The organism is Rhodanobacter soli, assembly GCF_039523495.1.
GTDB classification, from domain to species: domain Bacteria; phylum Pseudomonadota; class Gammaproteobacteria; order Xanthomonadales; family Rhodanobacteraceae; genus Rhodanobacter; species Rhodanobacter soli.
The window spans coordinates 194532-251732 of record NZ_BAAAFK010000001.1; the positions used below are offsets into that span (position 1 = coordinate 194532).

Annotated in this window: 50 protein-coding genes (1 of these 50 cut by a window edge); 31 read left to right on the forward strand and 19 right to left on the reverse strand. The window is 68.0% G+C overall.

Annotated features, from left to right (window positions below; all coding sequences use genetic code 11):
• Nucleotides 1-34: 34 nt before the first annotated feature.
• The 17 genes from ABD024_RS00915 (at nt 35) to ABD024_RS16280 (ending at nt 16766) form a co-directional block, all read left to right on the forward strand.
• A complete protein-coding gene (locus tag ABD024_RS00915; protein ID WP_343854387.1) occupies nt 35-472 on the forward strand; it encodes a sugar 3,4-ketoisomerase in 438 nt (145 codons plus the stop codon).
• Nucleotides 457-1122: an acetyltransferase gene (locus tag ABD024_RS00920; protein ID WP_343848752.1), complete on the forward strand. Its 666-nt coding sequence runs from the start codon at nt 457-459 to the stop codon at nt 1120-1122. Before ABD024_RS00915 ends, ABD024_RS00920 begins: the two co-directional genes overlap by 16 nt.
• Before the next feature lie 7 nt (nt 1123-1129).
• Entirely contained in the window at nt 1130-2077 is a 948-nt protein-coding gene (locus ABD024_RS00925; protein ID WP_343848754.1) for a glycoside hydrolase family protein, read from the forward strand.
• Nucleotides 2064-2996 (forward strand): GNAT family N-acetyltransferase, encoded by a 933-nt coding sequence (locus ABD024_RS00930; protein WP_343848756.1) that lies wholly within the window; start codon nt 2064-2066, stop codon nt 2994-2996. Before ABD024_RS00925 ends, ABD024_RS00930 begins: the two co-directional genes overlap by 14 nt.
• Before the next feature lie 14 nt (nt 2997-3010).
• Entirely contained in the window at nt 3011-4138 is a 1128-nt protein-coding gene (locus ABD024_RS00935) for a DegT/DnrJ/EryC1/StrS family aminotransferase (RefSeq protein WP_343854391.1), read from the forward strand.
• Nucleotides 4135-5385 carry an O-antigen translocase gene (locus ABD024_RS00940; protein ID WP_343848758.1) on the forward strand — a complete coding sequence of 417 codons (1251 nt, stop codon included), beginning with the start codon at nt 4135-4137 and terminating at the stop codon, nt 5383-5385. Before ABD024_RS00935 ends, ABD024_RS00940 begins: the two co-directional genes overlap by 4 nt.
• Before the next feature lie 2 nt (nt 5386-5387).
• Complete coding sequence (locus ABD024_RS00945) at nt 5388-6332, forward strand: glycosyltransferase family 2 protein (protein WP_343848760.1); 945 nt, start codon at nt 5388-5390, stop codon at nt 6330-6332.
• On the forward strand, nt 6329-7507 hold the full coding sequence (locus ABD024_RS00950; RefSeq protein ID WP_343848762.1) for a hypothetical protein: 1179 nt from the start codon (nt 6329-6331) through the stop codon (nt 7505-7507). Before ABD024_RS00945 ends, ABD024_RS00950 begins: the two co-directional genes overlap by 4 nt.
• On the forward strand, nt 7494-8336 hold the full coding sequence (locus ABD024_RS00955; RefSeq protein ID WP_343848764.1) for a Wzz/FepE/Etk N-terminal domain-containing protein: 843 nt from the start codon (nt 7494-7496) through the stop codon (nt 8334-8336). The genes ABD024_RS00950 and ABD024_RS00955 overlap by 14 nt, the downstream gene beginning before the upstream one ends.
• 220 nt (nt 8337-8556) lie before the next feature.
• Nucleotides 8557-9366 carry a class I SAM-dependent methyltransferase gene (locus ABD024_RS00960; RefSeq protein ID WP_343854395.1) on the forward strand — a complete coding sequence of 270 codons (810 nt, stop codon included), beginning with the start codon at nt 8557-8559 and terminating at the stop codon, nt 9364-9366.
• Between the two features lie 3 nt (nt 9367-9369).
• Nucleotides 9370-10602: an amidohydrolase family protein gene (locus ABD024_RS00965; protein WP_343848766.1), complete on the forward strand. Its 1233-nt coding sequence runs from the start codon at nt 9370-9372 to the stop codon at nt 10600-10602.
• Nucleotides 10602-11300, forward strand: coding sequence for a class I SAM-dependent methyltransferase (locus ABD024_RS00970; protein ID WP_343848768.1), 699 nt, complete (start codon nt 10602-10604; stop codon nt 11298-11300). Before ABD024_RS00965 ends, ABD024_RS00970 begins: the two co-directional genes overlap by 1 nt.
• Nucleotides 11301-11324: 24 nt before the next feature.
• Nucleotides 11325-12839: a B12-binding domain-containing radical SAM protein gene (locus ABD024_RS00975; protein WP_343848770.1), complete on the forward strand. Its 1515-nt coding sequence runs from the start codon at nt 11325-11327 to the stop codon at nt 12837-12839.
• A 4-nt stretch (nt 12840-12843) separates the two neighbouring features.
• Nucleotides 12844-13968, forward strand: a complete 1125-nt coding sequence (locus ABD024_RS00980) for a glycosyltransferase family 4 protein (protein ID WP_343848772.1) — start codon at nt 12844-12846, stop codon at nt 13966-13968.
• Nucleotides 13965-15071: a glycosyltransferase family 4 protein gene (locus ABD024_RS00985; RefSeq protein WP_343848774.1), complete on the forward strand. Its 1107-nt coding sequence runs from the start codon at nt 13965-13967 to the stop codon at nt 15069-15071. Before ABD024_RS00980 ends, ABD024_RS00985 begins: the two co-directional genes overlap by 4 nt.
• On the forward strand, nt 15068-16207 hold the full coding sequence (locus ABD024_RS00990) for an acyltransferase family protein (RefSeq protein ID WP_343848776.1): 1140 nt from the start codon (nt 15068-15070) through the stop codon (nt 16205-16207). Before ABD024_RS00985 ends, ABD024_RS00990 begins: the two co-directional genes overlap by 4 nt.
• A gap of 334 nt (nt 16208-16541) precedes the next feature.
• The gene (locus ABD024_RS16280) at nt 16542-16766 is read left to right on the forward strand and encodes a helix-turn-helix transcriptional regulator (protein WP_425543105.1); all 225 of its coding nucleotides are present in this window, start codon (nt 16542-16544) and stop codon (nt 16764-16766) included.
• A gap of 185 nt (nt 16767-16951) precedes the next feature.
• Here the strand turns inward: ABD024_RS16280 and ABD024_RS00995 are convergent, their stop codons facing one another.
• From ABD024_RS00995 to ABD024_RS01015, 5 genes are all read right to left on the reverse strand, one after another.
• The gene (locus ABD024_RS00995; protein ID WP_343848778.1) at nt 16952-18301 is read right to left on the reverse strand and encodes an AAA family ATPase; all 1350 of its coding nucleotides are present in this window, start codon (nt 18299-18301) and stop codon (nt 16952-16954) included.
• Between the two features lie 351 nt (nt 18302-18652).
• Nucleotides 18653-19549: a flavin reductase gene (locus ABD024_RS01000; RefSeq protein ID WP_343848780.1), complete on the reverse strand. Its 897-nt coding sequence runs from the start codon at nt 19547-19549 to the stop codon at nt 18653-18655.
• Nucleotides 19550-19577: 28 nt separating this feature from the next.
• Nucleotides 19578-20207: a class I SAM-dependent methyltransferase gene (locus tag ABD024_RS01005; protein WP_343848782.1), complete on the reverse strand. Its 630-nt coding sequence runs from the start codon at nt 20205-20207 to the stop codon at nt 19578-19580.
• Nucleotides 20208-20299: 92 nt separating this feature from the next.
• Nucleotides 20300-21544 carry a nucleotidyltransferase family protein gene (locus ABD024_RS01010; RefSeq protein ID WP_343848784.1) on the reverse strand — a complete coding sequence of 415 codons (1245 nt, stop codon included), beginning with the start codon at nt 21542-21544 and terminating at the stop codon, nt 20300-20302.
• A gap of 7 nt (nt 21545-21551) precedes the next feature.
• On the reverse strand, nt 21552-23030 hold the full coding sequence (locus ABD024_RS01015; protein ID WP_343848786.1) for a B12-binding domain-containing radical SAM protein: 1479 nt from the start codon (nt 23028-23030) through the stop codon (nt 21552-21554).
• Between the two features lie 240 nt (nt 23031-23270).
• On the opposite strand from ABD024_RS01015, the gene ABD024_RS01020 reads away from it, so the two are divergent.
• From ABD024_RS01020 to ntrC, 4 genes are all read left to right on the forward strand, one after another.
• Entirely contained in the window at nt 23271-24296 is a 1026-nt protein-coding gene (locus ABD024_RS01020) for a serine kinase (protein ID WP_343848788.1), read from the forward strand.
• 63 nt (nt 24297-24359) lie between these two features.
• Complete coding sequence (locus ABD024_RS01025) at nt 24360-26111, forward strand: ATP-binding cassette domain-containing protein (RefSeq protein ID WP_343848790.1); 1752 nt, start codon at nt 24360-24362, stop codon at nt 26109-26111.
• Nucleotides 26112-26181: 70 nt separating this feature from the next.
• Nucleotides 26182-27192: a two-component system sensor histidine kinase NtrB gene (locus ABD024_RS01030; protein WP_343848792.1), complete on the forward strand. Its 1011-nt coding sequence runs from the start codon at nt 26182-26184 to the stop codon at nt 27190-27192.
• Nucleotides 27185-28564 carry a nitrogen regulation protein NR(I) gene (gene ntrC / locus ABD024_RS01035; RefSeq protein WP_343848794.1) on the forward strand — a complete coding sequence of 460 codons (1380 nt, stop codon included), beginning with the start codon at nt 27185-27187 and terminating at the stop codon, nt 28562-28564. Before ABD024_RS01030 ends, ntrC begins: the two co-directional genes overlap by 8 nt.
• Before the next feature lie 208 nt (nt 28565-28772).
• On the opposite strand, the gene ABD024_RS01040 is transcribed toward ntrC, so the two are convergent.
• A complete protein-coding gene (locus ABD024_RS01040) occupies nt 28773-32636 on the reverse strand; it encodes a GH36-type glycosyl hydrolase domain-containing protein (RefSeq protein ID WP_343848796.1) in 3864 nt (1287 codons plus the stop codon).
• Between the two features lie 223 nt (nt 32637-32859).
• On the opposite strand from ABD024_RS01040, the gene ABD024_RS01045 reads away from it, so the two are divergent.
• The 3 genes from ABD024_RS01045 (at nt 32860) to gnd (ending at nt 36700) form a co-directional block, all read left to right on the forward strand.
• Nucleotides 32860-34179, forward strand: coding sequence for a glucoamylase family protein (locus ABD024_RS01045; RefSeq protein ID WP_343848798.1), 1320 nt, complete (start codon nt 32860-32862; stop codon nt 34177-34179).
• Nucleotides 34179-35699 carry a mercuric reductase gene (locus ABD024_RS01050; RefSeq protein WP_343848800.1) on the forward strand — a complete coding sequence of 507 codons (1521 nt, stop codon included), beginning with the start codon at nt 34179-34181 and terminating at the stop codon, nt 35697-35699. The genes ABD024_RS01045 and ABD024_RS01050 overlap by 1 nt, the downstream gene beginning before the upstream one ends.
• Before the next feature lie 95 nt (nt 35700-35794).
• Nucleotides 35795-36700 (forward strand): phosphogluconate dehydrogenase (NAD(+)-dependent, decarboxylating), encoded by a 906-nt coding sequence (gene gnd, locus ABD024_RS01055; RefSeq protein ID WP_343848802.1) that lies wholly within the window; start codon nt 35795-35797, stop codon nt 36698-36700.
• 912 nt (nt 36701-37612) lie between these two features.
• On the opposite strand, the gene ABD024_RS01060 is transcribed toward gnd, so the two are convergent.
• The 8 genes from ABD024_RS01060 to ABD024_RS01095 form a co-directional block, all read right to left on the reverse strand.
• Nucleotides 37613-39856, reverse strand: coding sequence for an ankyrin repeat domain-containing protein (locus ABD024_RS01060; RefSeq protein WP_343848804.1), 2244 nt, complete (start codon nt 39854-39856; stop codon nt 37613-37615).
• A 395-nt stretch (nt 39857-40251) separates the two neighbouring features.
• Nucleotides 40252-40797, reverse strand: a complete 546-nt coding sequence (locus ABD024_RS01065) for a DUF488 domain-containing protein (protein WP_343848806.1) — start codon at nt 40795-40797, stop codon at nt 40252-40254.
• A 3-nt stretch (nt 40798-40800) separates the two neighbouring features.
• Nucleotides 40801-41016: a hypervirulence associated TUDOR domain-containing protein gene (locus ABD024_RS01070; protein WP_343848808.1), complete on the reverse strand. Its 216-nt coding sequence runs from the start codon at nt 41014-41016 to the stop codon at nt 40801-40803.
• Nucleotides 41017-41132: 116 nt separating this feature from the next.
• A complete protein-coding gene (locus ABD024_RS01075) occupies nt 41133-41837 on the reverse strand; it encodes a LytR/AlgR family response regulator transcription factor (RefSeq protein WP_343848810.1) in 705 nt (234 codons plus the stop codon).
• The gene (locus ABD024_RS01080; RefSeq protein ID WP_343848812.1) at nt 41837-42889 is read right to left on the reverse strand and encodes a sensor histidine kinase; all 1053 of its coding nucleotides are present in this window, start codon (nt 42887-42889) and stop codon (nt 41837-41839) included. Before ABD024_RS01080 ends, ABD024_RS01075 begins: the two co-directional genes overlap by 1 nt.
• Before the next feature lie 30 nt (nt 42890-42919).
• Nucleotides 42920-43582, reverse strand: coding sequence for an alpha/beta hydrolase (locus ABD024_RS01085; RefSeq protein ID WP_343848814.1), 663 nt, complete (start codon nt 43580-43582; stop codon nt 42920-42922).
• A gap of 16 nt (nt 43583-43598) precedes the next feature.
• On the reverse strand, nt 43599-44369 hold the full coding sequence (locus ABD024_RS01090; protein WP_343848816.1) for an energy transducer TonB: 771 nt from the start codon (nt 44367-44369) through the stop codon (nt 43599-43601).
• A gap of 98 nt (nt 44370-44467) precedes the next feature.
• The gene (locus tag ABD024_RS01095; RefSeq protein WP_343848818.1) at nt 44468-46630 is read right to left on the reverse strand and encodes a prolyl oligopeptidase family serine peptidase; all 2163 of its coding nucleotides are present in this window, start codon (nt 46628-46630) and stop codon (nt 44468-44470) included.
• A gap of 149 nt (nt 46631-46779) precedes the next feature.
• Here ABD024_RS01095 and ABD024_RS01100 point away from each other — a divergent pair, with 149 nt between their 5' ends.
• From ABD024_RS01100 to ABD024_RS01120, 5 genes are all read left to right on the forward strand, one after another.
• Entirely contained in the window at nt 46780-49239 is a 2460-nt protein-coding gene (locus ABD024_RS01100) for a S9 family peptidase (RefSeq protein WP_343848820.1), read from the forward strand.
• A gap of 142 nt (nt 49240-49381) precedes the next feature.
• On the forward strand, nt 49382-50191 hold the full coding sequence (locus tag ABD024_RS01105) for an SPFH domain-containing protein (RefSeq protein ID WP_343848822.1): 810 nt from the start codon (nt 49382-49384) through the stop codon (nt 50189-50191).
• 164 nt (nt 50192-50355) lie between these two features.
• Complete coding sequence (locus ABD024_RS01110) at nt 50356-50544, forward strand: hypothetical protein (protein ID WP_343848824.1); 189 nt, start codon at nt 50356-50358, stop codon at nt 50542-50544.
• 1 nt (nt 50545) lies between these two features.
• Nucleotides 50546-51109, forward strand: coding sequence for a dihydrofolate reductase family protein (locus ABD024_RS01115; protein ID WP_343848826.1), 564 nt, complete (start codon nt 50546-50548; stop codon nt 51107-51109).
• Nucleotides 51110-51173: 64 nt separating this feature from the next.
• A complete protein-coding gene (locus ABD024_RS01120; RefSeq protein WP_343848828.1) occupies nt 51174-51515 on the forward strand; it encodes a hypothetical protein in 342 nt (113 codons plus the stop codon).
• A gap of 122 nt (nt 51516-51637) precedes the next feature.
• Here the strand turns inward: ABD024_RS01120 and ABD024_RS01125 are convergent, their stop codons facing one another.
• Together ABD024_RS01125 and ABD024_RS01130 are read right to left on the reverse strand one after the other, a co-directional pair.
• The gene (locus tag ABD024_RS01125; RefSeq protein ID WP_343848830.1) at nt 51638-51988 is read right to left on the reverse strand and encodes a cupredoxin domain-containing protein; all 351 of its coding nucleotides are present in this window, start codon (nt 51986-51988) and stop codon (nt 51638-51640) included.
• Nucleotides 51989-51998: 10 nt separating this feature from the next.
• Nucleotides 51999-52529 carry a DUF4142 domain-containing protein gene (locus tag ABD024_RS01130; protein ID WP_343848832.1) on the reverse strand — a complete coding sequence of 177 codons (531 nt, stop codon included), beginning with the start codon at nt 52527-52529 and terminating at the stop codon, nt 51999-52001.
• 161 nt (nt 52530-52690) lie between these two features.
• Between ABD024_RS01130 and folE the strand changes: the two genes are divergently transcribed.
• Nucleotides 52691-53314: a GTP cyclohydrolase I gene (folE, locus tag ABD024_RS01135; protein WP_343848834.1), complete on the forward strand. Its 624-nt coding sequence runs from the start codon at nt 52691-52693 to the stop codon at nt 53312-53314.
• 54 nt (nt 53315-53368) lie between these two features.
• Nucleotides 53369-54073, forward strand: a complete 705-nt coding sequence (locus ABD024_RS01140; RefSeq protein WP_343848836.1) for an RNA polymerase sigma factor — start codon at nt 53369-53371, stop codon at nt 54071-54073.
• Nucleotides 54074-54217: 144 nt separating this feature from the next.
• Here the strand turns inward: ABD024_RS01140 and ABD024_RS01145 are convergent, their stop codons facing one another.
• The 3 genes from ABD024_RS01145 to edd all read right to left on the reverse strand — a co-directional run.
• Entirely contained in the window at nt 54218-55039 is an 822-nt protein-coding gene (locus ABD024_RS01145) for a prolipoprotein diacylglyceryl transferase family protein (protein WP_343848838.1), read from the reverse strand.
• Nucleotides 55040-55140: 101 nt separating this feature from the next.
• Nucleotides 55141-55794 (reverse strand): bifunctional 4-hydroxy-2-oxoglutarate aldolase/2-dehydro-3-deoxy-phosphogluconate aldolase, encoded by a 654-nt coding sequence (eda, locus tag ABD024_RS01150; protein ID WP_343848840.1) that lies wholly within the window; start codon nt 55792-55794, stop codon nt 55141-55143.
• A 32-nt stretch (nt 55795-55826) separates the two neighbouring features.
• Nucleotides 55827-57201, reverse strand: partial view of a phosphogluconate dehydratase gene (gene edd, locus ABD024_RS01155; protein ID WP_343848842.1) — the 3' portion only. Its footprint extends 446 nt past the window's final position; 1375 of the gene's 1821 nt are visible here — the last part of the coding sequence; its start codon lies beyond the right edge, outside the window — the gene reads right to left on this strand; the stop codon is at nt 55827-55829.

Below are 57201 nucleotides of genomic sequence, written 5' to 3' on the forward strand. Positions count from 1 at the left end.
TCGGTCATCCTCGAAATCTCGCCTGGCCCGGAACATGGAAATCGAACGCATCCAGTTGCAGAAGCATGGCGACAGCCGCGGCATGCTGATCGCCTTGGAACAGCATCGGAACGTGCCCTTCGTGATCCGGCGCGTGTATTACCTGTTCGCCACCCACGACGGCGTGCATCGGGGCCGGCACGCGCACCGCCATCTCAACCAGCTGGCGGTGGCGGTACGCGGCTCCGTCACCTTCCTGCTGGACGACGGCAGCGGGCCGGTGGAGGTCGTGCTCGACGACCCCTCGTACGGCCTGCAGCTCGGCAGCATGGTGTGGCGCGAGCTGTATGACTTCAGCGAGGACTGCGTGCTGATGGTGCTGGCCGACCATCTGTACGACCCGGCCGACTACATCACCGACTATGCCGAATTCCTGCGCGAGGTCCGTGGCCCCGTGTACCAGGAGGGCATGGCAGCATGCCAAAGCCTCTAGTCCTCATCGGCGCGGGCGAGTTCGCGCAGATCGCCTGCGAATATTTCGAACACGACAGCGAGCATGACGTAGTGGCTTTCAGCGTCGAACGCGATTATCTCGCGCAACCGCTGCTGGCCGGCCGGCCGGTGGTGGCGTACGAAACGCTGGAGGCGCACTACCCGCCGGCGGACGTCGACGTGTTCGTCGCCGTGCCGGCCAGCCAGCTCAATCGGCTGCGCACGCGCCTGTACCAGGATGCGAAGCGCCGCGGCTACCGCTGCGCCACGTACGTCAGCTCGCGCGCCTTCGTGTGGCGCAATGCCGAGGTGGGCGAGAACAGCTTCATCTTCGAGGGCAACGTCATCCAGCCGTTCGTGCGCATCGGCAACAACTGCATTCTGTGGAGCGGCAATCACGTGGGGCATCGCACGGTCGTGCACGACAACGTGTTCGTCGCCTCGCATGCGGTCATTTCGGGTTACTGCGAGATCGGCGAGAGCAGCTTCGTCGGCGTGAACAGCACCTTCAACGATCACGTGAAAGTCGCCCCCGACAACGTGATCGGCGCCGGTGCGCTGGTCACCCGCGATACCGAGCCGGGTCGGGTCTACGTCGGCTCGCCGGCCCGTGCAGTTGACGGCCGCTCGAGCCTCGACGTGAGGCTTTGAAGAGCGCATGTTCGAATGGACCAAGAAGGGCCTGGTGTTCGAAACCGCGCGGCGGGGCGTGGGCGGCTGGATGCGCCACTCGGCGCTCACGCCGACGCCGTACCGGATCGACGACGAACTCATCCGCGTCTACGCGGGATTCCGCGATGCCGATGGCGTCAGCCGGATCGGCTACGTCGACGTGCGGGCGGACGATCCCGCGACGGTCGTGCGGGTCAGCGCCGAGCCGGTGCTCGACATCGGCCGGCCCGGCTGCTTCGACGACAACGGCATGATCCTGGGCGACCTCGTCGACGCGCCGGGCGGCCTGCACATGTTCTATGTCGGCTTCCAGCGCGTGGCCCGGGCCAAGTTCCTGGCCTTCAGCGGCCTGGCCATTTCCCGCGACGGCGGCAACAGCTTCCGGCGCACGCAGGAAACCCCGATCCTGGATCGCGCGCCCGGCCGCAGCACCATCGGCGCGGTGCATTCGGCCATGTACGAAAACGGCCGCTGGCGCCTGTGGTACGCGGTGGGCGACGACTGGGAAACCATCGGCGGCCAGCCGTTTCCGCGCTACCACATCCGCCATGCGCAGACGCCCGACCTCGCGGCGATGCCGCGCGCGGACCATGTCTGCCTGCGTCCGCAAGGCAGCGAGTACCGCATCGGCCGGCCGCGCGTATACCGCTTCGGCGGCCGCTACGTGATGTACTTCACGCGCGGCAATCGCACCGGCGAATACTTTCCCGGCGTCGCCTTCAGTGACGACGGCATCGCGTGGGAGCGCCACGACGAAACGCTGGGCATCGCGCTGTCGGCCAGCGGCTGGGACTCGCGCACGCTCTGCTATCCCGCGCTGATCCGCCAGCGCGACAAGCTGCTGATGTTCTACAACGGCAACGACATGGGCGTGGACGGCTTCGGCGTGGCCGAAGCCGACTATGGCGACGGTGATGGCGATGTGCAGCGTTAGGCCCTACACCGCCGCCGACGTGAACACCTGGGACGCACTGGTCGCGCGTTCCCGCAACGGCAACCTGCTGCATCGGCGCGGCTACATGGATTACCACGCCGATCGTTTCGTCGACCAGTCGCTGATCGTCGAGCGGCACGGCGAGGCCGTGGCGGTGTTTCCCGCGAACATCCGGGACAACGTGGTGACCAGCCACGGTGGCCTTACCTATGCCGGGCTGATCACCACGCACGCGTTGCGCGCCGAATCGACGCTGGCCGTGTTCGAGCAGATCGCCAACCATTACCGGGCGCTCGGCGTGGAGCGCGTGCTCTACAGGGCGGTGCCGCACATCTTCCATGCTTATCCGGCCGAGGAGGACCTGTATGCCCTGCATCGGCTGGGCGCGCAGCTGCAGCGGCGCGACCTCTCCTCGGCCATCGCGCTGCGCGAGGCGTTCCACTTCACGCAGGGGCGCCAGCGCGCCGTCAACAAAGCCAGGAAGGCCGGCATCGGCCTGCAGACCAACACCGATCCGGCGGACTTCCACGCGCTGCTGGCAGACGTGTTGCGCAAGCACGGTACCGTGCCGACCCACAGCCTGGCGGAGCTGCGCCTGCTGCAGGCGCGCTTCCCGCAGCACATCGTGCTGCACGAGGCGCGCCGCGACGGCGCCTTGCTGGCGGGCGTGCTCGTCTACGATTTCGGCAGGGCCGTGCACACCCAGTACATGGCCGTCTCGGAGGAAGGCCGACGGCTGAGCGCGCTGAGCTTCCTGCTGGCGGAGCTGGTCGGCGGCGTCTACGCGGAGCGGACGTATTTCAGCTTCGGCGTCTCGACCGAACAGGAGGGGCGGGTACTCAACGGCGGCCTGGTCACCCAGAAGGAATACTTCGGCGCCCGTGCCGTGGTGCACGATTTCTACGAGTGGCCGCTGTGATGGCCAGCGCGCCGATGGAAACCGGATTGGCGGACGTCCCGTTCCTCGACGTCCGGGCGATCAACGCGCGCCATGCCGACGAGCTGAAGGCGGCCGCCGCGCGGGTGATCGACTCGGGCTGGTACATCATGGGCGAGGAACTGGCGGCTTTCGAGCGCGAGTTCGCCGCCTATGGCGGCGTGCCCCACGCCGTGGGCGTGGGCAACGGGCTGGACGCGCTGTCGCTGATCCTGCGTGGCTACCGGCAGCTCGGCGCGCTCGACGAGGGCGACGAGGTCATCGTGCCCGGCAATACCTTCATTGCCAGCTTTCTCGCGGTCAGCGAGAACCGGCTGGTGCCGGTGCCGGTGGAGCCCGACCCGCTGAGCTTCAACCTCGACCCGGCCTGCGTGGAGGCGGCGATCGGGCCGCGCACGCGCGCGATCATGGCGGTGCACCTGTACGGCCAGCTGGCCGACATGCCGGCGCTGGCGGCGCTGGCCAGGCGGCACCAGCTGCTGCTGATCGAGGACGCGGCGCAAGCGCATGGCGCGGCGAGCGACGGCCGCAAGGCCGGTGCGTTCGGCGATGCGGCGGCCTTCAGCTTCTTCCCCGCCAAGAACCTGGGTGCGCTGGGCGACGGCGGCGCGGTGGTGACTGGCGACGCGCGGCTGGCGCAGCGCGTCGCGGCGCTGCGCAACTACGGTTCCGAGGTGAAGTACCACCATCTTTTCCAGGGCGTCAATTCGCGGCTCGACGAGCTGCAGGCGGCGCTGCTGCGGGTGAAGCTGCGCCATCTCGACGAGGACGTTGCCTGGCGCCGCCGCGTGGCGCGGCGCTATCGCGACGGCATCCGCCATGCGCAGATCCGGCTGCCGCAGGTGGTGCACGAGGAGCAGCACGCCTGGCATCTGTTCGTGGTGCGCTGTCCCCACCGCGACGCGCTGCAGCGACACCTGCAGGCGCACGGCATCCACAGCCAGGTGCACTACCCGGTGCCGCCGCACCGGCAGCCGGCCTACCCGGCCCTGCACGATGTCCGGCTGCCGCTGACCGAGCGTCTGCACGATGAGGTGCTGAGCCTACCGATGGGACCGACCCTGGGCGAGGACGCGGTAGAGCGCGTGATCGCCGCCTGCAACACGTTTGCGTGTCCGGCATGAACATCGTGCGCGCCGGCTTCTATTCCGCCATCGCCACCGGGGCGCGGCTGCTGGCGGCGCTGGTGGTGATCAAGCTGGTGGCCTGGTTCGCCGGGCCCGAGGGCGTGGGCAAGCTGGGCCAGTTCATGAGCCTGATGTCGTTGCTGGCCGTGCTCGCCGGCGGCGGCATCAGCGCCGGCATCGTGAAGTACGTCGCCGAGTACCGCCACGATCCGCAGCGGCTGGCGCGCCTGCTGGCCGCCGCGCTGTGGTACGCGCTGTGCGCCTCCATCCTGATGGGTTGCCTAGCGCTGCTGTTCAGCCGGCAGCTGGCGCAATGGCTGCTGGACGATCCCCGTTATGCGGGCCTGATCCGCGTGCTGGCGGTGGCCCAGCTCGGCATCGCGCTGGTCAACTACATCCTGGCCGTGATCAACGGCTTCATGGACGTGCGCCGGCTGGCGCTGATCCAGGTGCTCGGCTCGCTGCTCAGCATCGTGATGGTGATCTGGCTGGCGCGCTGGCTGCATCTGTACGGCGCTTTGCTGGCCCTGATCGTGAGCCAGCTGCTGTGGCTCGTCGTCGGCCTACCGGCGTGGTGGCGCAGCCCGTACTTCCAGCGCAGCATGCTGCGGCTGCGTTTCGACCGCGAAATGACCTTGCGGCTGGCGGCCTTTTCGGTGATGACGCTTACCGCTGCCCTGGTGTCGCCGCTGGTGAATATCGCGGTGCGCGATCATCTCGCGCTGCAGCTCGGCTGGCAGCAGGTTGGCTACTGGCAGGCGGTGAGCAAGGTGTCGGATGCCTACCTGCTGTTCCTTACCGCGGCCATCAACATCTATTACCTGCCCAAGCTGGCATCGATCGGGGAACGCGCCTCGCTGGTGGCCGAGCTGCGCAATGCGTACCGCTACATCCTGCCCGTGGTCGTCGTGCTGGCGGCGGCGGTGTATGTGCTGCGGGACTGGGTGACGCGCCTGCTGTTCAGCACGGACTTCGCGCCCGCCAACGCGTTGTACGGACCGCAGCTGGTAGGCGACGTCATCAAGATCGCCTCCTTCATTCTTTCCTACGTGATGCTGGCCAAGGCCATGACGCGGCTGTTCGTGATCTCCGAGTGCGTGTTTGCGGCCAGCTATCTGGCGCTGGTCTACGTGTTCACCGCGCACTTCGGCCTGGTCGGCGCGATGTACGCCTTCGCGGCCAACTACCTCGGCTACCTCGTGTTCAACGTGCTGGTCGTGCGGCATTACCTGGGGGGGCTGTGACGATGGCGTCCGACGCATCGAAAGGCACGGCGCTGCCGCTGGTTTCCGTGCTCATCCCGGCGTACAACCACGAGCGTTTCGTGCGGCGCTGCCTGGACAGCGTGCTGGAAGACCCGTACCCGGCGAAGGAGCTGATCATCATCGATGACGGCTCGACCGACCGCACCGGCACGCGGATCGCCGACTGGGTGGCGACGCATTGCATGGACATTCCGATCGAGTACGTGCAGCGGGAGAACCGCGGCATCGCGGCGACCCTCAACGAACTGGCGGCGCGTGCGAACGGCGAGTTCCTGCGCCCGGGCGCCAGTGACGACTATCTGCTGCCCGGCGGCCTCGACGCCCAGGTCCGCTACCTGCAGGCGCATCCGGGCAAGGGCGCGGTGATCGGCGATTCGATCGTGGTCGACCAGGACGGCAGGAAGCTGCACGACAGCGGCATGTGCGACCTGCATGGCGCCAACAAGAACCTGTACCGCTCCGACGACGGCATCCGTCGCGCCGTGATCCGGCAGTGGGCCATCGGCGGGCCGGTCGCGCTGATCCGCAGCAGCGCACTCGACACCGTCGACCGCTGGAGCGAAGGGCTGCGCATCGAGGACTGGGACCTGTTCCTGCGCCTGGCCGCGCGCGATGCGCTCGGCTTCGTCGACGTCAGCGTCTGCGCCTACCGCATGCACGAGGCGAACCTGAGCCGGACGCGGCACGCCGAAACCCGCGTCAGCAACCTCATCGAGTCGCGGCACATCGCGCTGCGCCGGACCAGCCTGTTCGACGAGCCCTACCGCACCTTGCTGCGGGCGCAGTCGCATTACATCGGCGCCAAGATTTCCTTCCTGGAGCGGAAGCCGGGGCCGCTGCTGCTGCACATGGCGGCTTACCTGTCGCTGGTCGTCGCGGCGAGGGCAAGGCCGCCATCGACGGGCCACGGCGTGGAGGGGACATGAAACGACTGCTGCGCCTTCCTTCCACCTGGCTCGGCCTGCCGATCCTGTTCGCCTGCGCGCTGACCTGGCTCACCTACGATCTTTCCCCCGACTACCTGGAAGGCCTGCTGCTGCTGGTCGTGCTCGCGGCGGCCATCATCCTGTTCGACGTGCAGACGGGCGTGCGGCTGCCGGAATTCGCGCGGTTCCGCGCGCGCGACTACGCCGGCACCCGCGAGGCGTTCCTCGCGCTGGCACTGGCCGGGCTGATCGTGCTGTTCTGCCTGCTCGATCTCACGCTGTTTCCGATCCCGCTGTTCGACAAGCCGTCGGCGTATGCCGTGATGGATGGCGGTCGTGCGCATGTCCGGCACGTTTCGGACATGTGCTGGGTGCTGCCGCCGATCGGACTGCTCTGCGCCAGGAGCCGGCGGTTGCGCATCGCGCTCATCGCGATCGGCTTCGTGTTCCCGGTGCTGGTGATCGATCGCAACCGGCTGTTCGCCACCTTCTTCTCGTTTGCGCTGGTGCTGGTGCTGCGCCGGGACGAGGCCAGGCCGTTGCCGTGGAAGACCCTGCTTGGCCTGGCGCTCGCCGGCAGCAGCATCTTCTCGATCCTCGGCATATTGCGCTCGGGGCCACTGGAGCACATCACGCTGCCGTTCAGCGCGATGTACCACGCCGCGCCGCAGGGCATCAAATGGCTGCTGCTGTACGTCAGCGCGGGGCCCTACAACTTCAGTTCGATCCTGGCCAAGGACTATGCCAACGCCGACTTCCTCATCAACCAGCTGGTGCCGCTGCATGGCTCGGTGGTGACGGCCGGGACGAGCATCCCGCTGGATGCGTCGAACATTAACGTGGGCACCGAGTTCTTTCCCTTCCTGATGGCGTTCGGCCCGTTCGGCGCGGCGCTCGCGGTGTTCGCGCTGTACGCGATGCTGCAGTGGAGCGTGCAGCGTCTGCGCCCGACGGTGCCGCTGTTTTCACTGCTGATGTTCCTGCGCGTCTCCTACGTCTGCGTGATGTCGCCGTTCGCGCCGCAGGCCTTCACCTGGACCAACGCCGGCTTCATCGGCATCTGCCTGTTCCTGCCGGTCATGGCGGCATGGCTGCCGAACCGCAAGGCAGCGGCCGCCGCGCCCACCCCGTCTTCACCCTCTCTCCAGCGAGTACCGAACCATGGAACACGATGAAATCTATCTGATCGACCTGTGGCGGATCTTCACCCGTGAATGGACGTGGTTCGTGCTGGTGCTGGTGTTGACCCTGGTCTGCACCTACGCCTTCGCGCACCTGGTGAAGCGCCAGTGGGAGGCTGCCGCGTGGATCCAGATCGCACAGATCGGGCAGGTGCCGGCGGGCCAGGATCCGAAAGTCGAACCGCTGCAGCGCGTCACCGAGCGGCTGCAACTGGTGCCGTTCAAGAACGAGGTGCTGGCAAGCGCCGGTTATGCGAAGACGTCGGCGGTGGCCCAGCTTTACCGCAACAGCCTGAAACTGGAGCCGATGCTCTACGCGGGTTCGCTGGTCAAGTTGACCGTGCGGGGCTACTCCCGCCAGCAGGCCAGCGAGCTCGCCGCGGCGACGGTCGCCCGGCTGCGCGCGATCCACCGGGGCCTGGAAGAGGCGCCGCTGAAATCGGCGCGCGCGCGCCTCGCCCAGATCGAGTCCGACCTGCAGACCGCGCAGGCCGATCGCGCCCGCTATCAGCAGGCCGCCGCGCCGGGAAACAGGGGCGAGGCGGGCGGCAGGGACGTGGCGAACCCGATGCTGGCCAGCCTGCTGCTGGCCAACAAGAACGAGGAGATCCGCAGCTTGCAGCAGGCGCGGAGCGATCTCGTCGAGCGCCTCGGCCCCACCTATACCTATGAAACATCGCTGATGTGGCCGGTCTACGTCCCCGACAAACAGGCGTTCCCGAACCCCGAGCTGACCTATGGCATCGGCCTGCTGCTGGGGCTTTTCCTGGGCTCGTCCGCGGCCCTGGCGAGAAACGTCGCGCGGCGGTCTGCGCGGGGGTAGCCAGCCTTCGCCAGCCGGGGCATTCAACCAAAGCAGTCCGGAGCGGCACTCACCCGGCAGGCCGTGGAGATGCCGGGACCGGCCGGCAGTGGGTTCCGGGCGTCGTGGCGAATCACGGGCAGCCTTCCGGTGGAGCAGGATCGACATGAACGGGCAGCACACATTTGAGACCGGAAACCTGGCCGCGCCCCCGCCGGACGTTCGCCGGCCGCGCGGTGGCATGTCGCTGGACGAGGCGCAGCTGCTCGACACGCAGCGCGCCTTCGACAGCGTCGCGGCCGACTACGACGGCCCGCGCGGCAACAACGAACTGATCCAGCGCATGCGGCTGGCCCTGTGGGACACCGTGCACGATGAGTTCCCGACCGCCGCGCGCCTGCTCGACCTGGGCTGCGGCACCGGCATCGACGCGCTCGAATTCGCGCGGCGCGGCCACCAGGTCGTCGCCAGCGACTGGTCGCCGCAGATGGTCGAGCGCACGCGGGCACGCGCCGTCGCCGAGGATCTGCAGTCCCATGTCAGCGCCATCCATCTCGGCATCCAGCAGCTCGACCGGCTCGACGACACGTTCGACGGCATCTATTCGAACTTCGGCCCGCTGAACTGCGCGCCGGACCTCGGCGCCGTGGCGGCCGAATGCGCGCGCCTGCTGCGCCCCGGCGGCTGGCTGGTGTTTTCGGTAATGGGCCGGATCTGTCCATGGGAATTGGGGCACTACGCGCTGCGCGGCCGCTTCAGGCGGGCCGGCGTGCGCGCGGCGCGCGGCGCGACCGCGGTGGGCATGAACCACCACACGATCTGGACCAGTTACTACCTGCCGCGCGAGTTCTACCGCGCCTTCGCCGGACACTTTTCGCTGGTCGGCTACCGCGCGCTGAGCCTGTTCATGCCGCCGCCCTATCTGGTGGACTACTACCGCCGCCACCGCCGCTGGTGCGAGCGGCTGGGCTGGCTCGACGACCGCTTCGGCGCGCTGCCGTTGCTGCGCGACATGGGCGATCACTTCCTGATCGTGATGCGGCGGCGCTGAGCCATGGACGTTCTCCAGGCCGCGTTGGATATCAGCCTGTGCCGCGCGATTTCGGTCACGCCTGCTGGCGCTTCGCGTGCACCGCTGCCGATCCGGGGCGGACGGATCGGCTCCTCGCTGGCCGCGCGGGCCTGGCGGATCGACCTGCACGACCATCTGATCTTCCCCGGTCTGATCAACGCGCACGAGCATCTGCACGTCAACGCCGTACCGCCACTGCGCGCCGAGGCGCCGTTTCCCAACAGTTACGCCTGGATCGCGGCGTTCCAGGCGCACTTCAAGGAACCGGCCGTCGTCGCCGCGCTGCAGGTATCGAAGGCACTGCGGCTGCGCCACGGGGCACTGAAGAACCTGCTCGCCGGCACCACCTGCGTGGCGCATCACGACCCCTGGCATGCGGCGCTCGACGCGACGGATTTTCCGGTCGCCCTGCTGCGCGATTACGGCTGGAGCTACGCACTGGGCTGGCCCGGTTACGGGCCGCCGGTGGTGTCGAGCTTTGCCGCCACGCCCGCCGACCATCCCTGGCTGATCCACCTGGCCGAGGGTACCGACGCGACGGCGCAGGCGGAACTCGATCAGCTGGATCGACTCGGCTGCCTGGCGGCGAACAGCGTGTTGGTCCACGGCGTGGGCCTGCGCGAGCGCGACATCGATCGGGTGATCGCCAGCGGCGCGGCGGTGATCTGGTGTCCGACCAGCAACCACACCCTGCTCGGGCGCTCGCTGGATCCGCGGCGGCTGTGCGCGGCCGGGCGCCTCGCGCTGGGCAGCGACTCGCGACTCAGCGGTGCGCGCGACCTGCTCGATGAAATGCGCGGAGCTGCCGTCCGCGGCGAGCTCAGCCCGCGGCAGCTGCTGGGGCTGGCCACCACCGACGCCGCGCGCATCCTGCGTCTGCCCTCGCGCGGCAGCCTCGCGCCGGGCACGCGGGCGGACCTGGTGATCGTCGAGGACCGCGGCGGCACCGCGGAGAGCAGCCTGACGGGTATCCAGCGCAGCGACATCCGCGCCGTGGTGCGCGACGGCGTGCCGCGCATCGCCGATCCCGATTTCGCCGAATGGTTCGCGGCCACCGGCGTGGACGCCGTGCCGGTGACGCTGGACGGCAAGCCGAAGTTGCTGGCCAAGTCGCTGGCCGAGCCCTCGCTGCTCGCGCTCGAGCCCGGGCTCGAACGGGTCGCCGGGCGCAACGAGCGCGCGCGCGACACCACCATCGAAGCCAGGTGCTACTGATGTCCCGCCAGCCGATCCTCGAACCGCGCGAGGCCTACATGCTGTGGGCGACCAGCTATCCGGCGCATGCGCACAATCCGGTGATGCGGGCCGAGGAGCGCGCGATGCTCGGACTGATGCCGGACACGCTGCGTGGGCAGGCCGTGCTCGACGCCGGCTGCGGCAGTGGACGTTACATGCTGCATGCACTGCGTCGCGGCGCAGCGCGCGTGACCGGGGTGGATCTTTCGCCGCAGATGCTGGAACGCGCCAGCGCGGAACTGGGTGCACTGCATGCCGGCGCGACGGTCGCGCTGGTGCAAGGCAGCCTGGCGGCGCTGCCGGTGCCGGATGCGCGGGCGGACCTGACCGTGTGCGGCCTGGTCGTCGGACACCTCGACGACCTTGAGCAGTCGCTGGCCGAGCTGCGCCGGGTGACCCGGCCCGGCGGCACGCTGTTGTGCAGCGACGTGCATCCGATCGGGCATGCGCTCGGCTGGCGGCGCGACTTCAAGTCCGGCGGCCGGCGCTACGCCGTGCGGCATACCCAGCACCTGTACAGCCATTGGCATGCCGCCTGCGCCGGACTCGGGCTGCGCATCGAGCAGGTGCTGGAACCCATGCTCGATCCGGTCGACATTCCCGCCGGCTCGCACTTCGACCGCATGGCACTGGAGGTTCCCGTCGCGCTGGTGTTCCAGCTGCGCCGGGCGCCTTGATTCCACTTGCTCCCAGGCCTCCCCATGACCCATCCACCGCGCACCTTGCTGATCAACCCCACCATCACCTCGCGTACGAGCGCGCGGTTCCCGCTGGCGCTGCTGCACCTGGCGGCGGCGCTGGACCGCAGCGGCAGCAGCCGCATCATCGACGGCAACGTGGACCGCGACTTCGTCAACGACACCTTGCGCGCGCTGGAAGAAGACCGCTTCGACGCGGTCGGCATCGGCGTGATGGGCGGCCCGCAGGTGGCGCCGGCGATCGCCGTGTCGCAGGCGATCCGCGCGCGCATTCCGGCGCTGCCGATCATCTGGGGCGGCTACTTCCCGACCCTGCACACGGACGCGACGCTGGCCGCGCCCTACGTCGACTACGCGGTCCGCGCGCAGGGCGAGGACACCTTGTCGGAGCTGGTCGCCACGCTCAGTGGCCACGCCGGCCCCGCCCTGGAACAGATCGCCGGGCTGTCCTGGAAAAACGCCGGCACGGTGGTGCACAACCCGGCTCGCCGCATCATGCGCAACGACCCCGCGGGGTTGCTGCCCTACGACAAGCTCGGCGATCCGCACCGCTACCTGGCACGCACCTACCTCGGCCAGCGCACCGTCGCGCACCAGGCGGCGATCGGCTGCCGCTATCACTGCACCTTCTGCGGCGTGGCCGCGATGTTCGGCGGCGCGACCTTCCTGCCGGCCGCCGCGCGGCTCGAACGCGAGCTGAGCTATCTCAAGCATGAGCTGGGCGCCGATTCGGTGCAGTACTTCGACCACAACTTCTTCGACCGCGAGGCGGACATGGTGCCGCTGCTCGAAGTCATGGCCCGGTTCGAACTGCCGTGGTGGTGCTTCGCCCGCGCGGACGCGCTGCTGAAGCTGTCGGAGCGTTCGTGGGAGCTGGTGCGCAAGAGCCGGCTGCGCATGGCCTACATCGGCGCGGAATCGCCCAGCGACCAGATGCTGCACGACATCCGCAAGGGCACGCGCCCGGACCAGACCCTGGCGGTGGTCGAACAGTGCCGCCGCTACGGGGTGATCCCCGAGCTGTCGTTCATGGTCGCGCCGCCGGAGAACACCGAGGAAGAGACCGAGCGCACCTTCGAGTTCATCCGCGAGCTGAAGCGGATCAACCCGCAGACGGAGATCGTCATCTACGTCTACACACCGCTGCCGGAGCACAGCCGCCACGAGAAGGACCGCAGCAAGCGGCCGGGCGCGCCGCTGCTCGACCTCGACGGCGAACCGGTGGTGTTCCCCACCACGCCGGACGAGTGGACCCAGCCGCGCTGGGTCAACTACGCCTGCCACGTCGATGCGCCGTGGCTCACCGACAAGCTGCGCCATCGCATCAACGACTTCGTCACCGTGCTGCGCTGCCGCTACCCCACGGTGCAGGACCTGCGTGCGCCGCCGTGGGCCAAGCGCAACCTGAGCGCGATGGCCGGGTGGCGCTACCGCTTCCGCAAGTACGACCGGCCGTGGGAATTGAACCTGGCAAACCGGCTGGTGCGCCTGCGCATGCCGCAGGTATCGGGCCTCTAGGCCGATGCCGGCCGTGCACGTGGCGCAGATCAATTTCCTGCCGGTGCCGGCGGGCCTCGCCTCGGCCGACGTCTTCGAGCAGTGGCCCACGCTGGCCAATGTGGCCGAAGCGGTGGCCAGCGCCGGCATCCGCGTGTCGGTGGTCCAGCTGGCGACGCGCCCGGAGCGCGTGCTGCGCAACGGCATCGACTACCGCTTCGTCGCGGTGCCCGGCGCGGAGCGGACGCGTCGCCTCGCCGAGGTGCTGGGCGAGATCCGGCCCGATGTGCTGCACCTGCATAGCCTGGGCTTCGCCGCGGACGCGTTCGCCCTGGCGCGACAGCTGCCGCAGCTGCCGATCGTGATCCAGGACCACGCCGACCGGCCGCCGCGCCGGTGGCGGCGGCCGTGGTGGCGGCGCTGGTACGGAGCGGCCGCGGGCATCGCCTTCACCGCCGCCGAACTGGCGCAGCCGTTCACGCGCGCCGGCCTGTTCGCGCCGCGCACGCGGCTGTTCGCGATACCCGAATCCAGCAGTCGCTTCACGCCGGGCGACCGTGCCCGCGCGCGCGCCGAGACCGGCCTGCACGGCGACCCCTGCGTGCTGTGGGTCGGCCATCTGAACGCCGGCAAGGACCCGCTGGCGGTGCTCGACGGCGTGGCCCGCGCCGTGCAGCGGTTGCCCGGCCTGCAGCTGTGGTGCGTGTTCGCCAACGCGCCGCTGCTCGACGTGGTGCAGCAGCGCATCGAGCACGATCCGCGGCTGGTCGGGCGCGTGCACCTGCTCGGCAAGGTGCCGCACGCGCGGATCGAGACGCTGATGCGGGCCGCGGACCTGTTCGTCGCCGGCAGCCATGCCGAGGGTTGTGGCTACTCGCTGCTGGAGGCGCTGGCCTGCGGCGTGGCGCCGGTGGTCACCGACATCCCCGCATTCCGCGCGCTGACCGGCGACGGTCGCGTCGGCCGCCTGTGGCCCTGCGGCGACGCTGCGCAGCTGGCCGAGGCGCTGGTCGATGTCGCGGCGAACCGGCCATCGCCGGCGCAGGTGCGCGCCCACTTCGACGCCACGCTGTCGTTCGCCGCGCTGGGCCGTCGCTGGGCCGAGGCCTATGCGCAGCTGCTCGACGACCGGCAGTGGAGGGCAGGATGAAACTCGCGCTGGTGGTGCCGGGCGGGGTGGATCGCAGCGGCGAGTTCCGCGTGATCCCGGTCCTGCTGGCGCTGATCGGGCGGCTGGCGCGCGCGCACGAAGTGCATGTCTTCGCGCTGCACCAGGAAGCGGTGGCCGGTCGCTGGGAACTCGCCGGCGCCACCGTGCACAACATCGGCGACGGCTGGACGCGGCTGCGCGCGATCGCGGCGATCCGCGCCGAGCATCGCCGCGCGCCGTTCGACCTGGTCCAGGCGATTTTCTCCGGTTCCTGCAGCCTGGTCGCCGTCGCCGCGGCGAAGCTGTTGCGGCGACCGAGCCTGGTGCATGTCGCCGGCGGCGAGCTGGTCGCGCTGCATGCGATCGGCTACGGCGGCCGGCGCAAATGGAAAGGGCGGCTGCGCGAAGCGGTGGTGCTGCGCGGCGCCGATGCGATCACCGCGGCCAGCACGCCGATCATCGATGCGCTGGCCGCGCTCGGCCTGAAAGCCCGGCGCGTACCGCTCGGCGTCGACCTGCGCGGGTGGTCGCCGCTGGCTCCGCACGGGCGCGGCGCGGGGCCGGCGCGGCTGATCCACGTCGCCAGCCTCAACCGGGTGAAGGACCAGCCGACCCTGCTGCGCGCGCTGGCGGCGCTGGCCAAGGCGGGGCTGGATTTCCGGATGGACATCGTCGGCGTGGACACCCTGCACGGCGAGATGGAGCAGCTGGCCTGCCAGCTGGGGCTGGAGGATCACGTCCGCTTCCATGGCTTCAAGACGCAGCGCGAGCTGCGCCCGATGATGGAGTCGGCCGACCTGCTGGTGCTGTCCTCGCTGCACGAGGCCGGCCCGCTGGTGCTGCTGGAAGCGGCGGTGGCCGGCGTGCCGACGGTCGGCACCGCGGTCGGCCACTTGGCGGAGTGGACGCCGGCGGCCGCGCTGGCCGTGCCGGTCGGCGACTGGGCCGCCCTGGCGGGCGCGATCAGCCGCGTGCTGGCGGACGAGGCGCTGCGACTGCGATTGGCCGCCGCCGCACAGTGTCGGGCGATCCGCGAAGACGCGGACCACACTGCGCGCGCGTTCGAGGCGCTGTATCTGCGGTTGCTCGCTGCGCGCGCATGAACGGCGCCACGAGCTCAACCGGTACCCGCATTCCGTCACTGGATGGCATCCGGGCGATCTCGATCCTGATGGTGTGCTACGGACACCTCAGCGGCACGCGGAACTTTCCCGTCTCGGTCGCGGCATACGGCCGCTGGTGCGGCGACGTCGCCCACCTCGGCGTGCTGGTGTTCTTCGTGATTTCCGGCTTCCTCATCACTACGTTGCTGATGAGCGAGCGCGAGACGACGGGGGCCATCTCGCTGAAGCGGTTCTACTTGCGCCGGATCGTGCGCATCTTCCCCGCGTTCTACGCGTTCATTCTGGTCATGGCCATCGCGACGCTGTCGGGCGCAGTGCACCTGACCGGCCGGGATTTTGCCTACGCCCTCACCTACACGGTCAATGTCGAGCCGAACCGCGCCTTGCAGATTGGGCATCTATGGTCGCTGTCCATCGAGGAGCAGTTTTACCTCCTGTGGCCGCTGACGTTGCTTGCCTTGCGTGGACGTCGCGCCTTGATCGTCGCCGTCGCGGCGATCTTCACCGGTCCGTTGGTGCGCGTGGCCATCCGCGAATGGATATTCCATGTCGATCCCCATGCGCTCAACGGCATGCTGACGAGCTTTCCCGCGATGTTCGATTACTTGGCCGCGGGTTGTGCCTTGGCTCTGCTGCGGCCATGGTTGCTGACCCAGATGTGGTACCTGCGCCTGACCGCCAGTCCCTGGCTGGTGCTGGCAATACCGCTGACGTTGCTGATCAATCGCATGGGCAGCCATACCGCGGCGATCCTGCTGGGGTCGCCGGTGATGAACGTGTGCATCGCGTTGCTGATCGAGTCGAGCACGCGTCATGCGGGTTCGTGGGTCGGACGCTTCCTGAACTGTAGGCCCGCGGTATTTCTCGGCGTGCTGAGCTACTCGCTGTATCTGTGGCAATTGCCTTTCCTCGATCACCGATCCAGCGCGTGGACGAACGCATTTCCACAGAACCTGATGCTCGTTTTCCTCGCAGCGCTGGCATCGTATTTCCTGATCGAGCGCCCCTTCGTTCGTCTGCGCAGAAGGTTGCGACGCGGCAGCGGGCCGCCTGCACGCGTGAAAAATGGTTTACAGGGTCAGGTTCACTTCCAGCCTGACAGCCTGAATAAGTGAACCTGACCCCGTTCTTGGCACAGTGCCGGGCGATCCGCGAAGACGCCGACCACACCGCGCGGGCGTTCGAGGCGCTGTATCTGCGGTTGGTTGCGGCGGGCGAGTGAAAGGCGTCGCGGGCTCGCCGGGACCTGCAGGTCGTGATCGGCGCGCCGCCGTGCTGATCGCTGAGTTCGAGCGGTAGCTATCGGCCAGAAGCTACCGTTCAAAGTTAGAGATAGCCAGCGGCGAGGCGGTCAGCCTTTGCCAAAAGCCTCTCCGTTAGCTTTGATTATTGCATTTAGCAGCATTTTGTAATATTTTGTATTTCGTTCACTAACGACTGGAGATGGCGATGGCAACGAAGGCAGAGACACTGCGAGAGATGCGGTTGCAGAAGCGACTGACACAGGCGGAGGTGGCCGAAAGACTGAAGGTGAGTCAAGGGTATTACTCTGCTGTAGAGCAGGGAAAGAAGCCGGGCGAACTTTCAGAGGCGATGAAGTTAGTTAATAAAATGCGCCTACGCGGCGACAGGACTGAGGGAGGCGAACAGAAGGCTGGTAGGCAGAGGCGGTAACGCTGACTGCTTAGCAGCGTGCAACCGCATTACCCCGGTAATCGTCATCCACGCCCTATTCGATTCTGGCAACGCACTCCACGCCCCCCAGACAGCATTTCGTTATCCAGCGGTCGGCCTCCTAATCCCACGGATCATCGCCGCTATGCAGGCTACCTGCGCAGCTCGGCATAGCCCTGATATGGCTAACCCCGGCTGAGTGTGGCTGGTCGACCACCAAGAGTCCGAGGATCGATGTAGCGCTGGTGCCGGATAGTCGAGTGGGCAACGGTGGTTGTGTCTTGAGGACTCAGGTCCTGGAGTTCTATGCCTTCAGCAGATGCGCACAACCGCACGTACCCTCGAATGATGTTTTCACAGAACTTGTACTGGCCGGCGCGAAACGCTTTGGTTAGCAGCGGTCCATGGGTGTCGCGCTTCAACGTGTTGAGACGTTGCACGAGCCGTTTTTGATCAATCGGGTTAGTGTCTAGGCGTTCGCACAAGCCTTGATACGACGCGTAGATATGGCTTGTAGTTCTCTCCAGGTCCCATGAATCGGCAGTCGCCCAAACCGCATGTTTGTATGTATCGTTGCGACCGCGGATGGCTCTATCGTACGGCTTGCGAATTTCTTCCTGAGCGCCAGCTACAGCGGCGGTGATCGCTGATCGGAGATGGTCCAGCGTCGATTCTTCGGCAGCCTTATCGTCATAGATGGCATAGAGCAGCTTCGCGACCACTAGGTGTACGTAGTAGGGGAATCCATTGGCGATGCTGGCTACCCGGAACCTAGCAGTTCGGGTGGGCTCTTGGTCCCATTTCAAGCCGAATCGTTCAAGGACATCGTCAATGATGTCGAGCGCTGCCTGGAAAGCGATGCGCTCCAGCTTCACTTGAGCGAATTGTCGAAATGAGGACTGGTGAGCCCCCAGAATCTCATCGAGATCTGCCCCGACTCCCGTAAAGATGAAAGTGATCAGTGCCCCTCTATCTCCCAGCAGCTTCACTAGCTCAGCAAGGTCGCGAAGGGCGTCCTTCGATTGGATCCTGTCCACCTCGTCGATAACGACGACACGAATCGTGTTCTTAAGGTCGTTGTCTAGGGACGCGAGGACATCAGCCGTCCAAGACACGTCTAGGCGGGCTTGTGCTGCGTAGGTCTCCTGCTTACTAGCACCTGCAGTGAATATGTGGTTTATGCCGAGGCCACTTTTCTTCTGAATTTCTGCGAGTTTCTTTGGAGCGAACGCCTCCACCACGGGCCGGATGATTGAATCGAAGGTCGACTGCGAGTTGCAGCCGAACTGCTTGAAATTTTCGTGCTCTATCGTAGCGAGGCCGGCCGTTTTCGCCAGCGATGTCTTCCCTACGCCTCGTTCACCGAAAATGAAAACATGCTGGCCTTTTGTGTAAATCGCCTGCCTGACGATACCGACCTGCTCGCTGCGCCCCTTCAGGTGATTGACCTGATCGATTGGCGCGGAGTGCGACGCCACGCTGTTCAGCTCGTTGGCGAACTGGTGCATGGTGAGATCGTGGATTCCTTTGATCATTCTGCGCTCCCTGTTCCGAGGTATGACGATACATGCTAGCTGCAGAGCAGTAGCGGACGAGCTAACTTTCGTTTTCCTAGGTCACTGTAATAGCTGCGGCATCGTCCCTCTCAGCCGCTTCTCACAATCGCGCCGCGGCCCTCTCCAGTTGTACGAACCCTTCTGACGAACCTTCCTAGGGCAGACTGCCTACGAGCGACCGCTCAGGGTCGGAAGCAGCCCCTAGGTTGACGCTCGCGCCTTATCGCCTCCACCGGCGATCCGATCATGCCGGATCGGTGCAACGATCCCGATGTCCCGGCGCATGCACCGTACCCCCGAAGCGTGATGCTGCGCCGCTGGTCAGCCGAACTAGACCTCCGCAAACGGCATGCCCTGCCGCCGGCGCCACGCCTGGTGAAAGCCGGCTGTGTGATGCAGCTGGGTACCCTCCGCCAGGTTTTCGTTAGAAACGATACGGCCAAGGAACAGCGTGTGCGAGCCGATCTCCTGGCTGTGCACGATGGCCAATTCCCGGATGTGCAGCGCCGCGGCAACGGCGGGTATGCCGAATTCCCGCGACGGTCGCACCGGAAACGGAAGCGCATCCCAGCCCGCTAGTGGCTGCTTGTGATGCTCGGCAAGCTTGTAGACGACCGCCTTCATCGTCGCCGGGATGCCGGACAGGGCCACCCGGCGCACGTCGCGCATGGTCGGCACGGAGACGTTGGTGCTGCGCAGCGCGAGCGAGAAAAGTCCGCTGCGTTCCAGCGGACCGATCAGGTCCATCGGGAAGATGTTGTGGTGGCCTGGCGCGTCGACGGAGACGAGGACGACCGGCCGCGGGCACAGGTAGGCGATCATCAGCTGCTGTGCCACCGCGGGTTCCATGTTCAAGTGGTTCGACACGCGGCTCTTCCGCATCAGGCGGTTCTGCAGCCACGCGTTCCACGGGCGCCGCGGCCAGCCGAGGCAGCGGTGTTCGCCCGCGGCGACGTGGTAGAGCGTGAGCGATGTGTTTTCGATCGCGACTGACGTGGTCCGCGCCAGGCGCAAAACGCCGAGCAGCCTTCCTGTCGCGCTGTCGCGGTACTCGAGTTCGGGGCGTTGGCCGGCATCCAGACTGGTCGCGATCACGAGCGGCTTGAGCGAAGCCACGGTGTGGTCCGCGGTGACATCCGCTGATTGGCCGTCCCAGCGCAAGGTGGCGGTGACCGCCTGCTGTGGCGGCGCCACGGCCACCACGGACCATTGCGGCAGGGGGCGCACGAACGGCCTAATCCAATCTTTCCACATGTCAGATCTGCCGGAACAGCAGGAACATGTAGAGCTGGACGGCCAGTCCGAGACCACGCGGCACGAGCCGTTCCAGCCGGAAATACGGTGCTGCCGCCCGCACCACGACGCGTGGTGCGAAGCGATGAATGCGGCTTTCGCTTTCGATGGCGTAGCGGCCGCTGCGCAGGAGGTTCATGACGTTCGCCCGCCACCAGCCGTAACGCGCGTCGCCGAGGTAATAGGGGTTGAGCATGCTGGCCAGGACAAAGCCGCCCTGGCGGACCACGCGCGACAACTCCTCGAAGAGCGCGGCGTGATCCGCGAAATGGTTGAGCACCGCGAAGTTCGCCGTGACCGCCTGCGCCTTGCACGCGAGCGGCGACGCCACCGCGACTATGGTCTTGCGGGCGATTTCCTCGCGGCAGTACCGCGCCAGGTACTCGCGCATCGCTGGCGCGGGTTCGTACACGAAGGTCAGGTGGCCGTTGGCGGCATACGCCTTGGCGTCGATGCCGGTGCCGGCACCGAAGTCGAGCACGTCCGCGCCCGCGGGCAGCAGGTCCAGCGCCATCTTCTGGAACCTGTCGCGCACCGCCCGGTCCCGCGGCGAGCTCAGCATGAATTCGTGGTACTGCGCTCCGGTATGCATGTCGTCACCACCTCGCTGACGAACCCGTTGCCCGATGCCCTGTCGCCGTAGCCCGGTGCCGGCGCATCACTCAACTGCACGAACTCCCGACCCTATCGCGAAACGACCAGCGTGAGTTTCTTGCTCGTCTCGGGAGCGAGCGGCTCCAGTGCCGCGCGCACCGCGTACAGCATGTCCATCCGCGGCACCGGCCGGGTTAGCCAGGTCAGCACGCGGCGGCGATGCGGCGCGGTGACCCAGCCTTGTCCCTGCAGCCAGAGCTGGGTACGCGCCATGTCGGCGCGCTCCTTGCGCGCGTCATCGGGTGGGCGCACGCGATTCCTGAGGTAACGACCGGCTTCGCCGAGGGAGCGCGACCATTCGATCCCGGCGAACGCGTGCAGCCACAGTTCCGAGCACGACACCTGGGTCAGGCTTTGCCGGCGCGAGACGGAGCGCAGCAGCAGCGGACAGGTGCGTGCGAGCCGCGCCAGTACGGCGGCGGGGATCGCTTCCGGGTAGTGGCGCGCGGCCAGCCGCAGCGGCGGCAGCGCCCACCACGGCGGCGCGCCGGCGTCGGCCCACAACACCTCCCAGTCGCTGGCGGACAGCCGCATAGCCAGCCGCGCGATGTCGTGCAGGTGCAGCAGGCGCAGGCTGCGCCCGCACATGTTGCCGGCCGCGTGCAGCAGCAGGTGGCTCATCAGGGCGCCGTTCGATGGATAGTCGTTCAGGCCGGGTCGGGGCTCGCGCGGACAGATCCGTGCGGTGATGTCGACGGCAGACACCGGCAGCCGCTCCTGGATGCGGGTATGCAGCTCGATGTTGACCGGCGTGTCGCGATGCTCGCCCAGCCCGGCGTAGGGCTGGCCGGTGGCCGGCTTGAACACCCGGTGCTTCCACTGCGCGAATGACTCCACGTAGCCGAGCTGCAGCAGCAGTTCGATCGCCGCGGCGGCATCGTCCTCGCGCACCAGCAGGTCGATGTCGGCCATCGGCCGTTCGCCCGGCGTGTAGATGCCCAGCGCGTGCAGCGCCGAGCCCTTCAGCGGCACCACCGCCAGTCCGGCGGCGCGGGCACCGGCGTCGATGCGTTGCAGCAGCGCGGCGATGCGCCGATGGCGCAGCTCGACGTGGTCGCGCTGGCTTTCCAGGAAGCGCCGCCAGGACTCGTGCTTCCACGCGCAGCAATGGCACAGCAGCGGCGACACGCCGTGCACGACGGCGACGGCGGTGGCCAGCCGCCATTCCAGTTCGCTCCATGCCGGCGTGGCGCGGCCCGGCCCGGCCAGTTCCGCGGCGAACGCCTCGGTGATGCGGCGCAGGCCATGCCGGACGATCCTCAGTGGCGGCAGCATGGTGCGCTCAGTACAGCGGCAGGGCGATGTGCCGCGTCGGCACGGGCGGCAACGACGTGGCGTTCCGGTTGCGGTGCGCGCCCTCGCGGGCGATCAGCGCCGCCCATTGCGCGTCGAGTACGGCGCGGCGTTCCGCCTGTCCGGCGGGCTCCGATTGCTGAATCGCGACCTGCTCGTGCAGCAGGTCGCGCACGCGGCGGTAGAAGTCCGAGTCGTAGGCGCCGCGGAACATCATGGCCAGGTCGCCGCTGTCCTGCCAGTGCGTCTTCGGGCCCAGCTGGGCCTTGACCTGCTCGTAGAACTTCGTGCCCGGCAGCGGGTACGACACGCTCACGCCGATGTCGTCCGGCGCGGCCTGCGCGATCAGCTCGCGGGTGGCCAGCAGATCGTCCAGCTGCTCGCCCAGATAGCCCAGCTGGATGAAGAAGCCCACGCGGATGCCGTGTTCGCCCAGTCGGGCGCGGGCAGTGACGAGGTCGGCGACCTTGGTGCCCTTGTTCATCGCGTCCAGCACGCGCTGGCTGCCGCTTTCCGCGCCGATCCATGCCTCCGCGCAGCCGGCTTCGCCTAGCGCGGCAGCCATGCGCTCGCTGATCAGGTCGGCGCGGGTCTGGATGGTGAACGGCACCGGTCCATCGGCGGCGTGCAGGTGCGCGGCGAACTGCGTTACCCAGTCGACGCGGAAGCCGAAGATGTCGTCCGCCAGCCAGATGTGGTCCGGCTGGAACGTCCGTTTCAGGTAGCTCATCTCCGCAGCCACGTCCTCGGCGCTGCGCTGGTTGTAGTGGTTGCCCCAGATCGGCTTGGCGCACCAATTGCAGCGGAACGGGCAGCCGCGCGACGCCGCCATGTTGAGGCTGAAGTAGCCATGCCGTTCGTGCCACATCGCGCGGTAGCGTTCGATGTCGACCAGGTCCCAGGCGGGGTGGCCGACCAGCCGCGGGTCCGGCGGCAGCGCGCCAAGCCGGGTCAGCTGGGTCTGCCCGTCGACCAGGGTGGCGACGCCACCGAGGCCGGCCGCCCAGCCGTCGCCGTCGGCCTCCGGATGGCGCTGCAACCGCCCGATCAGTTCGGCCAATGCGGCGATGCCTTCGCCCACCAGCACGGCGTGCGCGCCCGCGGCGAGAAAGGCGTCCGGATGGTCGGAGGCGTCGGAGCCGGCGACGATCACCCGGGCGCCGCCGGCACGTGCCGCGGCGATCATCTGGCAGGCTGCCTCGCGCATGCGGCCCAGGCACATCTTGGTCAAGAAGTTGAAGTTGTCTTCGTAGAGCACCACCACGTCAGGCCGGGTGGTTTGCAGGGAGGCCTCGAAGTCCTCGACGCCGTCGGCAAGCATCGCGTCGAATAGGCTGACCGTGTGCCCCATCTGCCGCAGCAGCGCGGCGACCTGGATCGTGGCGAGCGGGGGATACGGCTTGCCGCGCTCCCACTGCTTCGGGTCGAACCGCAGGAAGTAGGAGTGGCCGACGTGAATCCTCAGCATCTCGGAATAGCCTCGATCGTAACCATGGGGACAGGCCGCGGCCGCGCGCCGCCGCTCGACGCTGCCTGGACGTAAGTGCCCCGGTGTGGGCCTTCGGTTGCCTCGTGCGGCAAAAATATTCGGGCCGCGGGCAGCTGCCCGGTACAACCTTTGTCCGCCGAAGCCGCACTTACCGTTCAGCGTGTTCGCACTGCGCGGCGCGCTGCCATCAACCGCGGTTGAAACCCGCGATCGGCGACGATGACCCTGAACCCACACCACGGCGCCCAAGCCACCGCGTCCGACCCGTTTGGCGAGCGCTCGCGCCGGCACGTTTCGCTGTGCAAGCAGATCATGGGCGGGTCTTTCCGCTTCGAAAGCGCCAGCGCGGCGCTGCTGGACCTGGTCGATGCCGCCTACGCCGGCCTGCCGTCGCACCGCCTGCCGCCGGCCGCGCCGGAGTTCCGCATCGAGCTGCGCCTGCTGCCGCCGCGCCGCGCCGCGCCGCCTGCTGCCGAGCCGCCGCCGGTGCAGATGCAGTCCGGGGCCGGCCTGCTCTGCGGCGTGATGGACGCGTCGAACTACGTGGTGCTGGCGCCCGCGCAACGCCAGGCGCTGGTGGTGGCTTCCGCGGACATGCTCGATCGCCCCTACCACCTGCGCTACGAACTCATCGAATTCGCCGTATTCACCCTGGCCACGCGCGGACTGGGCCTGGTGCCGCTGCACGGTGCCTGCGTGGGCCGAGAGGGGCGCGGCATCCTGCTGCTGGGGGCCAGCGGCTCGGGCAAGTCGACGCTTGCCTTGCACAGCCTGCTGCAGGGCCTGGACTTTCTCGCCGAAGACGCGGTCTTCGTGCAGCCGGAAAGCCTGCTCGCCACCGGCGTCGCCAACTACGTGCACGTGCAGGCCGATGCGCTGCGCTTCGTCGACGACGCGGAGATCCGCCGCTGGATCAGCCAGGCGCCGGTCATCCGCCGCCGCAGCGGCGTCGAGAAATTCGAAGCTGACCTGCGGCAGGGCCCTGGCCGGCTGGCCGCGGCGCCACTGCAGTTGGCCGGCGCAGTCTTCGTTTCCAGCCAGCCGGCCGACGATCCTGAAGTCCTGTTGAGCCCGATAGCGGAGAGCGAAATTGCCGCGCGGCTCGCCGCCGGCCAGCCGTATGCGGCCGGCCAGCCGGGCTGGCATCGCTTCGAGCAGCAACTGAGCCGGCAGGGGGTTCATCAGTTGCGCCGCGGGCACCATCCGCGGGCCGCCGTGGACGCGCTGCTGCAGCTGCTCGACTGATGCCCGCGATCACCGGCGACGGTACCGGCACAACCTTTTCCACCGCACATCGCACTTACCACCATGCGAAATTCCGGGCCGGCACCAGCGACGGGCGATAGTGCGCAGGATCTGCTGCGCTCGCTGGCGCGCACGCTCACCGGCATCGAGCGGGTGGAGACGGTTGCGTACGTCGCGTTGTCGCTGGGCGCGGCGTTCGCCGGCAGCCTCGCGGCCCTGCTGCTGGTGCCGCTGGTGCAGCCGGGGCAGACGCTGCCGTTCGGCGGCGCGCTGCTCGACCCGCGCCGCAGCGTCGAGCTGCAGGCCGCCATCTTCGCCGCCGCGACCGCTGCCTTTGCCCTGCTGCGCTGGCAGGCGGCGCGGATGGGCGCACGCCTGGTCGGCCGCTACGGCATGCACCTGCGCCGCGCGGTGCACGCACGCCTGATCGATGCGCCACTGACCTCGCTGGCGGAGGCGACGTCGGCGGAAATCGCCAACGTGCTCACCCACAACGTCGAGATCATCGTGCAGGGCTTCAGCGCCCTGCAGCAACTGCTGATCGCCGGCATCAGCGCCGCCGTCAGCCTGGGTTTCGCGTTCTGGGTTTCGCCGCCGCTGATGCTGGCGACGCCGTTGCTGGTGGGGCTCGGCCTGCTGGCGTCGCGCGCGTACGGCCGCGAGCAAGCGCTGGTCGGTCGGCAGTACGTCGCCGACATGACCCGGCTGTTCTGGCACAGCGAGGATTTTCCGCGGCGCCTGCGCCACGTCCGTTCGTTCGAGCGCGAGGCGGCGGAGAAGGCGAGTTACGGCGCCATTTCCGCCCGGCTGTGCCACGGCTACCGGCGCCAGCTGGAGCTGGTGGCGTCCGGGCGGCTGATGCTCGAGCTGCTGGCGGCGGCCGGGATCGCCGCGCTGTTCGTGCTCGCGCATCGCTGGCATGGGGTCGACCAGGCCTCGCTGATCGCAGTGTGCCTGCTGCTCGGACGCTTGCTGCCCTACTTGGTGACGACGCGGCAGAGCTTTCAGCAGCTGCGTTCGGCCGCGCCGGCCTTCGAACTGTGGCAGCGCTACGTGGGGCTGGCGCCGGTGCGCCCGTCCGCGGCGCCGTCGCTCGGCAGCACGTCAGGCGGCACGCTGCGCATCGAGCGGATGCGGCTGACGCCGCCGCCCAGCGGGCTCGAGGTCGGCGAGCTGATGCTGGTGCCGGGCGAGCTGACCCTGATCTGCGGCGACTCCGGCATCGGCAAGAGCAGCCTGGTCGACGTGCTGGCCGGCATGATGGCGCCCGAGGTGTTCGTGGCGCACCTCGACGGGCACTCGATCGACTTCGACGCGTACCGCGAGCTGGTGCGCCATGGTGCCTACGTCAGCCAGAACGTGCGGCCGTGGCAGCACTCCGTGCGCGAATGCCTGTTGTGGGCGGCACCCGACGCCACCGACGCGATGTTGCACAGCGCGCTGGTCGACGTCGGTCTCGACAAGCGGCTGGCCGACTCGCCGCACGGGCTCGACACCGCACTGCACAGCGCGTCGAGCCGACTCTCCGGCGGCGAACTGCAGCGCCTGCTGCTGGCCCAGGTCATCCTGCGCCGGCCGTTCCTGGCCGTGCTGGACGAGGCCACCAGCGCGCTCGACGCCGCCTCCGAGACCGCGGTCCTCGCGACAATCAGGCGCCGCCTGCCGCAGACCATCCTGCTTGTCGTGTCGCACCGACCCGGCGTGGCCGCGATCGCCGACCAGTGCCTGACCATCGGCAACGACCTCGTCACCACGGTGGCCGGAAGGCCGGTGCGCACGGCGGTGCTGGCCGGGTCGTCCGCGCGCAGCGAGTAGGCATCGCCGGCCCTTCACCCGCGGCGGAACTCAATTTGCACCAAGTCGAAACATTGTCCATGATGGTGCAATGAGCGATCTGGCGTGGCGGATGTGGGCGGAGCAGATGACGACCGGGCTGGCCCTGGTCGACGCGGACCTGCGTCTGCGCTGGCTCAACCCCGCTCTGGTCGAGTGCCTGGAGCTGGGCTTCCACAACGCGGTGGGACAGCCGCTCGGGCTGCTGCTGGACGACGCCGGCGCGGGCATGGCGCAGGCCGCGAAGGTGCTGGCGGAGCAGCGGCCGGCGCAGTGGCGCGGGGTGATGCTGGCCGCGGCCAATGGTCGCGAGATCAGCGCGGACATCGCGCTGCAGCCGTTCGGCGATGGCCTGCTGCTGGAAGTGCATGTGCTGGCCGAACCGCCGTCGGCCGGCTCCCCGCTGTCGGCCACGCTGCGCGGCTTCGCGCACGAGGTGAAGAATCCGCTGGCCAGCCTGCGCGGTGCGGCGCAGCTGCTGCAGCGGCGGGTCGACAACGCGGACCTGCAGGCGCTGGCCGGCATGATCATCGACGAGGCCGACCGGCTCGGCGCGCTGGCCAACCGTCTGCTGCATCACGACGGCGCGCCGCAGCTTGGCCCGGTGAGCATCCATCGGTTGCTGGAGCGGCTGTGCGACCTGCTGCTGGCCGAGCCCGCGCCGCCGCAGCTGCATCACGATTACGACCCCAGCGTGCCCGACCTGCACGGCGACGCGGACCGCCTGCAACAGATCCTGCTCAACCTCGCGCGCAACGCGCTGCAAGCCGGCGCGCACACGCTCACCTTGCGCACGCGGGTCGAGCACGGCCTGCGCGTGGGCGAGCGGATGCTGCGCATGGCGCTGCGGGTGGACGTGATCGACGACGGCGCCGGCGTGCCCGTCGCGCTGCGCGACACACTGTTCCAGCCGCTGGTTTCCGGCCGCGCCGACGGCAGCGGCCTCGGCCTGGCGCTGTCGCGCGAGATCGCGCACGAACACGGCGGCGAGCTGCGCTACACCAGCCGCCCCGGCCACACCGTGTTCTCGCTGTACCTGCCACTGGAGCGCACGCATGACTGAAGGAATCTGGATCGTCGACGACGACCGCGGTGTGCGCTTCGTGCTGGCCGAGGCGTTGCGCGATGCCGGGCTCGCGGTGCGCGAGTTCGATGCGGTGGCGGGCGTGCGCGCGGCATTGCGCGAAGCGCGTCCCGCGCTGCTGCTCACCGACGTGCGCATGCCGGGTGAGGACGGGCTGGGCCTGCTCGCCGAGCTGCAGGCACAGGGCATCGGCCCGGTGATCGTGATGAGCGCGTACACCGACGTGGCCACCGCGGCGGCGGCGTATCGCTCTGGCGCGGTCGACTACCTGGCCAAGCCGTTCGACCTCGACCAGGCGGTGGCCGCGGTGCAGCGCGCGCTGGCCAGCGTGGCCGCGCCGACGGTGGCTACCGGCCACGCGCTTGCGCCGAACCATGCGTTGCTCGGCGAGAGCGCGCCGATGCGCGAGGTGTTCCGGCTGATCGGCCGCGTCGCCGCCAGCGACCTCAACGTGCTGGTCATCGGCGAGACCGGCACCGGCAAGGAACTGGTGGCGCGCGCGCTGCACGAGGAAAGTGCGCGTCGCGACCAACCCTTCGTGGCGCTGAACACTGCGGCGATCCCCAGCGAGTTGCTGGAGAGCGAACTGTTCGGTCACGAGGCCGGCGCGTTCACCGGCGCCACCCGCCGCGTCGCCGGGCGCTTCGAGCAGGCCGAAGGCGGCACGCTGTTCCTCGACGAAATCGGCGACATGCCGCTGGCGCTGCAGACGCGCCTGCTGCGCGTGCTGGCCGGTGGCGAGTTCTACCGCGTCGGCGGGCGCGAGCTGATCCGCTGCAATGTGCGCATCGTCGCCGCCACCCACCAGGACCTGGCCACGCGCGTCGCCGCCGGCCAGTTCCGCGCCGACCTGATGCACCGGCTCGACGTGGTGCGCATCGAACTGCCGCCGCTGCGCACCCGCCGCAGCGACATCCCGCTGCTGGCCCGGCACTTCCTCGCCGCCACCGCGCAGGAACTGAAACTGCCGCCGAAGCGCTTCTCCCGGGCCGCGTTGAAACTGGTCGGCCAGCGCGACTACCCCGGCAACGTGCGCGAACTGGAAAACCTGTGCCGGCGGCTGGCGGTGATCGCGCCGGGCAGCGAGATCCTGCCGGGCGACCTCGGCAACGGCGCCGACCCGGCGCGCGGCGGCGAATGGACCGACGCGTTGCGCGAATGGGCGGTGCAGGCGCTGGTCGACGGCGAAGCGGACATCCACGCGCGCGCCCGCCAGGCGCTCGACCAGACCCTGCTCAACGTGGCGCTGCAGGCAGCCGACGGCCATCGGCAGAACGCAGCGCAGGCGCTGGGCGTGGGGCGCAACACGCTGACCCGCAAGCTCGGCGCGTCGCGCACGCGCAAGAGCTGAGAACGCCACCGTTCACCCTGAGCGTAGGCCGTAGGCCGAAGTCGAAGGGCCCCCGCAACCATAAAGCCGCATGGCGCCGGCCCTTCGACTTCGCCGCTGCGCGGCTGCGCTCAGGGTGAACGGGGACAGTTTGCGGTGGGCGGGCACCGCCCGCCGGCTTTCTGTTCTCGCATCGTGTTTCGACGGAGAGCGGCGGGCTGTGCCCACCCTACGGGGTCAGTCGATATTTGCCGAGAACGATACGCAGCCGGTGCGTCCCGCCGTCGTCGGCCAGTGGTACGTCGTCGTCGGCGGTCAGCGTTTGGCCGTCCAATTCGATTTGCGCCACGCCACCGCACACCCGATGCGGGTTTGCCACCTCGATCTCGTAGCAGGTGACGTGCTGTTCGCCGCGGCGGCGGTAGCTGAGCTGGAAGCCCAGCCAGTCCTTCGGAATGCACGGTTCGATGCGCAGCCGGTCGCCGCGCAGCCGGAAGCCGAGCATGGCTTCCAGTCCGGCGCGGTACAGCCACGCGGCGGAACCGGTGTACCAGGTCCAGCCGCCGCGGCCGATGTGCGGGGCGACCGAGTAGACGTCGGCGCAGGCAACATAGGGTTCGACCTTGTAGCGTGCCACCGCGGCGGGGCTGTCGCTGTGGCGGATCGGGTTGAGCAGGTCGAACAGGCCGCCGGCGCGGTCGCCGTCGCCAAGGCCGGCCCAGGCGAAGATCGACCACACCGCGCCATGCGTGTACTGGCCGCCGTTCTCGCGCACGCCGGGCGGGTAGCCCTTGATGTAGCCGGGGTTCTCGCGGCTGTGGTCGAACGGTGGGGCGAACAGGCGATGGATCCGGTTCGGCTGGTCGACCAGCAGGCGGTCGACCGCGGCCATGGCCTGCGTGGCGTGTTCGTGGTCGCCGATGCCGGCCAGTACGCTCCACGATTGCGCGATGGTGTCGATGCGGCACTCGTCGCTTTCGTGCGAGCCGAGCGGCGCGCCGTCGTCGTAGTAGCCGCGGCGATACCACTGGCCGTCCCAGGCGCGTTCCAGCGCGGCGCGCAGATCGTCGGCATGGTCGCGCCAGCGCTGCACGCGTTCGGCCTCGCCACGCTGTTCGGCATGTGGCGCGAACTTCGCGATCGTGGCGAGCAGGAACCAGCCGAGCCAACTGCTCTCGCCGCGTCCCGCGGCGCCGACCGCGTTCATGCCGTCGTTCCAGTCGCCGGTGCCGATCAGCGGCAGGCCGTGCGCCCCGCGGGTGAGGCTGCTGTCGATGGCGAGCGCGCAGTGTTCGTACACGCTGGCTTGCCGATCGGAGGCCGCGGGCTGGAAGAATGCGTCGGTGGCGCCGTCGGGAATCGGCTGGCCGGCGAGAAACGGCCGCGTCTCGTCCAGCACGGCCGCATCGCCGCTCACCTCGACGTAGTGCGCGGCGACATACGCCAGCCACAGGCGGTCGTCGCTGACCTTGGTGCGGATGCCCTGGCCGCCCGGCGGCAGCCACCAGTGCTGCACGTCGCCCTCGGCGAACTGGCGGCCGGCCGCACGCAGCAGGTGTTCGCGGGCGAGATCGGGGCGGCTCACGCACAGCGCCATCACGTCCTGCAGCTGGTCGCGAAAACCGTAGGCACCGCTGGCCTGGTAGTAAGCAGTGCGCGCCCACAGCCGGCAGCTGGTGACCTGGTACAGCAGCCAGTCGTTGAGCAGGAGGTCCAGCGCGCGATCCGGCGTGCGCACCTGCACGGCGTCGAGCAGGCCGCTCCACTGCGCGGCGACGTCGGCGAGCACGCCGTCGATATCGACCGCGCGATATCTCTCGATCAAGGCTTGCGCGGCGACTTCGTCGGCGGCGTCGCCGAGCAGGAAGCGCAGGTCGAGCTGCGTGCCCGGCGGCAGTTCGATGCGTACCTGCAGCGCGCCGCAGGGTTCCAGTCCGGCGCCGAGGCGGCCGGACAGCGGCGCGCCATCATGCAGCGCCAGCGGCTGCGCGACCGTGCCGAGCGGCCCCAAGAATTCGTGGCGGTCGCCGCTCATCGAATGCGCGGGCCCGGCCAGGTCGATGAAGGCCACGCGGTCGCCGAAGTCGGGCCGCCAGCGGTTGCGCGCGAACAACGCGCCGGTGCGTTCGTCGCGCGAGGTGATCACGAACGGCGCTGGCGTGCTGCCGTTCGCGCCCAGCGCCCACTCCACGTAGCCGGTCACCGACAGCCGCCGCGTGCGCGGCGAGCGATTGCACAGGCGCAGGCGCGACAGCTTGAGCGGATCGTCCGTCGGCACGCACTGCAGCAGCTCCAGTTCGATGCCGTGCGCGTCGTTCTCGAAGCGTGTCCAGCCCTTGCCGTGGGTGGTCGCGTAATGCGCGCCGGCCACGCGGATCGGCAGCGCGCACGCGCTCCACAGCACGCCGCTGTCCTCGTCGCGCAGGTACAGCACGTCGTGCGGGCAGTCGCTGACCGGGTCGTTCGGCCACGGCGTCAGCGGATTCTGCTGGCTGTTGAGCGACCACGCATAACCGCCGCCTTCGGCCGACAGCATGCAGCCGAACGCGGGGTTGGCGATCACGTTCACCCATGGCGCCGGCGTGGGATGCGCTTCGTCGAGGTCGATCCGATAGGCGCGGCCGCCGTCGACGAAGCCGCCGTGGCCATTGGCGAATTCCGGCGCATCGACGTTGGCGGCGACGGCGACCGCCGTGACGGTCGCACGGATCGGCGCGGGCATAGTGCGGGCGGGTGGCGATCCGGCGGCGGCCTGCGCCGGCTGCACCTCGTCCAGCACCACGCGCGCCACCGTCAGCAGGCCGTGGCGCAAATCCGCGCCGATCGCGTCGTCGCGCAACGCGAACAGCTCGGCCTTGGGCAGCGGGTCGTCGGTTTTCAGGCACGCCTGCTGCGCACTCACCAGCGAATCGAGCGCGGCCTGCTGCGCCTCGCCGGTGGCCTGCAGCAGCACCACGTCGACGGCGAATTGCTGACGGCGCCAATGCTGCTGTGCCTGCAGCACCTCGCTCACGCGCGCCAGGTCGTCGGCCTCGCCGAGGCGCAGCAGGATGATCGGCCGGTCGCCGGAGATGCCGGCGGACCACAGCACCGGTGCGCCGCCGCGGCCGCGTGCCAGCACGTCGGGTGCCGCGCGCTGGCTCGGATCGTTGCACAGCAGCGCGCTCATCCAGCGGGCGAATCGCGTCGCCTGCGCGGCGTCGATGCCGAGCTGCGCGCACTCGGCTGCGGCATGTTGTGCCGCGCCGTCGAACAGCCGCGTGGCGGCGGCCGGATCGCCGAGTTGCGTGGTCAGGGCCATGGCGCCGTCGCGCGAATCGGCCAGTCGGGTCCACAGCAGCAACGTCACGCTGCTGTCCGGCGCCAGCGTGAAGCGCCGGCGCAGGGCGAACACCGGATCGAGCACGCAGCCGACGGTGTTCGACAACGCGGCGCCCGGCTGCATCGCCTGTGCGTCGCGCAGCGCGTGCAGGCGGCCGAGGAAGCGTGCGCGGTCGGTTTCGAATTCACCGGCATCTTCGCCATCCTCGCCGACGACCTGCAGCGCCTGCGCGGCCCACACTTCGGCCGCGCTGCTGTCGCGCCGCCGCCGCGTGGCCAGCAGCATGCGGTGCGCCTCGTCCCATGCGGTCTGCACGAACATCTTGGAGAACGCCGGGTGTGCGTTGTCGGCGCCGATCGGGCCGAGCACCAGCTCGGCGTACGAAGTCAGTGACAGCGTGCGCGTGCGGTCGCCGTGGTTGCTCAAGGTGAGCCGGCGCAGTTCGATGTCGGCCTCGGCGGCCACCGCCACATCCAGCACGCTGTGCACGCTGTGGTGGCGTCGGCTGAAACTGGCGCGCCCCGCGTCGAACGCGATCGCGTCGTCCGGCGTGTGGTTGCCATACGGCTGCCGACTGGCCGACCACGTGTCGCCGCTGTCCTCGTCGCGCAGCAACAGGTAGCTGCCCCAGCCGTCGCCGACCGGATCCTCCCGCCAGCGGGTGATCGCCAGATCGCGCCAGCGGCTGTAGCCGGAGCCGTTGGCGTCCAGCGTCACCGAATAACTTCCGTTGGACAATAGCTGTATCGAGGGCGTGGCGCAGGTTGGCATGGGCGTCGGCTTGGCGGGTCCGTCAGGTGATCGGAGGAAGTTGCGATGCGGTCGCCCGGCGTACGTTCGAGCCCTGCGCAATCCGTGATGAAAGACGATGCGGCATGAAGGACGTGGCTACGCTCCGTTAATTTCACGCGCAACGGTGCAAGCTGACGGTCGGGTCGGTGCAACTTCGGCGGACCCATGGGTCACCTTCACCGCGACGATCGGGACATGCCGGATGACTGACAGCGCAACGCCCACGGACGAGAACTGGCTGGACACCATGCAGCGCTCCGCCTTCGATTACTTCGCGCAGCTGGTGGATCCGCACAACGGTCTGGTGCCGGACACCTCGCGCGAGGGTTCGCCGGTCAGCATTGCGGTGGTGGGCTTTGCGCTGTCGGCGTATCCGGTGGCGGTGGAGCGCGGCTGGATGAGCCGCGCCGATGCGCTGCGCCACAGTCTCGACGTGCTGCGCTTCTTCCGCGACAGCGACCAGGGCGGCACGCCGCAGGCCACCGGCTACAAAGGCTTCTACTACCATTTCCTGGACATCCGCAGCGGTGCGCGGGTGTGGCAATCGGAACTGTCGATGATCGACACCGCGCTGCTGATCGCCGGCGTGCTCACCGCGGCGGCGTACTTCCGCGACGACACGCCCGACGAGGTCGAGCTGCGTCGCATCGCCGACACGCTGTACCGGCGGGTCGACTGGCACTGGGCGCAGGATGGCGGCGAGACGATCCGGCAAGGCTGGAAACCCGAATGCGGCTTCCTTCATTACGGCTGGGAGGGCTACAGCGAGGCGATCGTGCTGTACGCGCTGGCGATGGGTTCGCCCACTCATCCGGTCAGCGGTGATTGTTACCACGCGTGGACCGTCACCTATCAATGGGAGAACCTCTACGACGGCGACTTCCTGTATGCCGGGCCGCTGTTCGTGCACCACTTCTCGCACGCGTGGATCGACTTTCGCGGCATCCGCGATCACTTCATGCGCGAGAAGCGTTCGGACTATTTCGAGAACAGCCGGCGGGCGGTGCTGATCCAGCGCGAGTACGCGCGACTCAATCCGCACGGTTTCGCCGGCTACGACGAGAACGGCTGGGGCCTGTCCGCCTGCGACGGGCCCAGTGACGAGCAGCAGGACGTGGGCAACGAGCCACGCCGCCTGTTCGGCTATGCGGCGCGTGGCGTGCCTTACGGGCCGGACGACGGCACCTTGTCGGCGCCGGCGGTGCTGGCGTCCCTGCCGTTCGCGCCGCGGATTGCGCTGGAAGGCGTGCGCAACATGCTGCTGCGCTATCCGCAGATCCTCAGCGACGGCCGCCTCGCCAGCGCGTTCAACCCTTCGCTGGCCGCGATCGATGGTGCGGCCTGGGTATCCACCGGCCACTACGGGCTGGATCAGGGCATCGTGCTGATGATGATCGAGAACCACCGCAGCGGTTTGCCCTGGCGGCTGATGCGGGGCTGCCCGTATCTCGTCGACGGCCTGCGCCGCGCCGGATTCCGCGGCGGCTGGCTGCTGCACCCGGCCCATCATGGAGCCTGCTGATGTCGTCTTTCGACGCGACCATCACCACCCCGCAGGACGTGCACGAGCGCGAACGGCTGGCCCACGTGCATCCGGCGGCATGGAGCAACCCGACTCCGGCCGGGCGCTATCAGCTGCTTGTCGTCGGCGCCGGGTCGGCCGGGCTGGCGGCCGCCGCGGAGGCGGCCGCGCTCGGTGTGCGGGTGGCGCTGGTGGAACGGCACCTGCTCGGCGGCACCTGCCTCAACACCGGCTGCGTGCCGTCCAAGGCGATCATCCGCACCGGGCAGGCCTATGCCGACATGCGCAATGCCGCGCGCTACGGCGCGCAGGTGCCCGGCGATATCCAGGTTGATTTCGCCGCCGCGATGGAGCGCGTGCGGCGCATCCGCAGCCACCTCAGCGGCGACGACTCGGTGCGCCGGCTGGCCGCCGACGGGGTGGACGTGTTCTTCGGCAACGCGCAGTTCACCGGTGCCGACAGCCTCGACGTCAATGGCAGTGCACTGCACTTTGACAAGGCCATCATCGCCACCGGCGCACGGCCGCATGTGCCGGTGATCCCGGGCCTGCGCGAGGCCGGCTATCTCACCAACGCCAATGTGTTCAACCTGACCGAACTGCCGCAGCGCCTGCTGGTGATCGGCGGCGGCCCGCTCGGCTGCGAGCTGGCGCAGGCGTTCGGCCGGCTCGGTGCGCGAACCACCATCGTGCAGAGTGTGCCGCTGTTCCTGCCGAGCGAGGAGCGCGACGCGGCGCAGATCCTGTCCGATGCGTTCGCCCGCGACGGCATCGAGGTGCGGCTCAACACGCGTGTCGTCGGGGTACGGGTGGAGAACGGCCAGAAGCTGGTCGATCTGGTCAGTGACGACTACCACAGCACCATCACGGTCGACGCAATCCTGGCCGGCGTGGGCCGCGTACCGAACGTGGAGGGACTGCAGCTGGCGGCGGCCGGCGTCGACTACGCCCCCGGCACGGGCATCCGCGTCGATGATTTCCTGTGCACCGGCAACCCGCGCATCCACGCCGCCGGCGATGTCTGCCTGGAACACCGGTACACCGACACTGCCAGCGCCTCGGCGCACATCGCCGTGCAGAACGCGTTGTTCGGCGGACGCCAGCGCCTGAGCAAGCTGGTGATCCCCTGGTGCACCTATACCGATCCGGAAATCGCTCACGTTGGCCTGTACGTGCGCGAGGCGAACCGGCGGGGCATCCCGGTGAAAACCTTCACCGTGCCGATGCACGAGGTTGACCGCGCGGTGACCGACAGCGAGCAGGTCGGCTTCGCGAAAATCCACGTGCGCGAGCACAGCGACTGCATCCTCGGCGCCACCATCGTGGCGCGTCACGCCGGCGACATGATCAACGAGATCACCCTGGCGATGGTGGCGGGCGTGGGCCTGCGCACGCTGTCGCGGGTAATCCATGCCTATCCCACCCAGGCCGAGGCGATCCGCCACGCCGCCGATGCGTACAACCGTACGCGGCTGACCCCGCGGGTGCGTGCGCGGCTGCAACGCTGGCTGGCGCGTTGAGCCGGCAGCGCCGTATCACGCCGGCTTATCGCGGCGTACCTACAATGGATGGAATGGGTCAACATGATTTCCCTCACTCCACACAAGGAAACCCTATGGAACTCGGCATGATCGGCCTCGGCAAGATGGGCGCCAACATGGTGGAACGCCTGCAGCGCGGCGGCCACAAGATCACCGGCTTCGATCCCAGCGCGGATGCGCGCAAGGCGGTGCAGGCCGCCGGCGCCGGCGCGGTCGATTCGCTGGCCGCGCTGGTCGGCGCGCTGCCCACGCCGCGCGTGCTGTGGATGATGGTGCCGTCCGGCAGGATCACCGACGACACCGTCGACGCCTTGTTGCCGCTGCTGACCAGGGGCGACACCGTGATCGACGGCGGCAATTCCAACTACAAGGACACCTTGCGCCGCGCGAAGCTCTACGCCGACCACGGCATCGGCTACGTCGACTGCGGCACCAGTGGCGGCGTGTGGGGCCTGAAAGAGGGCTACAGCATGATGGTCGGCGGCGACGAAAAAACCGTCGAGGCGCTGCGGCCGATCTTCGAGACGCTGGCGCCGGCGAAGGACCAGGGCTGGGGCCGGGTCGGCCCGGTCGGCTCCGGGCACTACACCAAGATGGTCCACAACGGCATCGAATACGGAATGATGCAGGCCTACGCCGAAGGCTTCTCGATCCTCAAGCACAAGCAGGAGTTCGGCCTCGACCTGGCGCAGATCGGCGAGATCTGGCGCCACGGCAGCGTGGTGCGCTCATGGTTGCTCGAGCTGGCCACCGACGCGCTGGGCAAGAACCCGGACATGGACGGCATCGCACCTTACGTGGTGGATTCCGGCGAAGGCCGCTGGACCGTCGACGCCGCGATGGAACTCAGCGTCTCCGCCCCGGTGATCACGCTGTCGCTGATGGAACGCTTCCGCTCGCGCGACAGCGATTCGTTCGCCGACAAGCTGCTGGCGTCGTTGCGCAACGAGTTCGGGGGGCATGCGGTCAAGAAGGAGTAGCTGGCGCTGCGCGCTGCTCGCTGATGCCTGGACTCGATGCTCTTGCAGGAGCCCGCTTGCGGGCGATACTTCTTTCGCGTTGTTGCGGCTTCAGAGCGAAGAGCTTTCGTCCTCCTTCGGAGGCCGAGTTACTTCTCTTTTGCTTGTCCACGTGCACGCAGGATGCGTGCGCGAACAGCGAAGCTGGCCCGAAGGGCGGAGGGCAGGATGCCCGGAGTAAAAGAGAAGCAACCAAGAGAAAACGACACCCCGCTTGGCGCTTGCCGGGCATCGTGCCCGGCAAGTCCGTGAGCCGGGGCCGGGCTTTTCGACCGGACTCGGGCAACCGCTCCTGCGTTGCCTCAACTCCGGCATCCATGCCGATGCCCGCTGCGCGGCCTGTCGACCCCGCCTCACCGCCGCACAAGGGACCTCGGGTAGAGCAGCGGGCCATCCCGGCCCACTCGGTGCGCAACCGCTGCGCGGTTGCAGGAGCGGAAGAGCAGAGATGCCAAACGCTCCATTGGGATTGTGGTTTCGCGCTGCCACGACGGTATGCCATCGGCCAAGAACTGCCGGTCGCGCCGTCCACAAAGTTGCCGAATAGCAGTCGTTGGAAGCTTACCTAGTTGGTGCTTGCGGCGGTGCGCGGAGGCCTGATAGCAGCGTCAGTTGTGTCCGGCTATGCCGCTTATGGTTAGCCGGACGCATCGAACATTTCAGCATCACTCGAAACTTCCTGAACAACTGACCAGAACGGTGACTGGTGCGATCTTGGCATCCTATGAACACAACGGCTGGTGGTCAGCGACAAGACTGGTCATTACCCTTCGGCGTGATCGGGGAAGAGCAAGTGCGCGCCTATTGAGCCCGTCGGCGAAATGGTTGCCCCAGTTCTCTGAACCTGGATGAGAATGGCGTGGCGCATGCGCATCAGAACAGCCATTGTGCGGCGTGCCTGCGCTGGCGTTCGCTTAAATGCGGATTTGACGGCGTCGGCCCGTAGCCAAGCAGATAGTCGATGGCGCGATGGCCTTTGGTATCGGCCTGGTACGGGTCGGCGCCGGCGGCTAGCAATGCCTTGATCAGTTTCAGCGAGCCGTTGGCCGCCCCGTACATCAGGGCGGTGCGCGCATCGTCGCCGAGTTGTGGAGCGCCCCCCTCTTGGTTGCCCCAAGTCGTGGCGTTGACTGAGGCGTGATGTTCCAGCAGCAGATCCACAATGCCGAGCTGGTCGAATTGAGCGGCTTCCATCAGCGCCGTTTTGCCAATGGCGTTGCGCTCGTTGATATCTGGCTCATGCTGCATGACCAGCGGAAAAGCCGCGGGATCAGCAACCGCAACCAGCAACAATGGGTCCACGCCGGCATACTTGGAGCAGGTGTAGATCTCCTGAGCATATGCCGCGCCGTCGCTCAGCAGTCGCTTGATTTCATCCGGAGGCGCGTCCTCCAGCAGCCTTCTGTACAAAGACACTGCCGGAACGTCGCCACCGCAGTTGCCGCCGAACGTCGCCAGAAACAGGGCGAACTTTGCGGCCTGCTCGCTGTCGGCTCGATTGAGCTGCATGTGCTTCTGATAATACTTGGCGAGCTGATCGTGGGCGGTAAGGTAAAGCTTGCGTATGCGCAGGCTGACGACGTAATTGTTGAGGCTGGTATAACCCCAGACTTGGTACGGGTAGTCGAAGCTAGGGGACGGGTAGTCGTTTGTCGAAGACGAGATAGCCTGCGGATTGGTCCTCATTGATGTGTTGACGGCGTTTTGTCCGGCTTCAAATCCGTACACCATCGTTCCTTGGAATGTGTCGATGAAGTTCCCGTCAGCTTGGGTGGAGGCCGTTTCAAAGGTAGCCACAGCCTTGGCAGGGAACCCCATGCGTGCGTAATCGCTCTGGGAACAGCCAGAGCGTGGCATGAAGTTGTCGCGGTTACTGCCGTAATACGGCTGCGTCGAGGCGATGAGTACGGGACGTGCGGTCAAGAACGCGCAGGGAATGTCATAGTCCGAGCTATTCGTTATGCCGGCTTCGGAAACCAGTCTGATAATGTTCAGCAGCGAATCGTCAGATCCGTCGTAGGGCGTGAGAGGAAAGTCGTCAACCTTGCCTGGCGAAGCCATGGCCTTCTTGTACAAGTCGCTCTGCAGGGCGCGGATGGTTGCATCGCGTGTAGGCGTCTGCGGCTCGAAGATATGTAGGAACAGCACGTAGTCGAGTTCGCCCTGTGCGTCTACGTGGGAATCATGTTCGAGGATGAGTGCAGCCTGTTGCGGATGCATGTCCATTTCAGCGAACGCCGCATCGCGGCTGCCGGGCGGCGGCGGTGCAGATGCACTAGGCGTGGCAGCAACTTCGGTCGTGGTTGGCGGCGGTGTGAGATGCGGACTCAATTGCTCGGGATGAAGGGCGAGCATTTCGTCTTTCGCATAATCGACCTGGCTATCGACGGGGCACTCGAGCACGGGGCCGCCCAGCGACTTGAGCGCGTCGGTTGCCGCGATGAACTGCGGTACGCGTCCGATCACCGTGCGACAGGGCAGGCGCAGCCACGTGCCGTCCAGTGGTGAAGGCACTCCACGCATCCCATCGGCTGTACGGTCGAATGGATTGCCAAGCGTTTTGAACAAACTGCCATCCACGTCGCGCAGTGCGGCGTAAAGGCGGGCTAGTGGCGACGAGCTATGCGTGGCAGCAATGAAGTTTGCGTGGAATTTGGCATTCGTGGCCTTCCAGTCGTAGGCATGCTGTCCGGGAAACTCCGGGCGAAACACATCGGCGGCTTGTTCTGCTTTTGCAATCGCAGCATCCATATCGCCGAAATCGCCGCGCAGAAAATCGCTGTAGGCATTGACTATTTGCAGGCGGGCGTCGGGCACGACGCCTTTCGGTACAGGCCAAACGGGTTGGCCCGCCGAAACGCGATTGAGGTTCGACTGGATGAGCACCATCAGTCCGCGGGGATCGCCTGCGTTCTTCCATTCGTCCGCATTGACGACAACCTTTTGCCTGGCGGCGGAAGTACATTTCGCTTGCTCGGTGGCACAGTTCGAACCTGCTGCCGGCACGCTGGCCCACGCGGCTAGCCACAGAGAGGGCAACGTCAGCAGGGCAATCATCCCTGCGCGGCGTGCGCGCGCGGTTCCGCGCAGGGGAATGGCGGGCGTGGCTGCTTGCATGAATAAGCCTCAATGCGTGGGAGTGGAAACCGTTGTCAGAGTCGACATTTCAAGGGGCCATCTCAAAAAAGGTGCACTCTGCCCCCGTTTTCGCATTTTCGACGCGGGAGCAGCAAGCGCTGTCGGGGGTGGCAGCATGCAAGCGAGCGAGCAGGTGAGCCATTCATGGGCGTTTCCTAGTCGAAGATGGGAACCACCGGCAATCTCGCACACGGTTATGGCGAAGTCATGGTGCATCGCTGACCAAGTCAGCGCTCCCCGCAATCGGAAAGCAGGGTCCGGAAGGGCATACGCGCCCGCCTAACTCCAGCGCTTAGCCTCAGTCTTCCCGGAAGCAGCCGTTCGTGACCGGCTGCGATGGGTCGACATGCGACGCCGAGTTGTGCTCCGGGGCGCTACAACAACTCCCCCTGCGGCGCCGCATAACTCAACCGCCCATCCACGACGCGCGCCGGCGACGTATACGGATGCACCGTCGTGTGCGCCGCATCGATGATGTGGATCACCTCGATCCCGTGCAATTTCAGCACGTCGGCAATGATCGAGCGGTGACAGCGCCACCACACCGCCTCGGCGCACATCAGCGCGGTGCGCTTGCTGGCGGCCAGCTTCAGCAGCTCGGCGAGACCCTCGGCGAATTCCACGGTGGCGGTGTAATCCGCGTAGCCCTGGAACGAGGCATTGCGCCACGCGGTATTCGGCGAACCCGGCTGCACCTTGCGCCGGCCGCCAAGCTTGGGGATCCACTGGTAGGCGATGCCGTGCGCAGGCAGCGTGATGGCCAGCGCGTCGCTGGCGAAATGCGGATAGCGGCGCGAGCCGGGAAAGCGGCGCACGTCGGCGATCGCCTCGATCCGGTAGTCGTCCAGCGGGCCAAGGAACTCCTGCAGCGTGCGGGTGGAGTGGCCGATCGTCCAGATCGTGGCGGGGTTGGTGGACATCGCTCAGTCGATCTTGCGCAGCGCCGCGCCCTTGTGCATGGCGACGTGGTCGGTCTTGTCGCTCTTGATCTCGTACTGCGGATCGACCTCGCTGCAGCGGCGCGTGTGGCCTTTGTAGTCGGTGTCGCGCGTGTGCACCTTGATGATCCGGCCGGTCACGTAACCGGCTTCCGAATTCCAGCGCACGTGGTCGCCGATCTTGAAGGGATGGTTTGTCATGGCGGCTCCCGGCAATGGCGGCATGTTACTTCCCGCCGCGTGACCGCGCAGTTGACGGCGCGGCACCCGATACGCATGAAGTTCGTCGGATGTCCGCCGGCCGCTCGTGTCGGGGTTCACCCCAGCCGTAACAGTTTCCTCACCGCCGGCAGATTGCGTCGGCTGATCTCTGGGCTGAGTTCGCTGCCGTCGAGGCGCGCCAGTACGCGGCCGTCGGCGAGGGTCTTGAGGCCGAGCAGGCGCGGCGGCGGCACCAGGCAGTTGCGGTGCAGGCGGATCAGCTGGTCGGGGTAGGCTTCTTCCAGCTGGCGCAGGGATTCCTCGATCAGCAGTTCGCCGCGGCGATGTTGCACCACCACGTATTTCTCGTCGGCGAGCAGGCAGATCACTTCGTCCAGCGCGATGCGCACCTGTTCGCCGCGCAGGCGGCCGTGCAGGTACGCGACCGGTTCGCGCGGGGCGTCGGCGAGGCGGCGTTGCGCGCGCTGCAGCGCCTCGCGCAGGCGTTCGAGCCGTACCGGTTTCAACAGGTAGTCGGCCGCGCCGAGCTCGAACGCCGTCAGTGCATGCGCTTCGTAGGCGGTGCAGAAGATCACCTGCGGCCGCGCGCGGCCGGCCAGGCGCTGTGCCAGCGCCACGCCGTCGATGCCGGGCATGTTGATGTCGAGCAGCAAGGCGTCCGGCTGCAGTTCGCCGAGTGCGGCGAGTGCGGCTTCGCCGTCGCCGACGTTGCCGACGACCTCCACGCCGGCGCATTCGCCGAGCAACGCGGCCATGCGCGCGCGTGCCAGCGGCTCATCGTCGACGATCAGCACGCGCATCAGACGGAGCCTCCCGGCAGCTGCAGCAGCACCACGAAGCGATCGTCCTGCGGGCCGGCCTGCACCTTCGCCAGCGGGCCATAGCGGTAGGCGACGCGCCGGCGCACGCTGTCCAGACCATGGCCGTTGCCGGCGGCGGGTGGGGTGGTCGGCAGCGGGTTGATGATCTCGATGCGCACACCGCTGCCGTCACGCTGGCCGCGCAGGACCACCTCGCCACCTTCGCGCAGCGGCTGGACGCCGTGGCGCACGGCGTTCTCCACCAGCGGCTGCAGCAGCAGCCGCGGCAGCGGAAAGTCGGCGGGCAGGTCGTGCAGTTCGCGGCGCACGTGCAGGCGCGTGCCCAGGCGCAACTGCTCGATCGCCAGGTAACGTTCGACCAGCGCCAGCTCCTCGCCCAGCGTGCCGTCGTTGGTGTCGTGCTGACCCAGGGCGGCGCGGAACAGTTCGGACAGGTCTTCCACCGTGCGTTCCGCGGCGTCGGGATCGACCCGGATCAGCGCGGCCACGGTATTCATGCTGTTGAACAGGAAGTGCGGGCGGATGCGTGCCTGCAACGCCTCGACCTGGGCGCGGGTGACCGCCGCCAGCCGTGCCTGCCACTGCGCCAGCACGTAGAAATAGCGCAGCATCGCGGCGCCGAGCAGGGCGGCGATCAGCAGGTTGTCGCGCACGAACACGGGCAGGCTGCTCCTGATCAGCTGCATCTGCAGCGCGCCGTCGAACCAGTGCGCCACCAGGCTGGCGATCAGCACGATCAGCAGGATCAGCAGCCATACGCCGACATACGGCAGGTGGCCGGGCAGGCGCTGCAGCCACGCGCGCAGCTTGCACAGCGCCACCGCGACCACCAGCGCCAGCCAGGTCACGAACAGCATGCTGACGCTGTAGGCCGACCAGTCGCGCGGGTTGTCGCGGGCCAGCCACATCACGATCACGGTCAGCGCGCCGACCACGAACAGCGCGAACAGCGCCGGCAGCCGGCAGAAGTCCGGCAGCGGGCTGTGTTCGGTGCGGCCGCGCGGGCTGCGGTGGGGCGTGGGTTCGCGCATGCGGGCAAGTATGCCGCAGCGCGGTCGCGCTTACGCCAGTCGCTGGCCCAGCCAGTGACGCAGGTCGCCGATCTCCTCGGCGCAGACCGCGTGGGCCATCGGGTAGGTGTGCCAGTCCACAGCATGACCCAGCGCCTGCAGCGTATCGCGCGAGTCGGTCCCACGCTGCAGCAACACCACCGGATCAGCCGTGCCGTGACCCCAGAAGATCGGCGTGGCCGCGTTCGCGGCGCTGCGCTCGGCGGCGAGCGTGGCGGCGATCGGCAGGTAGGTCGACAGCGCGATGATGCCGGCCAGTTTTTCCGCATGGCGCAGGCCCGCGGACAGCGCGATCGCGCCGCCCTGCGAGAAGCCGGCGAGGAAGATCCGCTCGCTCGGCACGCCGCGCTCGTGCTCGCGCGCGATCAGCGTCTGCACTTCGCCGATCGAGGCGCGAATGCCGGCTTCGTCCTGGCGCGCGTGCGCATCGAAACCGATGATGTCGTACCACGCGCGCATCGACATGCCGTTGTTGATCGTCACCGGCCGCACTGGCGCATGCGGAAACACGAAGCGCAACGGCGGCCATGACGGATCCACCAGTTCCGGCACGATCGGTGCGAAGTCGTTGCCGTCCGCGCCGAGGCCGTGCAGCCAGAGAATGCTGTAGCGCGGGTGGGCGGCGGTTTGGTGTTCGACGGTGGGAAGGGGCATGCGGTACTCGGCGGGGTCAGGGGGCGCTGATGATAGTGGCGACGGCATGCGGCTGCAGCGGGCTGTCCAGCGCAACCTCCTGCTCCGATGGCAGCGGGATGCCGAGTTGATCAGCCTCGGCGTTCGCCACCGCATCTTTCTTGCGTGCGGCTTCGCGCAGGATTTTGACTTGTTCTGGAGTGAGTATCTGACCGCCAAAAGTGAAGTTCATCGGTACGCGCACTTGCGTCGCAACCGGCTGACCGTCGACTTGTTCCGGAATGAAATGCCAGCTTCTCGCGGCCTTCAGTGCGGCATCCTTGAAGTACGCTTGCACCGGCCATTCGGCGAACTGGCTGTCCACCGTGATGTCGGCCGGGCGGCCGTCGGGTTGCACGGTCGCGTTGACAAAAACGAACGCAGCCTGGCGCCTGTGCACCGCATCCCGGGGATAGCGTGGTTCCCAGCCGGCCCGGTCGAATTTTGGGCCGTTGCCCGCGTAGATGATGTGCAAGTCGTATTGGCCGCTCGCGTTCGGCAACGCCAGCAACTTTGCGTAGATGAACGTGTGTGCAGGCACCGGTTGACCATTGCGTGTGGCCGATACGAATTGCCATTGCTTGACCGCGGAAGTCAGTACGACGGCGATGGATGCTGGTACCTCCTGCTCGACCTGAGTAGCGATGACGTGCCCTGTGGCGTCTACGTCGGCGCCGACCCTGTAAGTCTGTTCGCGCCGCTCGGCCGCCTGCGCCGTCAAGGAAACGGCCAGTAGAAGCATGCCTGCACAAAGCATCATGTTTTTCATCACAACACCCTCCCTAGTTGACGCCGGCACCCCGCGCCGCGCGAGCGACCATCATGCTGCAGCGACGGCGGGCGAACCAGCCCGCCGTCGCTACGGCATCATGGCGTGACGTTCAGCCCCAGCTCGTGCGCGAAGAAGGTCAGTCCGATCGCGGTGTCGCCGACGCGCTGGCTGAACGGGGCGCCCACGCCGTGGCCGGCGTTCATGCGGGTCAGCAGCAGGATCGGCTGTGACGACGAAGTGGCGTCCTGCAGTGCGGCGGCGAACTTGCGCGATTGCCACGGCGCCACCCGCGGATCGTTTTCGCCGGTGGTGAGCAGTACCGCCGGGTAGGCGGTATCCGCCTGCACGTGCTGCAGTGGCGAGTAGGCCAGGGTGGCCTTGAACTGCGCCGGGTCCGCGATGCTGCCGTATTCGGGGATGTTGTACGGGCCGTTGGCGAAGTCGGTCTCGTGGCGCAGCATGTCGTAGATGCCGACCCGCGCCACCACCGCGCGGTAGTCGCCGGGGTGCTGCACGATCTGCGTGCCCATCAGCAGGCCGCCGTTGCTGCCGCCGAGGATGCCCAGGTGGGCGCGATCGGTCCAGCGCGTGTCGATCAGCGCCAGCGCGGCGGCGTGGAAGTCGTCGAACACGTTCTGCTTGTCCAGCTTTTGTCCTTGCGCGTGCCACTGCTGGCCGTTCTCGTTGCCGCCGCGGATGTTGGCGTAGGCGAGTACGCCGCCGTGCTCCAGCCAGGCCAGGTTGGCGCCGATGAAGCCCGGCTTCACCGGCAGGTCGAACCCGCCGTAGCTGTACAGGATGGTCGGGCGCGCGCCGTTCGGAGTCACGCCCGGCAATGACAGCACGGTCACCGGAATCTTCGTGCCGTCTTTCGAGGTGCCGTCGATGCGCTGCACGACCACCTTCGAATAGTCGGCGGCAGGTTTTACCTCGAACACGGTTTTCAGCGTGCCGCTGCGGCCGTCGTACTCGGCCCAGCGCGCGGGCGTGGTCCAGCCGCTGTAGCTGATCAGCGCCTTGCTCTGGCCGGACTCGGAAGCGATCGCGCCGATACCGATGCCGCGCGGCGGCAGCGGCAGCCGGCGCACGAAGGTCGCGTTGGCGCCGTACTGCTCCACCCACCAGTCCGGGCCCCAGCTACGCACCACCAGGAAGCCGTCGCCGAGCGGGGCGATCTGCTGGATCGCGCCCTCGCGCTCGGCCAGCACCGGCACGGCCTTGCCGTCGTCGCCGATGGCCACGATTCGGCCGCGCGGCGCATCCCGGAACGAGGCGACATATAGACGTCCAGACACCCAGGCGGCCGTGCGCACGTTCGCACCGCGGTCGAGCACGCGCCGGAAGTTGCCCTCGTGCTGCAGGAACACCTCGGCCGGGCCGCCGTCGCCGTCGTAGGCGAGCACCGCGGCCTGCGCGGTGGCCGGCGAATTCACCAGCACGTATTCGGCTGTTTTCGCGTAGCCCTTGCCGAACACCACGCTGTCCGCCGTGGCGGCCTGGCCCAGCGCGTGGTGCATCAGGGTGGCGTGGAACTGTTCCACTTCCTGCCCCGTCGCTGGCGGCGCGAAGCGCACATAGCTGAAGCCTCGCTCGTCGGCATCCCAGGCCAGACCCTGCGGCGTGGTGCCGCCGCCGGCCCAGGGCAGGGTGTCGGGCAGGATCTTGCCGCTGGCCACGTCGAGCACGCGGATGGTGGTCAGCTCGCTGCCGCCCTCGGCGGTGCCGTAGGCGAGGTAGCGCCCGCGCGGCGACGGCCAGTAGGCGGTGATCGCGGTGCCGTCGTGGTCGGCGTTCGGATCGACTAGCACTTTCGCTGCGCCGTCCGGCCACGCCTGCGCGATCAGTACCGGTTGCGGCTGCGGCGGGGTCTGCTGCAGGTAGAACAGGGTGCCGCCGGCCAGCATCGGGCCGGAGCGGGTGGTCGAGGTGATCGCCAGTTGCTGCACCCGCGCGGTGAGCGCCTTGCCTTGCGGCATCCTCGCCAGAGCCGCCTCGGTATAGGCGTTCTGCGCGCCGATCCACGGCCGCACCGCCGGATCGTCCGGGTTTTCCAGCCAGCGGTACGGGTCGGCCACGCTGACACCGTGGAATTCGCTGGATGCGGCATGCCGCGGCGTGGGCGGCGGCAGCGGTTGCGGCTCGCCGATCAGCGCGACTTCGAGCGGCGGCTTCGGCGACGGGTTCACCGGCGGCAACTGGGCCGCGGCGGCGCTGCCGGCGGCGAGCAGCAGGATGGCGATGAGGGGAGCGAGGCGCATGGCGGGGATTCCATGGAAAGACTGTGGGAGCTGAGGAGAGTAGCAACGCGCCGCCGCCGTTGCAGCCACCCGCGTCTGACTTTCGGCAGGGGTGGCCGCGTGCCGGCGGCGTGCTCGGTTATGCTGACTTTTTTGCCCGGGAAGAATCCATGCGTCGATTGCTGCTTGCCGCCCTTGTAGCCTTCAGCGTCGCGCCGGCCGCGGCGGCTGCCGCGCCGGTCTCCACGCCGCTTGACCTGGAAACCGTGATGGCCAATCCCGACTGGATCGGCCAGGCGGTGGAGCAACCGTACTGGAGCGTGGACGGCCGCCACCTGTACTACTCGCTGAAGCGCGACGGCAGCCCGCTGCGCGACCTGTACCGGGTCGATCCGGCGACGGCTCAGGGCGCGAAGCTCGACCCGGCCGCGCTGGCGCAGGCCGACGGCCCGGCAGTATTCGACCGCACACACAAGCACGCCGCCTTCATCCTGCACGGCGACGTGTTCGTGGTGGAGCTGGCCGGCGGCCGACGCACCCAGGTCACCCGCACGCCGCAGGAAGAATCCGCGCCGCGCTTTTCCGCCGATGGCCGCGCGCTGCAGTTCCGCGACGGCAATGACTGGTACCGCCATGACCTGGCCAGCGGCGTCACCGCGCCCGCGGCGGTGCTGAAGTTCGCCGACGATCCGCAGGCATCGCAGCCCGACGCGCTGGGCGAGCGGCAGCTGGAACTGTTCAAGACGCTGCGCCAGATCAAGGCCGACAAGCAGGCCCGGCGCGACGAGGACAAGGCGTTGGCCGCCGCCGATCCGGGCCGTGCGCCGCAGCCGTTCTTCCTCGGTGACAAGATCACCCCGGTCGGCAGCGAGCTGTCGCCGGACGGCCGCTGGCTGCTGCTGGTCACCGCGCCGAAAGGCTACGAGGCAGGCAAGGCGCCCGAGGTCACCCACTACGTCACCGACTCCGGTTACGCCGAGCAGAAGGAGACCCGCGTGTACGTGGGCCGCAAGGACCCGGCGCCGCAGTCGCTGCTGTTGCTCGACCTGACCAACCATCAGTCGTACCCGCTGGCCACCGACCCGCTGCCCGGCATCAAGGACGATCCGCTGAAGGACTTGCGCGCGCGCGCCATCGCCGCACTGCAGAAGGCGGGCAAGGCCGACCAGGCCAAGGCGCTGAAGGCACCCGAACAACGTGCGATACGCATCATCGGCAGCGATGACGACGGCGGTGGCGGCGGCATCGCGTGGAGCGACGACGGCCGCAACCTCGCCATCCAGCTGCGCGCGATCGACAACAAGGATCGCTGGATCGCCAGCGTGGATTTCGCGAAGCACGCGCTGGTCAATCAGCAGCGGCTCACCGACAACGCCTGGATCAACTGGAACTTCAACGATTTCGGCTGGCTCAAGGACGGCCACACGCTGTGGTACCTGAGCGAGCAGACCGGTTACTCGCAGCTCTACGTCAAGCCGCTCGACGGCAAGGCGAAGGCGCTGACCGCCGGCCGGTTCGAGGTGAGCCACCCGCAGCTCAGCGAGGACGGCCAGTGGTTCTACCTGCGTGCGAACCAGGTTGCGCCGTACAGCTATGACGTCTATCGCGTGCCGACCACCGGCGGCGCGCTGAGCCGCGTCACGAACTACCAAGGCATGGACAACTTCGCGCTGTCGCCCGACGGCACGCAACTCGCCGTGCTGCATTCCTCGCCGTACGTGCTGCCGCAGCTGGCTGTGCAGAGTGCCGCCGGCGGCACGCCGCGCGAGCTGACCAGCACGATGAAACCGGCGTTTACCGCACGCGACTGGATCGCGCCGCAGATCGTCGAGGTGCCGTCCTCGCACGGCGCCGGCTCGATCTGGGCGAAGTACTACGGCCCGGCCAACGAACAGGCTGGATCGCAGCCGACGGCATCGAAGCCGGCAGTGATCTTCGTGCACGGCGCGGGCTACCTGCAGAACGTCACGCTGTCGTGGTCGAACTACTTCCGCGAGCAGCTGTTCCACAACCTGCTGGTGCAGCAGGGCTACGTGGTGCTGGACATGGACTACCGCGCTTCCGAAGGCTACGGCCGCGCCTGGCGCACCGCGATCTACCGCCAGATGGGCCACCCGGAACTGGAAGACCTGCTCGACGGCAAGGCGTCGCTGGTGAAAAACCACCACGTCGACCCGCAGCGCGTGGGTATCTACGGCGGCAGCTACGGCGGCTTCATGACCGAGATGGCGCTGCTGCGCGCGCCCGGCGAGTTCGCCGCCGGCGCCGCGCTGCGCCCGGTCAGCGACTGGACGCTGTACAACCACGAGTACACCTCGGACATCCTCAACGATCCGCGGCTCGATCCGGACGCCTATGCGGCCAGCTCGCCGATCGAATACGCGGAAAAGCTGCAGGACCCGCTGCTGATCCAGCACGGCCTGATCGACGACAACGTGCTCGCCGAGGATTCGATCCGGCTGTACCAGCGCTTCATCGAGCTGCACAAGAAGAACTTCTGGATGTCGCTGTACCCGCTGGAACGCCACGGCTTCGTGCACGCCGATTCGTGGTACGACGAGTACCGGCGCATCGACGAGCTGTTCGAGACCTATGTGAAGCCGGTGAAGGGCGCCCCGGCCGGACACTGATTCCTGCGTGACGCGCGACGGGCCGGCGGCATTCCGATGCCGGCGGCCTTGTTGCATGATGGCCGTGTCGCGCGGTGTCCACGCGGTACGACTGGCCGCCAGCAGCGATGCAAACTGAAACGAACCGGGTCGGGGGAGAAGCATGAGAAAGCTGGGCTACGCCGCCATCGCGGCATCGTTGCTGTTGGCAGGTACGGGGTGCACCGTCGTATCGCCGGATGCGGGTCAGCAGGCGGTGCTGATCGACAAGCCGGTGATCTTCGGCCATGGCGGCGTGCGTGCGGAGCCGGTGCTCACGGGCCTGACCTATACGTGGTTTTCCACGCACAAGATCTACGTCAACATGTTTCCGCAGCAGTACGACGGCAACTTCAGCGATCTGATGTCGAGCGATGGCGTGCCGCTGGATTTCCACGCGATCATCCGCCTGCAGGTGGTGGACCCGGTGGCGCTGGTGAAGAATTTCGGCCAGGACTGGTACAAGAACAACGTGGAGCAGGAGTTCTTCAACCGGGTGCGTTCCGCGGTGAAGAAGCACGGCATGAACGAAACCGCGATCCAGACCACCGCCATCGATGAGATCGACAGCGAGGTCAGCCGCGAGATGACCGAGTATCTGCGCGACAACAAGTTGCCGATCCGTCTGCTCAAGATCACCGTGGGCAAGGCCAACCCGCCCGACGCGGTGCGCAACCAGCGGGTGGAAACCGCGCAGCAGGAACAGCGCGTGCTCACCGAGCACAAGCGCGACCTGGCCGAGCAGGCCCGCAAGGCGGCGGAGCAGAGCCGCGCCGAAGCGGACAACGCCTATCGCCTGGCGATGAACCTCAACCCCGCGCAGTTCGTCGAGATGGAGCGCATCAAGATGCAATCCGCCGTCTGCGCCGTGAAGGATGCGAAGTGCACGTTCATCCTCGGGGGCCAGGTCGATCCGGTGATCAATGTGAAGTGATGCGGGTCTTGCGGCCTGCAGAGTGCTACTTTGCCGACGTTGGTTGCTCGGCGTCCGGCGCCGTCGTGGCCGATAGCCACCGCCGGCCCATCGTGGCGCCGCCGTTTCGCCGTTCATTCGGGCATCGGGTCATCCGCGGTGCCGCTGAAGAGGAGGGTGCGGTCATGCAAGGCAGATACGCGCGGGTGTCGGGTGTCGTCTTCGGCGTAGTTGCGCTCGTCCAGGCGTTGCGGCTCTTCAACCGGTGGCCGGTGCAGGTGGGGCCGTTTGCGGTGCCGGTGTGGTTTTCATGGATCGCGCTGCTGCTCGCGGGCGGTCTCTGCATCTGGGCGTTCCGGTCGGGGCGCCGGTAGCATGACCGGGCATGCGGGCTCGGCGGTGAAGGTGTCGGTCTTTGTCGGCACCAGTCTCGACGGCTTCATCGCGCGCGTTGACGGAGCCCTCGACTTCCTTCCCCCGGGCGGCGGCGAGCCGCACGGCTATGAGGAGTTCATGGCCACGGTGGATGCGCTGGTGATCGGCCGCAAGACCTACGAGACCGTGCTGGCTTTCGATACGTGGCCTTACGGCGCCAAGCCCGTCTGCGTGCTCAGCACCCATCCACTTGCACCGGCTCCCGCCGGGGCGGTGATCGAGCCCATGTCGGGGCCGCCGGCGGAGGTCGTGTCGCGGCTGGCTGGGCGCGGCATCCGGCATGTCTACGTGGATGGCGGCATCACCATCCAGGGCTTTCTGCGGGCCGGGCTCGTCCAGCGCCTCGTCATCACGCGCGTGCCCGTGCTTGTCGGCAGCGGGATCCCGCTGTTTGGCGCGATCCCGCACGACATCGCACTCCGGCATGTCGCGACGCGGACGTACGCCAGCGGCCTGGTGCAGAGTGAATATGAGGTGGTAGCCCAGCCGGGTCGCGACCGCTGAGCTCGCCACTGCCAAGTGGGCGCGGCGGCCGTTGGGGTGTTGTTCCGGTTCCGGGGAGAAAAACATGCGCAAGATGCTGTGGGTTTTCGCGGTGTGCGGCCTGTTGCTGGCCGCTTGCGCCAAGCCGTTGCCGCCGGAGAAGGTGGCGTATGCCGGGCAGTGGCGATCGCCGACGATGTCGCTGCTGATCACCGAGAGCGGCAACGTGAACTACAAGCGGGTGGACGGCGGCATGAGCAAATCCATCAACGGTCCGCTGCATGCGTTCGAGGGCGACAATTTCGTGGTGGGGGTCGGCCCGGTCAAGACCACCTTTGTGGTGTCCATGCCGCCGTACCAGGACCAGGGTGCGTGGAAGATGGTGGTCGACGGGGTGGAGTTGACCAGGGTGCCGCCGGGCGAGTGAGCCGGCGAAAAAACGGCCGCAGCGGGATCGCTTCGATCCAGCGCTGCGACCGGGGGATCGGCAGCATGCAAGCTCGCGGTAGGACGACCTTGCAACCTCGAGGGGAGAGAGTTGCTGCCGGGTTACTTGGCGACCAGGGTGCCGGTCATGCCGGGGTGGAACTTGCAGAAAAACGCGAACGAGCCGGCCTTGGCCGTGGTGCGCACGGTGGCACCCGGTTTCAGGTCGACGTCGAAGCTGCCGTCGCGGGCGGTGGCGCTGTGTTCGAAGATGTCGTGGTTGACCCATTCGATGATGTCACCGGCGCGTACGCCGGTGGGCATCGGACCAAACACCATCTTGTCGAGCACGATCACGTGCACGGTCTGTGCTTGCGTGGTCGCCGACGCCGTGGCCGGGGTGGCCGCAAAGGCCGACGCGAGGCCCCAACTCAGGGTCAGCAGGCTGACGACGAGAATCGTGCTGCGGAACATGGCGCGCTCCTTACTTCAGGCTGGCAGCCAGGTGCTCGGCGTGCATCTGGTGTTCGTGAAACAGCTTCGAGCCGGTTTCCAGCAGCGACTTCAGCTCCGCGTTCTGCGTGGCCGGAATCAGCGTGCCGTCGAGTGCGGCCAGCACGGCCTTGTGGAACGCCACTTCGTTGGCGGCATAGGCCTTGTCGTAGGCGGCACCGCTGAGCGCGGCCAGCTTGGTCTGTTCGGCGGTGCCGCCCTTGGCCAGCGACTGGCTGGTGGCGTTGTCGGCCGGGGTGACGCCCAGCTTCTTGGCCAGTGCCAGGGCCTGGTCATTCACGGCGGCGTGGTCACGCGCCATTTCCTTGGCGAACTCGATCACCGCCTTGTTGTGCGACTTGTTCAGCGCCTGCTTGGCGGCGGTGACGTCGATCGCGCCGGCGGTGTAGGCGATGTGGGCGATCTGCGCGTCGTTGATGGCCGGCGCCGGGGTGGCGGCGTGCACGCTGGCGAGCGAGCCGAGGCCGAGCGCGACGACGAGGGCGAACAGGGATTTGTTCATGAGCGGTGTCTCCTTGGGATGGATGAAGGGCGAGCGAAGCTTGCCGGTGCCCATGAGATGCAGCAGCGGCGCACAGGTTCCGGCGGATGCGCGGGGCGCAGCGGGAACCTCGAACGCGGCGCCTGCGTCGGATCGGCTGTCACCCCAGCGAAACCTCTCCCATGCTCGAATTCGATCAATCCATCGCTTCCACCACCGCGCCGGTGCCGGCCGCGGAGACCCCCCGTCCCACGCGTGCCGAGGCGGAAGCCGCCGTGCGCACGCTGATCCGCTGGGCCGGCGACGAGCCCGCGCGCGAAGGTCTGCTGGCCACGCCGGCACGCGTGGTGCGTGCCTACGAGGAATGGTTTGCCGGCTACCGGCAGGATCCGGCCGGCCTGCTCAGCCGCACCTTCGGTGAGGTTGGCGGCTACGACGAACTGGTCATCCTGCGTGACATCCCGCTGCAGTCGACCTGCGAACACCATATGGCGGCGATCCGCGGCGTGGTGCACATCGCCTACCTGCCGAACCAGCGTGTGGTCGGCATCTCCAAGCTGGCGCGGCTGGTTGAAGCGTTCGGCCGGCGCCTGCAGATCCAGGAGCGGCTGACCGTGGAGATCGCCGATACCCTGGCCCAGGTGCTGCAGCCGCGCGGCGTGGCGGTGATCGTGCAGGCCAGCCACGAATGCCTGTCCTCGCGCGGGGTGCGTCTGCATGGGGTGTCGATGCAGACCCGGCGCCTGCTCGGCGAATTCGCGCGCGAACCGCGGCGGGGGGAGATACTGGCCACACTTGCCGGCTGATCCGGGAACCTTGGATCGTCCCGGCGCATCGCATCGGTGTAAAAGGAGAAAGCCATGTCAGTCCATGCCCATGTTGCACCCGTCGATTACGCCGCGCTGGACGACAACGCGCTGGTGGCGCTGGTCCGTGACGGCCATCGCGAGGCGTTCCGTCACATCATGCAGCGCTGCAACCAGCGTCTGTTCCGCATCGCGCGCAGCGTGATCGGCGAGGATTCGGAAGCGGAAGACGTGCTGCAGGAATCGTATATGCGTGCCTATCACAAGCTGGATTCGTTCCGCGGCGACTCGACGTTGCTGACCTGGCTGACCAGCATCGTGCTGAACGAGGCGCGCGGCCGGCTGCGCAAGCGCCATACCATGGTCGGCCTGGAACAGGTCGACGCGGCGGTGGACGATACCCACCAGGTCATCCAGTTTCCCTCGAAATTCGGCAGCGAGGATCCGGCCGTCTCGGCCGCCCGCGCACAGATCCGCCACCTGCTCGAACACGCCATCGACGAACTGCCCGAATCGTTCCGCACCGTTTACATGATGCGCGAAGTCGAGGAATGCTCGGTCGAGGAAACCGCCAGCCTGCTGGCGATCAAGCCGGAGACGGTGAAGACCCGCCTGCACCGCGCGCGCCGGCTGCTGCGCACGTCGCTGCAAGGCACCCTGGCCGAAACCATGAGCGAGGCATTCCCGTTCATGGGCCGACGCTGCGCCCGCGTCACCGACGCGGTGATGGCGCGGCTGGACGCCGAACAGACGGCCTGACCCTGCGGGAGCGCACCCCGTGCGCTCCTGCGCGCGGTTTCGTAGGGCGGGCACCGTCCGTCCGGCGCAGCGCGGCGTGCCGTTCTTCGTTTTGCAGTCGGTTCGCGGCAGCCAGAACCATGTCGGGATCGACGCGGGGCGTGATCAGCGGGATGGCGATGCGTCTGGCGAATGGATTCGCTGCAGGCGTTCGGCCAGCGTGGCGCGCGACAGCTCGCCGATGTGCATGTCGCGCAGGCGGCCGTCGGCGTCGAGGAACAAGGTGGTCGGGTAGCCGCGGGCGTTGTAGTGGTTCGACAGCTGCAGATTGCCGTCGATCAGCACGTGGTCCAGTGCCAGCCGCTGCGCTTGCAGGAAATGCCTCACCGCTGCCGCCGATTCGCCCTGGTCGGCGAACACGAAACGGATCTGCGGTATCGTCCGCTGTGCTTCGGCCAGCACCGGCATCTCGCGCCGGCACGGGCCGCACCAGGTGGCCCACAGGTTGATCACGGTGGGCTGGCCGCGCAGCTTTTCCAGCGCCACCTCGCGCCCGTCCAGATCGCTCAGCAGCAGGGCCGGCAAGCCGGGATGGGTGGTCGCGGTCAGCTTGTACGCGACCAGTCCGGCGAACGCCCATGCCGCGATGCCGACCGCCACGCCAGCAGCCAGCGGTCGACGCAAGGGCGGCCTGCGCCAGCCGATCAGCAGTGCTGCCACGACCAGCCCCAACGCTCCGGCAATCGAATCGAAACCGCCGTCGCGGATGTTCAACATGCTGCTCGGCTGCTGCACGTATTGCGGCCACCAGCCGGCCACGTAAGCGGCGCGTGCGCAGAGCAGGCCGATGCCAAGCGCCATGTACAGCGAATTGCCGGCGTCGGCGTAGCCGCGCTTGGCCAGGAAGCCGGCGACGGCGAGCGCGGCGATGACGCCGAACAGCAGCGCCAGCAGGGCTGACGAGAGGGCCAGCGGTCCGATATTCAAGTGCTTCCATCCGTGCCGGTGAGGGCTCGCGCCGATGGCGACGAGCGCGTGCAAGGCGAAACCTTACCCGGTATCGCGCGATCGGGCCGCGCGGGCCGTCGTCACTCCGCCCGGCACAAGCCGGCCGCTTCTCGCGCCAGCAGCTCGATGCCGGCCCAGTCGCCGGCGGCGAGTTTGTCGGCGGGAGTGAGCCAGGAGCCGCCGACACAGAGCACGTTCGACAGGGCGAGGAAGTCGGGCGCGCTGCTCAGGCTGATGCCGCCGGTGGGGCAAAAGCGGATCTGCGGCAGCGGACTGGCCCAGGCGCCGAGCAGCTTGTGCCCGCCGGCCGGTACGGCGGGGAAGAACTTCAGGTGGCGATAGCCGCGCTCGAGCAAGGCCATCGCCTCGCTGGCGGTGGCCACGCCGGGCAGCAGCGGCAGTTCGCTGTCGTCGGCGGCGTCGAGCAGGCGTGGCGAGGTGCCAGGCGAGACGGCGAAGCGGGCACCGGCTTGTTGCGCGGCCGCAAGGTCCCGCGCGGTCAGCGCGGTGCCGCAGCCGACCACCGCGCCTTCCACTTCGGCGGCGATCGCGCGGATTGCGTCCAGCGCGGCGGCAGTGCGCAGGGTGACTTCGATCGTCCGAATGCCGCCGGCGACCAGCGCACGCGCCATCGGCACCGCGGCCTTCGCGTTGTCGATGATCACCACCGGAATCACCGGCGCCAGCCGCATGAGGGTTTCGACTTGCTGCTGCTTTTGTTCGATGGGGCTCATGGAATGACTCGGCAGGTGGGGTCGGCGAGACGTCATGACAGCACGCCGGCGCCCAGATCGGCGCTGGTGGCGGCCTGGCGGAACAGGTCGAACAGTTCGCGGCCCATGCCACTGTGCTCGCGGGAAAGGTCGGCAGTGTGTGGCAGGCGCGCGTCCAGTTCGGGTGCTTCGAGCAGGACGTCCAGACGTCCATTTGCCGCGTCCAGGCGGATCATGTCGCCGTCGCGGATCTTCGCGATGTTGCCGCCGCCCACCGCCTCGGGGGTGACGTGGATCGCCGCCGGCACGCGGCCGGAGGCACCGGACATGCGCCCGTCGGTGAGCAGGGCGATGCGGTGGCCGCGATCCTGCAGCAGCGCCAGCGTGGGAGTGAGCTTGTGCAGCTCGGGCATGCCGTTCGCGCGCGGGCCCTGGAAGCGCACCACCGCCACGAAGTCGCGATTCAGCTCGCCGCGCTTGAACGCGCCGGCGACCTCGTCCTGGTCGTCGAACACGATCGCCGGCGCCTCGATCAGCAGGCGGTCGTCCGGCACCGAGGACACCTTGATCACCGCGCGGCCGAGGTTGCCCTCGAGCATGCGCAGGCCACCGTCGGCGCGGAACGGTTCGTCGATGCCGCGCAGTACGCCGCGGTTGCCGCTCTGCTTGTCGACCGGCTTCCAGCGCAGCGCGCCGGCGTCGTCGAGATGCGGAGCCTGCGCATAGCCGTCCAGGCCGGTGCCGAAGAGGGTCTGCACGTCGGCGTGCAGCAGGCCGGCGCCGAGCAGCTGGTCGATCAAAAACGCCATGCCGCCGGCATCGTGGAACTGGTTCACGTCGGCGTAGCCGTTGGGATACACGCGCGCCAGCAGCGGGATCACGCCGGACAATGCGTCGAAATCGTCCCAGCGCAACTGGATGCCGGCGGCGTGCGCGATCGCCACCAGGTGCAGCAGGTGGTTGGTCGAGCCGCCGGTGGCGTGCAGGCCGATCACGCCGTTGATGATCGCGCGCTCGTCGATGATGTGGCCGAGCGGCAGGAACGCATCGCCCAGCGCGCTGTGCGCGGCGACGCGGCGCACCACCTCGGCGGTGAGCGCGTCGCGCAGTGGCGTGTCCGGCGCGGTGAAGCTGGCGCCGGGCAGGTGCAGGCCCATGATCTCCATCAGCATCTGGTTGGAGTTGGCGGTGCCGTAGAAGGTGCAGGTGCCGGGCGCGTGGTACGAGGCCGCCTCCGCTTCCAGCAGTTCGGCCTTGCTCGCCTTGCCGTCGGCAAACGCCTGGCGCACTTTCGACTTCTGCTCGTTCGGGATGCCGCTGGGCATCGGCCCCGACGGCACGAACGCGCCGGGCAGGTGGCCGAAGCTCAGCGCGCCGATCAGCAGCCCCGGCACGATCTTGTCGCAGATGCCGAGGAACAGCGCGCCG

Coding starts and splice junctions, on each gene's coding strand:
- ABD024_RS00915 (WP_343854387.1), top strand. CDS start 35: ATGGAAATCGAACGCATCCAGTTGCAGAAGCATGGCGACAGCCGCGGC.
- ABD024_RS00920 (WP_343848752.1), top strand. CDS start 457: ATGCCAAAGCCTCTAGTCCTCATCGGCGCGGGCGAGTTCGCGCAGATC.
- ABD024_RS00925 (WP_343848754.1), top strand. CDS start 1,130: ATGTTCGAATGGACCAAGAAGGGCCTGGTGTTCGAAACCGCGCGGCGG.
- ABD024_RS00930 (WP_343848756.1), top strand. CDS start 2,064: ATGTGCAGCGTTAGGCCCTACACCGCCGCCGACGTGAACACCTGGGAC.
- ABD024_RS00935 (WP_343854391.1), top strand. CDS start 3,011: ATGGAAACCGGATTGGCGGACGTCCCGTTCCTCGACGTCCGGGCGATC.
- ABD024_RS00940 (WP_343848758.1), top strand. CDS start 4,135: ATGAACATCGTGCGCGCCGGCTTCTATTCCGCCATCGCCACCGGGGCG.
- ABD024_RS00945 (WP_343848760.1), top strand. CDS start 5,388: ATGGCGTCCGACGCATCGAAAGGCACGGCGCTGCCGCTGGTTTCCGTG.
- ABD024_RS00950 (WP_343848762.1), top strand. CDS start 6,329: ATGAAACGACTGCTGCGCCTTCCTTCCACCTGGCTCGGCCTGCCGATC.
- ABD024_RS00955 (WP_343848764.1), top strand. CDS start 7,494: ATGGAACACGATGAAATCTATCTGATCGACCTGTGGCGGATCTTCACC.
- ABD024_RS00960 (WP_343854395.1), top strand. CDS start 8,557: ATGTCGCTGGACGAGGCGCAGCTGCTCGACACGCAGCGCGCCTTCGAC.
- ABD024_RS00965 (WP_343848766.1), top strand. CDS start 9,370: ATGGACGTTCTCCAGGCCGCGTTGGATATCAGCCTGTGCCGCGCGATT.
- ABD024_RS00970 (WP_343848768.1), top strand. CDS start 10,602: ATGTCCCGCCAGCCGATCCTCGAACCGCGCGAGGCCTACATGCTGTGG.
- ABD024_RS00975 (WP_343848770.1), top strand. CDS start 11,325: ATGACCCATCCACCGCGCACCTTGCTGATCAACCCCACCATCACCTCG.
- ABD024_RS00980 (WP_343848772.1), top strand. CDS start 12,844: ATGCCGGCCGTGCACGTGGCGCAGATCAATTTCCTGCCGGTGCCGGCG.
- ABD024_RS00985 (WP_343848774.1), top strand. CDS start 13,965: ATGAAACTCGCGCTGGTGGTGCCGGGCGGGGTGGATCGCAGCGGCGAG.
- ABD024_RS00990 (WP_343848776.1), top strand. CDS start 15,068: ATGAACGGCGCCACGAGCTCAACCGGTACCCGCATTCCGTCACTGGAT.
- ABD024_RS16280 (WP_425543105.1), top strand. CDS start 16,542: ATGGCAACGAAGGCAGAGACACTGCGAGAGATGCGGTTGCAGAAGCGA.
- ABD024_RS00995 (WP_343848778.1), bottom strand. CDS start 18,301: ATGATCAAAGGAATCCACGATCTCACCATGCACCAGTTCGCCAACGAG.
- ABD024_RS01005 (WP_343848782.1), bottom strand. CDS start 20,207: ATGCATACCGGAGCGCAGTACCACGAATTCATGCTGAGCTCGCCGCGG.
- ABD024_RS01010 (WP_343848784.1), bottom strand. CDS start 21,544: ATGCTGCCGCCACTGAGGATCGTCCGGCATGGCCTGCGCCGCATCACC.
- ABD024_RS01015 (WP_343848786.1), bottom strand. CDS start 23,030: ATGCTGAGGATTCACGTCGGCCACTCCTACTTCCTGCGGTTCGACCCG.
- ABD024_RS01020 (WP_343848788.1), top strand. CDS start 23,271: ATGACCCTGAACCCACACCACGGCGCCCAAGCCACCGCGTCCGACCCG.
- ABD024_RS01025 (WP_343848790.1), top strand. CDS start 24,360: ATGCGAAATTCCGGGCCGGCACCAGCGACGGGCGATAGTGCGCAGGAT.
- ABD024_RS01030 (WP_343848792.1), top strand. CDS start 26,182: ATGAGCGATCTGGCGTGGCGGATGTGGGCGGAGCAGATGACGACCGGG.
- ntrC (WP_343848794.1), top strand. CDS start 27,185: ATGACTGAAGGAATCTGGATCGTCGACGACGACCGCGGTGTGCGCTTC.
- ABD024_RS01040 (WP_343848796.1), bottom strand. CDS start 32,636: ATGCCAACCTGCGCCACGCCCTCGATACAGCTATTGTCCAACGGAAGT.
- ABD024_RS01045 (WP_343848798.1), top strand. CDS start 32,860: ATGACTGACAGCGCAACGCCCACGGACGAGAACTGGCTGGACACCATG.
- ABD024_RS01050 (WP_343848800.1), top strand. CDS start 34,179: ATGTCGTCTTTCGACGCGACCATCACCACCCCGCAGGACGTGCACGAG.
- gnd (WP_343848802.1), top strand. CDS start 35,795: ATGGAACTCGGCATGATCGGCCTCGGCAAGATGGGCGCCAACATGGTG.
- ABD024_RS01060 (WP_343848804.1), bottom strand. CDS start 39,856: ATGCAAGCAGCCACGCCCGCCATTCCCCTGCGCGGAACCGCGCGCGCA.
- ABD024_RS01065 (WP_343848806.1), bottom strand. CDS start 40,797: ATGTCCACCAACCCCGCCACGATCTGGACGATCGGCCACTCCACCCGC.
- ABD024_RS01070 (WP_343848808.1), bottom strand. CDS start 41,016: ATGACAAACCATCCCTTCAAGATCGGCGACCACGTGCGCTGGAATTCG.
- ABD024_RS01075 (WP_343848810.1), bottom strand. CDS start 41,837: ATGCGCGTGCTGATCGTCGACGATGAGCCGCTGGCACGCGCGCGCATG.
- ABD024_RS01080 (WP_343848812.1), bottom strand. CDS start 42,889: ATGCGCGAACCCACGCCCCACCGCAGCCCGCGCGGCCGCACCGAACAC.
- ABD024_RS01085 (WP_343848814.1), bottom strand. CDS start 43,582: ATGCCCCTTCCCACCGTCGAACACCAAACCGCCGCCCACCCGCGCTAC.
- ABD024_RS01090 (WP_343848816.1), bottom strand. CDS start 44,369: ATGAAAAACATGATGCTTTGTGCAGGCATGCTTCTACTGGCCGTTTCC.
- ABD024_RS01095 (WP_343848818.1), bottom strand. CDS start 46,630: ATGCGCCTCGCTCCCCTCATCGCCATCCTGCTGCTCGCCGCCGGCAGC.
- ABD024_RS01100 (WP_343848820.1), top strand. CDS start 46,780: ATGCGTCGATTGCTGCTTGCCGCCCTTGTAGCCTTCAGCGTCGCGCCG.
- ABD024_RS01105 (WP_343848822.1), top strand. CDS start 49,382: ATGAGAAAGCTGGGCTACGCCGCCATCGCGGCATCGTTGCTGTTGGCA.
- ABD024_RS01110 (WP_343848824.1), top strand. CDS start 50,356: ATGCAAGGCAGATACGCGCGGGTGTCGGGTGTCGTCTTCGGCGTAGTT.
- ABD024_RS01115 (WP_343848826.1), top strand. CDS start 50,546: ATGACCGGGCATGCGGGCTCGGCGGTGAAGGTGTCGGTCTTTGTCGGC.
- ABD024_RS01120 (WP_343848828.1), top strand. CDS start 51,174: ATGCGCAAGATGCTGTGGGTTTTCGCGGTGTGCGGCCTGTTGCTGGCC.
- ABD024_RS01125 (WP_343848830.1), bottom strand. CDS start 51,988: ATGTTCCGCAGCACGATTCTCGTCGTCAGCCTGCTGACCCTGAGTTGG.
- ABD024_RS01130 (WP_343848832.1), bottom strand. CDS start 52,529: ATGAACAAATCCCTGTTCGCCCTCGTCGTCGCGCTCGGCCTCGGCTCG.
- folE (WP_343848834.1), top strand. CDS start 52,691: ATGCTCGAATTCGATCAATCCATCGCTTCCACCACCGCGCCGGTGCCG.
- ABD024_RS01140 (WP_343848836.1), top strand. CDS start 53,369: ATGTCAGTCCATGCCCATGTTGCACCCGTCGATTACGCCGCGCTGGAC.
- eda (WP_343848840.1), bottom strand. CDS start 55,794: ATGAGCCCCATCGAACAAAAGCAGCAGCAAGTCGAAACCCTCATGCGG.